The organism is Mycobacterium sp. 29Ha (assembly GCF_032883055.1).
GTDB classification, from domain to species: Bacteria; Actinomycetota; Actinomycetes; order Mycobacteriales; family Mycobacteriaceae; genus Mycobacterium; species Mycobacterium gallinarum.
In genome coordinates this window covers 114,251-170,457 of the sequence record NZ_JAMQTI010000002.1, presented here as the reverse complement: position 1 = coordinate 170,457, position 56,207 = coordinate 114,251, and the positions used below count along the sequence as shown (strand labels likewise).

The following is a 56,207-nucleotide window of genomic DNA, read 5'->3' as shown; positions in this document are numbered from 1 at the left end:
GTTCGGAGAGCAGATGGTCGAGGCCGAAAACCATCAACGTGTCGGTGTCGTCCAGGATGCGCTCGTCGATCGGCAGTTTGTATCCCGCCTGATCGATGCGCTGGAACACGGCGACGGGATGGCCGGTCGCCTCCTCGGCCAGTGCCTGGAAATCCAGGGTGGAACGGTGGAACAGCTCCAGCGTTCCCGCGATGCCCTGCAGGAAGTTCGCCGCGCTGTACTCCGGTGTCTCGTAGGCGGGCCATGCGACGTTGCGCACCTCGGTGATGGTGGAGAACCGGTTCTCGATGACGGCCGGATCCCGTTGCGACTCCCAGGGATAGCTCCACGTCCAATAGATGCTGATGCGGCGCCCGCCGGAGTGCGGCCGTGGGATGTGGCTCTGGTTGTAGGTGCGAGCACGCATGGTGATCCTCCTAGTCGCCGAGCGAAGCCAGGTAGCGCATCGCGTTCATCCCTGGCAGAAAGAAATACGCGCCGCCCCGAAGAGTGGTGAAGGCCGGAATGCCCTTGTGGACCTTGCGGATCGGACGCTTGGGCACGGTGAAGTCCAGCGTGCCATCCTGGGTGCCGCAGATCGGGTCGTGCTCGTTGCCGAGCTCGTGAAACGTCTTGTCATTGATCCAGACGTTTTGCGCGAATTCGAACTGCCGGACCAGATCGGCACAGATGATGAATGCCGCGATGCCGCGGTCCACGCCGTCGTCGGGCGCATTTTCCGGCAGTGCCTCACCGTACGTGGCGCCGCGGCGGATCATGCGCCGACGATTCATGTTGTGCGCGGTGTCGCGCGGATTCAACCGCCTGGCGTGAGATCCCAGCGGGCACGCATAGCCGAACGGATCCATCTCCTTGAAGTTGAAGTCGTTGTTGCGCATCGGATCTGCCCCGAGCTCAGGGTCATCCTTGTCAGGCGCCAAGACCAGTGGTGCGCCACTGCGCCAACGGCCCATGAACTTCGCCGCGAGTAGTTCCTGCTCGTCTGGCGTCTCGGCGTTCTCGCGGAGGTAGTCGCGGAATTCCGCGACGTGTTCCTGTAGCCGGCGGTAGGCCATGTAGCTGCCGTTACGTGACAACTCCTGTGGCTCAGGGAGGTTCGCCACCGGTCCGTTCTCGTCGGGATACCCGAGAATGAACTCGCCCGGTTCGAGTGCGGCACCGGATCCTGGCGTCGGTTCTTCGCCGGACCCCTTCATCACCGGCTGGGATAAGCGGTCCCGGAAACCGAAGTGATCGTGCGCGTAGTTGAACGGCGGTGTCGCATTGAGGTCCAGATACGACAGTGACCTCACACCGTCGGTGCGGGCGAGCAACTTGTCGTGTTCGGTGATGGAACGCTTGTACTGCTCGTCGTTGCGGGAGAACAGAATTGCGATCGCGTGCAGGTCGTCGCCCGCCAAACCGCCGAGCCAGTGCTCGGGCGCGGCGGTTCCGGTGTCGCCGAGAATGTCGGCGCGCGCAGCCATCCCTTCGCGAAACTCTTCGGGGAAGGTCGACAGCGATTCTTCGGACACCCCCAGCGCACGAAGACCGTTCCAAGTGAAGGCCAACGTGACCCAACGATCCGACTCGTCCATCGTGGCGACGGCATCGGTGGCCGACTGGGTCGTGGGTAGAAGCTCCGAAAGCCACGCCCTTCCGCCCTCGGGTGTGTCGAACGTCAGGAACTCGTACCGCCCGGTGATGGCCGGAGTTCGAGTCAGCAGGATGTGCTGGATGTCGTCGAATTCGAGCACGTCATTGCATCTGGTCGAGCATGGTCGAGAAAGCGGCCTTCAGTCTCAGCGCCTTCTTGATCTCGTCGGCGGTGACGTAGGGGTACTCGCCGTACTCCAGGAAGCTGGGGCACTGGTGCTCGCGGACGAACTTCACAAACGCTTCCGGGTTCTCCTTCCAATCTTCAGGAAAGCCTTCGAGATTGGTGAACACGGTGGTGATACCGGTGGCACTGAACAACGCGACCGCGTCTTCGGTGTACTTGTCGAAATCGGTGTCGAAGATGCCCTGATATTGAAAGTGCAGCCCGGACCCGACGTCGAAGAGCACCCAGCGGAGATAGTGCAGTCGCAGCGGCGCCAAGGCGTCCGGGCTGGCCGCGATCGTCTCCTCGATGGTCTTGCCGTAGGCCCGCACCGTCTCTTCGCGGCCCTCTTTGACCTTCGCGATGATCGAGAAGCCGTAGCAGGCCGGGGTGCGGGGATAGGTGGGGCCGTAGCGACCTCGCTCGAGCTCGAAGTAGCCCTCTTTGGGGATCGCCATCGCGGCGGGTTTCGACCACACTTCATCTCGCGACATTTCCGCCCCCAAGCCCCGACCCGGATAGCCGGACACTAGCACTCAGGGCTTGGTCCGCAGCGCGTTTCGCAGTACTAGGCACACAGCTGGCGAGCTAGCCGAGGGGTGTTTCGAATGGTACTGGCGTGCCCAAAGTTAGCTGGTCCCAGCGGCTTTGTCGTACGGCGGCGAAAATCAGCGGAGTCCGACTCTTAGCTTGGCCATTGCGGTTGGGTCAATTTTGCAAATCGCGTGGTGAGACGTGCTCGTGACCGTAGTCTGCGGGCATACGGATCCTTTCACTCGCGGAAAGGGGGAGCCGTGAATCTGTTTCACCGATATCTGATCATGGGGTTGGCTGTGGCATCTGTACCCATCGCCCTCGCCGGGGCACCCGAGGCCTTGGCAGATTGCACAAACGCCGGCGGCGCCACCGTGTGCGCTCAGGGCACGGTGCGCGGCGGGGGCCCGACCGCCCCCCAAGCGGGTCCGGCTTATCCGGGCTACTGCGCAGACCCCTGGTATTGCAGCGATGACTGGGGCGTCGACATCATCTGGGATCCCGGGCGTCCAAATCGCCCAGGAGGTCCTGGAGGCGGTGGCGGTGGTGGTGGCGGACGCCCAGGCATAGGCCCACGGTGACCGAGCAGCGCCAAGATCCGATTGTCCATTCGAGTAAGGAGCTTCATATGTTCTCTCGCAGCGTTCTAGGCGCCGGCATGATCGCCGGTGCAATGGTTTTCGGCAGCGTGGCAACGGCGGCCGCAGATCCGCCGAACTGCACGGCCGCCGACCTTGCGGGCGTGATGGCCGGCGTGTCCGCGGGCACGTCGTCCTATCTGTTCACGCACCCGGAGGTGAACGCCTTCTTCACAAGCCTCAAGGGCAAGCCCCGCGATCAGATGACCGCCGACATCCAGGCGTACTTCGACGCGAACCCTCAGGTGAGCAACGAGCTGCGCGCCGTGCGGCAGGCCGCGGCCGATTTCCGGGACCGCTGTAACGCGCCGATGCCCGACATGCCGATGGGCTAGTCCGGAATCCCTACGGACGGCGCGCGGCCTGACACACTGGACCGGTGCGCTCAGAACCGCGTTGCTGGCTGACCGACATGGACGGCGTGCTCGTTCGCGAGGAACACGCGCTGCCCGGCGCAGCCGAGTTTCTGCAGCGGTTGGTCGACAAGCAGCGCCCGTTCCTGGTCCTGACCAACAACTCGATCTTCACGCCACGGGATCTGTCCGCCCGGCTCCTGCGCTCGGGCCTGACAGTGCCCGAGGCATCGATCTGGACGTCCGCGCTGGCCACCGCCGCTTTCCTGGCCGACCAGTTGCCCGGCGGGTCGGCGTACACGATCGGCGAGGCCGGCCTGACCACGGCGCTGCACGCCGTGGGCTACACACTCACCGACGTGGACCCCGACTTCGTCGTGCTGGGCGAGACCCGGACGTATTCGTTCGAGGCGATCACCAAGGCCGTCCGCCTGATTCTCGGCGGCGCCCGCTTCATCGCGACGAATCCTGATGTGACCGGGCCGTCGGCCGAGGGTCCGCTTCCTGCCACGGGTTCGGTGGCGGCGATGATCACCAAGGCCACCGGCCGTGAACCGTACTTCGTCGGCAAGCCCAACCCGATGATGTTCCGCAGTGCCCTCAACCGTATCGAGGCGCACTCGGAGAACACCGTGATGGTCGGCGACCGGATGGATACCGACGTCGTGGCCGGTATCGAGGCCGGGCTGGAGACCATCCTGGTGCTGACGGGCTCGACCTCGGTCGAGGACATCGAGCGCTATCCGTTCCGCCCGAGCCGCATATTGCCGTCCATCGCCGAGGCCATCGAACTGGTGTGATCTCCGTAGAACTCACCGTATCTTCGGGGTGTGATCATCGACGGTGACGGCGTCCTGCTGCTGAGCGGTCGCGATGACAGCGCGCTGATCACCGAGGGGTGACAGCGATGGCCGACATCGAATTGATCGGGGTGCCCTTCGATGGCTACGGCCGTCCCGGGAACCAGGCGAGGGCCGCCGAGGTGCTGCACAACGCCGGGCTGGCCGATGCCTTCGACCATCACCACGTCACGACCCATGACCTGGTGTTGCCCGAGCCGGATCGAGGACGCGGCGCGTCGACCGGATTGATCAACGAAACCGCGCTGCTCGCCATGACCGACGCGCTGAACATCCGTGTCGGCGAGGCGGTCCTGGCAGGTCGGTTCCCTGTCGTATACGGCGGCGATTGTTCGTCGCTCTTCGGCGTCGTGACCGGTCTGCGTGATCATGTCGGCGATGTCGGACTGGTATTCGTCGATGGCCATGAGGACACCATGCCGCTCGACGTATCGGAGGACGGGGAGGCGGCCAACACCGAGATCGGCCTGCTGCTGGGTCTGACCGGTCGGCTGCTCGCCGGCGGCCTTGGCGATCGACTGCCGGCACTGCGGCCCGAACAACTGATCGTGCTCGGACCCCGGGACGATGCGTGGAGGCGGCGATTCAATGTCGGCACACTCGCGGACAGCGGCGTGTGGCTTGCCCCGCTCGCGGAGGTCGCCGATGACCCGGCGGGTGCGGGACGCGCCGCGATGGCAGAACTCGCCGCTCACGTCGACAGGTGGTGGCTGCACATCGATCTGGACGTGCTCGATCCGCTCGAGTTTCCCGCGCAGGGTTTACCCGATGTCGCGGACGAACCCGGCGGGCTTACCTGGGATCAGCTCACCGATCTGGTTGTTTCGCTGTTCGGCTCGCGGGCGCACTGCGTGGGCGCCAGTTTGGCAATCTACGACCCCGATCAGGACCACGACCGAACCGATGCGGCGAACATTGTTCAGTTCGTTCGAAACGCATTGGCTCGCACGACATTAAGCCCCTAGCGCAGGAGATTCGTGGCAGAACCCATCGATGCCCACTTCACCGCGACGATCTCGGCGATGGCCGCGGCGCAGCGGCGACCTGCGGATGACGAACCCATCCGGGCCGGTTCGGCGCTGTCGGCGCGCGCGTGCCTGGCGCTGTTCGACGTCGCGCTGGGCAGCCGCCATCTCGACTTGGCCGCGCGCTATTTGAGGTCGCGGGGCAAGGGCTACTACACCATCGGTTCATCCGGCCACGAGAGCAACTGCGCGGTGGCCGCCGCGCTTCGGCCAACCGATCCTGCGCTGCTGCACTATCGATCCGGCGCTTTCTATCTCGCTCGTGCCGCTCTGGTCGAAAGTCGTGACGCGCTGCGCGATGTGCTGCTCGGCTGTGTCGCGGCCACCGATGAGCCGATCGCAGGCGGGCGGCACAAGGTGTTCGGCCGTTACGACCTGCACATCATTCCGCAGACGTCGACCATCGCCTCGCATCTTCCGCGCGCGGTCGGCGTGGCGTTCTCGATCGCGCGGGCCAAGAAGCTCGGGGTGTCGTGCGCGTGGCCCGACGACGCGGTCACGGTGTGCAGCTTCGGCGACGCGTCGGTGAACCACTCGACCGCTGTCGGGGCGATCAACACGGCACTGCACTCGGCGTATCAAGGTGTGCCGATGCCGTTGCTGTTCGTCTGCGAGGACAACGGAATCGGCATCAGCGTGCAGACACCGTCCGGCTGGATCGAGCGGACATACGGCGGGCGTGACGATTTGGCGTACTTCGCAGCAGACGGCTCGGATCTCGCGGCGACCTTCGACGCGGCGACCGCGGCCGCCGAGTGGGTACGGAACCGGCGGCGACCGGCATTCCTGCACCTGCGTACGGTGCGGTTGATGGGTCACGCCGGCTCCGATTACGAGCCGGCATATCGGCGTCCCGAGGAGATCACCGCGGACTACGCCCGGGACCCGGTGCTGTGTATCGCGAAACTGTTGATCGACACCGGCGTGTTGACACCTGCGGAGACGCTCGACCGTTACGAAGCCAAGCGCGCCAACGTCATCGAACTCGCCGACCAGATCAGCGAGCTGGCGCAGCTCGACAGTGCGCATGCGGTAATGGAGCCGCTGCGCACCGCGAGCGACGCCATCCGGGACGCCGTCCCCGCATCGCTGGTCGCCTCGGTCAAGTCCGGCGAGACAGATGCGCAGATCACGGTGGCGACGGCGATCAACCGTGCGCTGCACGACATCCTGGACCGCTACCCGGAGGCGATGATCTTCGGCGAGGACGTCGCCCGGAAGGGCGGGGTGTACGGCGTCACACGCGGACTGCTGGCGGCGACCAGTTCGGCCCGCGTATTCGACACGCTGCTCGACGAGCAGGCCATCCTTGGTCTCGCGCTCGGGGCGGGCGTCTCGGGTCTGCTGCCGATTCCCGAAATCCAGTACCTCGCTTACTTTCACAACGCCGCCGATCAGATTCGCGGGGAGGCGGCGACTTTGCAGTTCTTCTCCAATCGCCAGTACCGCAATCCGATGGTTGTGCGGATCGCCGCGTACGGCTACCAGAAGGGTTTCGGCGGGCACTTTCACAACGACAACTCGATCGCCGCGATGCGTGACATCCCGGGTGTCGTCATCGCGTCGCCCGCGCGTCCGGATGACGCCGCGGCGATGTTGCACACATGTGCTGCGGCGGCGGCCCAAGCAGGCGCGGTGTGCCTGTTCCTCGAGCCCATCGCGCTGTATCACACGCGAGATCTCCACGAGGACAGCGACGACGGCTGGCTTGCGCGTTACCCGGAGTCCGGCGTGGCGGTCGGTCGGGCACGGACGTACGGCGAGGGTAGGGATCTGACGATGCTCACCTTCGGCAACGGACTGCGGATGAGCCTGCGGGTTGCGCGCAGGCTCGCGTCGGTCGGTATCGACGCGCGTGTCGTCGACCTGAGATGGTTGGCGCCGCTGCCTGTGGATGACATGCTGCGCGAGGCCGACGCCACCGGGCGAGTGTTGATCGTGGACGAAACCCGCGAGACCGGAGGGGTTGGCGAGGGTGTGCTGGCCACGTTGGGGAAGCACGGTTTCGCGGGCCGGCTCGACCGCGTCGCCAGCAACGACAGCTTCATCCCCCTCGGCGATGCGGCGCTGCACGTCCTGCTGTCGGAGGACACCATCGAGGCAGCCGCGATCAAACTCGCGCGCTCCTGAGGCATGGATTGGACGCTTGATAGCTTGACCGGGTGAGTTCGGACCCCATCCGGCCGCTGGCCGGCGTGCGCATCGTCGAGATCTCCAGTTTTGTCGCGGTGCCGTTGGCTGGGATGACGCTGGCCCAACTGGGCGCCGAGGTGATCCGCGTCGATCCGATCGGGGGAGCGGCGGACTACCGGCGCTGGCCGCTCACCGACGACGGCGAGAGCATCTACTGGGCGGGTCTCAACAAGGGCAAGCGTTCGGTGGCCGCCGATATGCGTTCGGCCGACGGGCAGGAGCTGGTGCAACGACTGATCGCGGACAGCGGCGTGCTGATCACCAATGTCGCTGGGCGGCAGTGGCATTCCTATGAGACCCTGACGGGGCTGCGGCCTGACCTGATCCATGTCGAGGTGTCAGGGCGCGCGGACGGTGGCACGGGCGTCGATTACACCGTCAACGCCGCGATCGGATTTCCGATGGTGACCGGCCCCGCCGACCTCGCCACTCCGGTCAACCACGTCCTGCCGGCGTGGGACGTCACCTGCGGGATCTACACCGCGTTAGCCGTCGTCAGCGCGCTGCGGCACCGTGACGCGACCGGTCAGGGGCAGCGGATCAGCATTCCGCTGGAGAACGTCGCGCTGGCGACGGCGGGCAACCTGGGGTTCTTCACCGAAGTCATGATCAACGGCACCGCGCGCCAGCGGATCGGGAATTCGGTGTACGGCCAGTACGGTCAGGACTTCACGAGCGCCGACGGCGCGTCGTTCATGATCGTCGCCCTGACCGGCAGGCACTTCCGCGATCTGACCGAGCTGACCGGGACGACGAAAGCCGTTGCCGCGCTGGCAGAATCATTGGGAACCGATTTCAGCGACGAGGGACAGCGGTACCAACACCGCGGCGCGCTATTCGGGCTCTTCAACGAATGGTTTTCCCAGCACAGCGCGCAGGAGGTCGCCGACGCCCTGTCGGCGACGTCCGTGTTGTGGGACCGGTACCAAACATTCGACGAAGCGGCGCGCGGCGAGCGGGTGACCGCGAATCCGATGTTCACCCAGCTCGACCAGCCTCGCATCGGCGAATACCTGGCGCCGGGGTTGCCGATGGCGATCGGCGGGGTCTACCCGGCCGCGGCCGTCGCCCCGGCGCTCGGTGACGACACCGCGGCGGTGCTCGGGGAGTGGTTGGGAATGAGCGCGGAAGACATCGCGCGCCTGACGGATGCGGGGACGGTGGAGTGAGCGCGCTGCTGGGGTTGTTCGATCTGAAGCAGGGCGACAGCGACGACACCTGGGTCGGCCCGGCCAGCGGTCCGGAGGGAAAGCGTTCCTACGGCGGCCAGTTCATGGCACAGAGCCTCGCCGCCGCCTGGCGAACCGTCGACACCGACCGGTCGCCGACCAACATGCATTTGCAGTTCCTGCGCGGCGGCGAAGCCGGCGATCCCGTCGAGTACACCGTGACAAGGGTTTTCGACGGACGGACCGCAGCCGCGCGTCGTGTCGACGCCCGACAGAACGGTCGGCTGTTGACGACGGCCACGGTGTCGTTCGCCATCGAGTTGCCCGGTCCCGAACACGGCACTCAGTCCTCGATGCCGCACGACCCCGACTCTCTCGCCCAGGGCGGTCCTGCGGGGCCGGCGCCGTCGATGCCGTTGGACGAACTCGACATCAGGATCTCCGATGAGGGCACCGGTGAAGATTTCGTGCGCCGATTCTGGTGGCGGACAACGGCCGCGCTGCCCGACGACCCAGCGGTCCATACCTTGGTCGGCGTGTTCGTCACCGACGTGTACATGATCGATCCGGCACTGCAGGTGCACGGACATTCCATGAAAGCGCGTACGCATCGCAGCGGCACCACCGACTCGTCGATCTGGTTCCACCGATCGGTACGCGCCGACGAGTGGAACCTATTGGAGACACGCTCGCCCGCCGCCGCGCGGGGACGCGGCGTCGTGACCGGCAGCCTGATCCGCGCCGATGGGGTTATCGCGGCGACGCTGGCCCAGGAAGGCCTTATCGCCGAACGGGATTGACCCCGTGGCTTGCTCTATGGCCCGCGTTCGTTGTTGCCGTCCTCCTGGTCTGGTGGGCGCAGGAGTAGTTCGGGGCGGTGGTGGTAGTTGATGCGGGTTTGGCCGGTGTCGAGGCCTGGTGGTGGGTGCCATTCGGCGTCGCCGTGGTCGTTGATGGTGGTGGTCCAGCCGTTGTCCTTGTCGACGAGGCGGTTATCCGGCCCACAGGCCAGGGTCATCTCGTTGACGTTGGTGTGGCCGCCGTCGGCCCAATCCTGCAGTGCGTGATGCACCTGGGCGCCGTAGGCCGGCACCGCGCAGCACGGTTTGGTGCAGCCCCCGTCACGGGCGATCAACATGATCCGCTGCGCCGCCGACGCGGTGCGTCGCGCGCGGAACAGGTCCAGGGCTTGTCCGGTGGATTTGTCGAACACCGCCAGCCAGTGGTGGGCGTGGGCGGCCAGGCGGATCACATCTGTGATCGGCATGAGGCTGCCGCCGCCGGTGGTGCCCACCCCGGCGCGGGACTCGAGGTCTTGGAGGGTGGTGCGGATGATGATCGAGGTCGGTAGCCCGTTGTGCTGACCCAACTCGCCGGATTCCAACGCGTTGCGGCCCAGGGCGAGCAGGGCGTCGTGTTGGCGTTGGGCCAGGGTGCGGTGATCGGTATCGATCTGCTCCTGTGAGGGGGTGCCGCTGATGCACGGGGTGTCGTCGTCGGGGTTGCACATGCCCGGTGCGCCCCATTTGGCGAAGATGGGTTCGAGCACTGCCCACGCTTCCGGCGTCAGGTCGCCTTTGATGGAGACCATGCCGTCACGGCCCTGCGGGCCACAAATGAGACCGCGTTTGCGCTGTCGTTCGGTGTCCTCGGGTTCCGGGCCGTCCTGATCCAAGAGGAACAGCATCGTGGTGGCGGCCCTGCCCAGCTCGTAGGGTCCGACACCGACCGCGATACGCACCAAGTCCTGTTCGATCTCCTCACGCGTGGCGGCATCCACGAACCCGGGAAGGCGTCCCATGGCGTCGCGGATCTTGTCCACATGTTCACCGGTGATCTGCCCGGCGGCTTGGGCGGCGGCGGTCGCCGCGAGCACCGGCGCCAACGGTTGACCGGTCAACGCCCGTCGCGGCCCGAGTACTTCGGCTTCGGCCAGGCGGCGGTTGGCCTCGGTCGCTGAGATCCGCCACCGGATCCGCAGCACGTCTTTCCAGTTCTTGGCGCCCAACTCCTTGGGCGTCGTTTCGGTCTGTAGCCGGGCCAGCGCACGATGCCACTGCGCGGGCAGTTGGCACGACAACATCTCCAGCTCGTCGAGGACGTCGAGCAGTTCGCGGTGGGTGAGCATGTCCAGGTCGCAGCCGGCCAGCGACTCGTGGGCGGACCGCAGCGCGGCCATCGCCACCTGAACCGGAGTCGCCAACATGACTCGAACATACATTCGACCACCGACAGCCCAACCCAGCCTGTGACAACAGAAACTAAAGTGACAGAAGAGATTTCAGATTTGTGTGAAAGCGTTGGTTCGGGTCGACGTATCCGAGCGCAGCGAACTGAACCGGCCACGCAGCCAGCGACGCAACACCGTCACGACGTAGGTGAGCAAGACGCCGACGGCCAGCGAGGCGAGCACGCCGAGTGCGGGGTGGCCGTCGAACAACGCGTAGACCTGGTAGTGGACCAGGTAGGTGTACAGCGACGCCTCGGCCAGCACCCCGACTGCCACCGTGAGCGCGGATGGACAGCGGATCGTCGGCACCCAGATGAGCAGGAGCAGACCGGTCATCACCATCACATCGCGCAGGGTGGTGTCGAAATAGCCATGCAGGCTGACGACAAGTGCGACCGACACCACGACGCGTTGCCACGTCGTCGTCGCCTTCGCCGCCGCCCAGCCGATCGCGAAGAACCAGAACGCCAGCATGGTGAACCACGCGTCGCGTCCGAGGTTCATCCCGAGGATGTCGTACCGCAGCGCCAAGCCGATGACGAGGAACACGGCGGCGATCGTGAACGGTAGGCGGCGTTCCAGGCGATCAATGAGTGGCAACCAAAACACCAAGGTCAGCACGACGAGCGTCCACACCAGCACTTCGACGAACCACAATCGGCCTGCGGTCATACTGTCGTGCGGACCGAGGAACTTGTTGGCCAGCAATAGATTTGTCCACGTGTAGTGGTCGGTCAGCAGCAGCGCGACCACGACCCACAACATCGAAGGCACCGCGATCCACGCGATCGTGTTGCCGAGATGTCGCACCCGGTCGTTGCGTGGTACCGGGGTCAGGCAGAAGCGGCCGAAGTTGTATCCGGCGACACCCAGCAGAATGTGCGCCCCACCCCACAGCTCGAACAGTTCCGCGTGAGACCCGACGATGAGCACGATCGCGGCGGCGCGGAGCGCGACGCTGGTTTCCAGAGTCGCCAGCCAACTGCGTCGTGCCGGTTTCGAGATGCTTTCGAGCTGCCGGATCGACATGTTCTGCCAATTCGACGGCAGCTGGCCGATCGCCCGCTCGAGCCGCACCGTCATCGTGACGTAGGACAGCGAGTTGCCGCCCAGGTCGACAAAGCTGGCGTCCGGGTCGAGCGTCGCGGTGTCCACCTGCAATACATCTGCGAACAACCCGTGCAAATCCGTGGCTTGCCGTTGGTCGGTCGTGCGAGTCAACCGGCGCACCGTCTCGTAATCGGGCTTGCCCGAGGGCAACAGGGGCAGTTCCTCGACGGTGACGGCACGCACGGCCACCGCGGGCACACCGGCCGCCTCGGCCGCCGCTCGCTGGACCTCGCGATCGTCGTGCTTGCCGGTGACGGCGACCACAAGGGCGTCGTCATCGCTGGCGCAGAACGACTGAATTCCCCGTGCGCGGAGCGCGGTCTCGATCTGTCCCAGATCGATACGCAGGCCATACATTTTCACGAATCGGCTATTGCGGCCGACGACCTCGTACAGCCCGTCGGGCCAGAGTCGGGCGATGTCGCCGGTGCGTAGCGTCTCGACCGTCTTGCCGAGCTCCAGGTCGGTGGGTCCGTGCGCGTAACCCATCATCACATTGGGGCCGCGGTAGACCAGCTCGCCGACGGCGTCGTCGGCCCAGCCGTCCAGTGGTTCGATGGAGAACGATCCGCCGCGGATCGGGCGGCCGATCGTATTCGGCCGGGACAACGCGAGTTCCGGTGGTAGATAAGACATCCGGGCCGTCGCCTCGGTGGCTCCGTACATCACGAACAGCTCGAAACCTGCATCCTGAGCGAGTTCGGCGAATCTGCGGACCCGCTCGGGTGGCATTCTTCCGCCGGCCTGGGTGACGTACCGCAGCTCGGGTAGGTCCCTGGCGTCGAAGCCCACGCTTTCGAGCAGTTCGAACGTGTACGGCACGCCCGCGAACGACGTTCCGCGGTGCCGGCGAAACAGCCGCCAGAACTCCTCGTCGACCACGGAGCGGTCGGTCAGTATCAGGCCGGCGCCCGCGAGCAGATGGCTGTGGATCACGGACAGTCCATAGCAATATGACATCGGCAGTGTGGTTGCGGCCCGGTCGGTTTCGCGGATACCCAGATACTCGGCGATGACCGAGGCGTTGGCGACGAGATTCGTGTGCGAGAGTCGCACGAGTTTCGGGGAGCCGGTGCTGCCCGACGTCGACATCAGCAGCGCGAGGTCGTCGTGCATCTGGCGTTCGTCGTGATGGTGGACGTGGACTCCGCTGTCGTCGATGACGATGTCGGGCCGGTAGGTCTCTTTGATCGCGGTGTGGTCGCGTCGCTCAGCGACGGCTAGTACGACGTGGTTGGCCGCCAGGGCGCCGAGATAGTGGACCAGCGTCGAGATGTCGTTGCGCGTTTCGAGAAGCACGAGGCGGCGCGGGCCGTCCAAAGCCTGGGCGGCCTCGGAGACCCGGTCCGCGAGCTCGACGTAGGTCAGTTGCGCGGCATCGGTGAGAACCGCGACACGCTCGCCGTGCCCTCGCAGATGCTCGATGAGCGACCTCACGTGAACACGACTCCGTTGCCCACCACCTCGATGCGCACCTTCGCGTCGATCGATGGGGGCTCGAGGCTGTTCTGGCGCACGATGATCGGCTCGACGTCGCCCGCGGGATCGATGGTCAGCAGGACGTCGTGGCCGAGGAACTCGACGGCCAGCACCCTGCCGACCCCGTCCAGCTCACCGCTGTCCGAAACGACCTTCGCCACAAGCTGTTCGGGCCGCAGCAACAACGTGCCCGGCCCGTCGTCCGCGCGCACGGCGACCCGTCCGATGGCGCAGTCGGCGAACCCGGCCGCGACGACGCATGGCAGCGTGATGCTGTCGCCGAGGAATTCGGCTGTGAAGCGATCACCGGGTTGCCGGTACACCGACTGCGGCGAGCCGACCTGGGTGAACCGCCCGTCGCGCATCACCGCGACCTGGTCGGCGATCGACAGCGCCTCCTCCTGGTCGTGGGTCACCAGCAGCGACGTGATGCCCGCATCGGCGAGCAGGCTCGCGACCACCTTCCTGGTGGACGCGCGCAGTCCGGTGTCCAGGGCGCTGAAGGGCTCGTCGAGCAGCATCAATACCGGCTGTCGGGCCAGTGCCCGGGCCAATGCGACGCGCTGCTGCTGTCCGCCCGAGAGCTGGTCCGGGCGGCGGTCGGCGAATGACGGGTTGAGCGAAACGGTTTCGAGAAGCTCGCTGATACGGCTACGCACCTTGGCGCGACCCTCGCCGCGGATCCCGTAGGCGATGTTCTGGCCGACGGTCAGGTGGGGGAAAAGCGCCCCGTCCTGTGCGACATATCCGATACGGCGCCGGTGCGGTGCCACCGCGCGGTTGGCGCTCGCGACCTGGCGGCCGTCGATCGTTATCGTTCCCTCGCCGGGTGTCTCGAAGCCGGCGATGAGCCGTAGCAGCGTCGTCTTTCCGCAGCCCGAAGCGCCGACAACCGCAGTGGTGCTGCCCTTCTCGAGCTGCAGGTCGATGTGGTCGAGCACGACATGGTCGTTGAAGGACTTCGCGAGTCCCCGAATATCGACCATCACTTCGCTCACAGTGCGGCCACTTTCATCGACTGACGGAAGAGCAGGACGGTCACGGGTATGGCCAACAGCACCAACACCATTGCGTACGGGGCGGCGGCTGCGTAGTCGAGTTCGCTACTCCACGACCAGAACATCATCGACAACGTCCTGGTGCCAGTCGGCGCCAGCAGCAATGTCGCGGTCAGTTCGGTTGCCACGGCCACGAATACCATGCACGCCCCGGCGGCGGCGGCGGGCGCGGTGAGCCGCAGCGTCACCCGGACGAACGTTTCCGACGGCGACGCGCCAAGCGACCGGGACGCTTCCTCAAGGCTCGGCGGAACCTGGGCGAGACCGGCCCGGACATTGACCAGTGCCCGCGGCATGAACAGCAGGACGTAGGCGCACACGATCAGCGGGACGCTCTGATAGAGCGGTCGCACGTAATGGATCGCCACGGTGACAAGTGCGAGCGCGGTGACAATACCCGGCAGGGCGCTGGTGATGTAGTTGGCGCCCTCGACTGTGCGGGCGAGCAGTCCGCTCGACCGCACCGCGACCCATGCCACGGGGAAGGCCAGCACTGTGGTGACGATCGCCGCGGTACCTGCCAGCCCGATGGTCTGGCCGAGCGAATTGCCGAGTGCGGCGAAGTCCCACACGTCGGCGCCGCCGATCCACAGCCAGCGCAGCAGCGTCCAGACCGGAACACCCAGCGACAGCACTGCGACAACGGTCACTGCGAGCAATGCGGGGATTGTGCTGTGGCCCAGATGGTTCGGGGTTGCGGCACGCGGCGCGCCGGATCCGATTCTGGCGAATCGGACTTTGCCGCGCGCAACCGCTTCCACGGTGAGGAGTACCAGGCACAGGATGACCAGAACTCCGGCAAGCATGCTGCCCGCCGCACCGTCGAAGGTGGCCTGGAACTGCTGGAAGATCGCGACGGTGAACGTATCGAACCGGATCATTGCGAACGCGCCGAATTCCGAGAGCAGATGCAGGCCGACGAGCAGTCCGCCGCCCAGGATCGCCAATCGCAATTGTGGAAACACGACGCGGAAGAACACACCTATCGACCCCGATCCGAGTGCGCGTGCGGACTCCTCGACGGCAGGGTCGAGCCGGCGCAGGGTCGCCGCGACCGGCAGGTACATGAACGGGAAGTACGACAGCGTGGTGATGAGGACTCCGGCCCACAACCCGTGGATCGATGGGACGACACCGACCCAGGCGTAGCTGTTGACGAAGGCCGGAACAGCCAGTGGCGCAACGAACAACGGGCGCCAAAACCCCCGGCCGGGGAGGTCGGTCCGCTCCGTCAGCCACGCGAGGCCGACGCCGATCAGCACGCAGAGCGGCACCGTGACGATCACCAGCGCGACGGTGTTGAACAGCAGTTCGCCGACCCGAGGCCGGACCACCAACTCGTAGGCGCGCGTCCACCCGACCGACACCGTTCCCCACACCACATAGCCCAGCGGAATGCAGGTGGCGGCAACCAGAACCGCGACGGTTATCGAAACCAGCGGACCCGGCCTCGCGGTGGCCTCGGACCGCGGGGACCCCGCAGCGGGCGCCGGAATGGGGGGAGCAGCAGTCACCTACAGCAAGCCCGCCTTCGTCATCAGATCCGTCACCTGCGCTGAGTTCAGCGTCGACGGGTCCACCGCGGGTGCCTGCAGCGTGTCCAGCGGCGGCAGCGCGGAGTTGGCGGGCACGCCGCTGGCGACCGGATACTCGAACGAGGTGCCCTTCTCCAACACCTCCTGGCCCGCCTTGCCGGTGATGAACCGGATGAACTGCTGGGCCTCGTCCTTCTTCTTGCTCGACTCGAGCACGCCGCCGCCCGACAGGCTCACGAACGCGCCGGGATCCTCGTTCTTGAAGTAGTGCAGCGCCGTATTTGCGCTCATCTCTTTGGTTTTCGACCGATCGCGGAACCAGTAGTAGTGATAGATCACGCCACCGTCGACCTCGCCCGCGTTGACCGCCTTCAGCGTGGCGATGTTGTCGCTGTACAACGTCGCGCCGGACTTCATCGCCGCGAGCCATTTTGCGGTTTCGGCCTCACCCTTGAGCTGCAGCAGCGCGGCGACGATGGCCTGGAAGTCGGCCTTTGTCGGGGGAGCGCCCCAGCGGCCCTTCCATTCGGGGTTCTGCAGGTCCACCAGCGACTTCGGCAGCTGATCCGGGGTCAGCTTGGAGGGGTTGTAGACGAACACGGTGCTGCGCGCCGCGACACCCGTCCACTTGCCGGTGGCCGGGCGGTATTGCTCGGGAACCTGATCGAGGGTCGCTTGATCGAGAGCGGCGAACAGTCCCGCCTTCTCGACCGCAGCCATCGCCGGCGAGTTCTCCGTCAGGAATATGTCGGCGGGAGATCCGTTGCCCTCGGCCACCAGCTGGTTTCCCAGCTCGGTGTCGCCGCCCTGGCGATACGTGACCTTGATGCCGGTCTCTTTCGTGAACGCGTCGATCCACTCTTTGGTCAGCGACTCGTGCTGAGCGTTGTAGATCAGTAACTCGTCGCTCTCGTCCGAACTCGAGCACGACGTCGCTCCGAGCACGACAGCAACGGCCGACACGAGTGCGGCGATCCGGCTCCAACGGTGGCGCATTCAGGCGGTCCTTCCCGCGCCAACCCGGCGCTTTTAGCTGAGGTTTACCTAAATGAACATACTCTGCCCCGCTTGGCCGTGGGGCCGTGTGTCCACCGTTGTTCATGCTCAGAGCGAGTTTCTCGACGGGGATGCCGGGTAGGTTAGCCCTGAAGTTGATCCGTCGGCCCCGACCTTGAGGACACCGCATGAACAAGTCAGCCAAACCCACACGCTCGCGAGTCGTCGGAGTCGCCGCCGCATGTGCTCTCGGGGTCTCGGTGGCCGTCGTCAGCGCGCCGATGGCCAGCGCCGCAGACTGCACCGCCAGCGGGCTCGCCGTGACCGCCGGTGGTGTGCTCGCCGAGGCGGGCGGCTACCTCGCCGGCCATCCCGGCGCCAACGACGTTCTCACCGCGGCCGCCACGCAGCCACCTGACGTGGCGCGCAACAACGTGCGGGGTTACTTCATGGGCAACCCCGGAGAATTCCTGGACCTGTCGCGCATCGCGAGCCCGTTGAAGGACCTGCGCAACCAGTGCGGCGTCGCCATCACGCCCGCGCAGTTCGCGACACTGTTCGAGGCGATGGAGGTCTGATCGGCCGATGAGTTTCGGTGTCGCGGGAAGTCGTTCTATAGACCGTTTCCGGAACATCGAAGGGAGAGCCGATGAGTACTGAGGCGACGACGACAGCGGGCAAGCCCCCGGTGGTCGACGTTCAGACGTGGCGCGCCGCGCTGGACGATCTGCGGCGGCGCGAGAAAGCAGCGACGCGCGAGCTCGATGCGATCGCCGCGGCGCGCAGACGGCTGCCGATGGTGAAGATGGACGACTACACGCTGGCCGGTGCCGACGGACCCGTCCGGCTCGTCGACATCTTCGACGGGCGGACGCAGCTCATCACCTATCACCACATGTGGGAAGACGGCGCCGAATGGCAGTGCGGCGGCTGCACCGGTTTCACCTCGCAATTCACCCGGCTGGATTTCCTCGACAACTACGACGCCCGGTTCGTGATCGTCACGAACGGGCCGATCGAAGAGGCGTTGGCCTACCGCGAGAAGGTCGGCAACCGGATGGAGTGGTACTCGGCGGCGGGTACGTCGTTCGGTGCCGACGTCGACGCCGCGCCGGGCGAAGGGTTCGGAGTCAACGTGTTTCTGCGGGACGGCGACACCGTCTACCGGACCTGGCACACCAACGGGCGCGGCACCGAGCAGCTCAGTCACTCCTTCGCGCTGATCGATCTGCTGCCATACGGGCGGCAGGAGGAATGGCAGGACTCGCCGGAGGGCTGGCCGTCACGGCCGACGTACTCGGGTTGGCTGGACAGCCCGGACATCGCGCGGGCTTACGGCAGCGGCGGCTGACCCGTCACATCCGGCCGTAACGACCGCGTACGAAGTTGTAAACGCCGAACGCGGCGATGCCGAGCGCGGCGAGGATGAGCAGGAACTTGCCGAACGGGGCCTGGCCGAGAGCCTTCACCGCGGCGTCGAGACCGGCCGCCTTCGAGGGGTCGGCCTGCAGCGTCGCGACGATCACCAGAAGGCCCGCGCCTGCCAACACCAGCCCTTTGGCGACGTAGCCGCTGATCCCGACGGCTTTGATCCAGGTGCCGTCCGAGACGCGCAGGTCTTTGAAGAACTTTTGGACCACGCCCTTGTAGACGTGATAGCCGCCCACCCCGACGAGCCCGAGCCCGACGGCGATGAGGAGTGTCTTGCCCCAGCCGGATTGCATCAACTGCGCGCTCATCCCGCTGTTCTGCTGACTACTCTGCTGACCGCTGCCCATGGCGAAGCGGGCGGCCGACAGCGCGATGGCGAAGTTCACGATCGCCAGTCCTGCGGCCTTCGCGCGTTTCCAGGCGGGTGTGTCATCCCGGTTGGTTCCGGACCCTTCACCTGGTTTGGAGCCGACGATTGCCTCGGCGACACGCCATAGACCAAGTGCGACAAGGCCGATCGCGGCCGCCCACAGGATCAACTTGCCACCGGTCTGGGCGGCCAGGGTCGCAAGGGCGCCGGACTGATCCGCATTACCGCCGGACCCGAAGGCGATCTGAAGGATGATGTATCCGACCAGCAGGTGCAGCACACCGCTGACGACGAAGCCAGCGCGAGCGGTGTATTCGAACGCGTCGCTGTCGGTCGCGCGATCAGCTGCGCCATGGAGGGACTTGTTGGCCATGTGGTCCTGTACCCGCTTTTTGACGGTGGCGAAACTCATTCGGGCTGTGGATGAGTTGGTGGTTGGGGATAAGTGCGGTTCGGCGGCCGCAGCTTGTCGGCGTCGCGTCGCACCGTGTGGCCATGACTCATCCGAAGACGTCGTGGACCCGCGCCGAGATCGGCGCACTGGGCGAACGTTTGGCCGTCGAACATCTGCAATCGGTGGGATTACGAGTCCTCGCACGTAACTGGCGCTGCCGTTATGGCGAACTCGACGTGATCGCGGCCGACGACGCCTCGCGCGTCGTGGTGTTCGTCGAGGTGAAGACCCGCACCAGCGACCGGTTCGGGGGAATCGAACAGGCGGTCACACCGCAGAAGGTACGTCGGCTGAGGCGCCTCGCAGGGCTGTGGCTGGCACGACAGGATGCCCGCTGGTGCGGGGTGCGCATCGACGTCGTCGGCGTGCGCATCGGTCGCCGACCGATTCCGGAGATCACCCATCTGCGGGGAGTGGGCTGATGGCGCTGGGACGAGCATTCTCGGTCGCCGTGCGCGGCCTTGACGGGCACATCGTGGAGATCGAGGCCGACATCGCGTCGGGGCTGCCCGGTGTGCACCTCGTCGGGCTGCCGGACGCCGCGTTGCAGGAGTCGCGGGACCGGGTTCGCGCGGCGATCACCAACTGCGGCAACGAGTGGCCGCAGGCCCGGCTGACGCTGGCGCTCTCACCCGCGACGCTGCCGAAGATGGGCTCCGTCTATGACATCGCGCTCGCGTTGGCGGTGATGTCCGCGCACAGCAAGGCGGAGTGGGCGCGGTTGGAGAAGACGGTGCTGCTCGGCGAACTGGCGCTCGACGGCCGGGTGCGGCCCGTCAAGGGAGTGCTGCCCGCGGTACTCGCCGCGAAGAAGGAGGGATGGCCGCTCGTGGTGGTCCCGGTTGAGAATTTGCCGGAAGCGGCGCTGGTGCACGGCATCGACGTCAAGGGGGTGCGGACACTCGGCCAACTGAAGTGCTGGCTCGAGGGCAAGGCGCACCTCGAGGAGAACGGTGGCACGTCGTGCCCAGCGCCGGCGCCCGTGGCCGACCTGTCCGACGTGGTCGGTCAGACACAGGCCCGTTACGCGGTCGAGGTTGCCGCCGCCGGTGCGCATCACCTGATGTTGACCGGCCCGCCGGGCGTCGGAAAAACGATGCTGGCACAGCGGCTTCCAGGTTTGTTGCCAGAACTCAGCGAAAGTGAGGCACTTGAGGTGACGGCGATTCACTCGGTGGCCGGCCTGTTGTCGGGCAGTACGCCGTTGATCACGCGGCCGCCATTCGTCGCGCCGCATCACACCTCGAGCGTGGCGGCGATGGTCGGCGGCGGCAGCGGATTGGCCCGACCGGGTGCAGTTAGTCGCGCCCACCGCGGCGTGTTGTTTCTCGACGAATGCGCGGAGATCGGCGTCAGTGTGATGGAAGCGTTGCGAACTCCGCTGGAAGACGGTGAGATTCGGTTGGCCCGCCGCGACGGCGTGGCGCGGTATCCGGCCCGGTTCCAGTTGGTGCTGGCCGCCAACCCGTGTCCGTGCGCACCTGCGGATCCGCGTGACTGCATCTGTCCGGGGCAGATCAAGCGACGCTATCTGGGCAAGCTGTCCGGCCCACTGCTCGACCGTGTGGACCTGGTCGTCGAGATGCATTCCGAGCGCGCCGGCGCGTTTGCCCAGCAGGAGGGCGAGTCGACCGTCGACGTGCGCGAGCGGGTCGCGAAAGCACGCGAGGCTGCGGTGGAGCGGTGGCGGCCCCACGGCATCCGCACCAATGCCGAGGTGAGTGGGTCCCTGCTGCGCAAGAAGTTCCGGCTTGCCAAGACTGTCACCGAGCCTCTTCGTTTCGCGCTCGACCGCGGTCTACTCAGCCAGCGCGGAGCAGACCGCGTTCAGCGAGTCGCCTGGACACTCGCCGACCTGGCGGGACGAACGTCGCCGACGTTGGAGGACGTGACCACCGCGTTGAGCTTTCGACAGGACGGGGGAGCGCGATGAGCGATCAGATCGCGCGTGCATGGGCCTATCTGTCGCGAGTCGCGGAACCGCCGTGTCCGGAACTGCGCGCGTTGGCCCGACGAGTCGGTCCGGTGGAGGCCGCCGACCGTGTGCGTAGCGGGGCAGCCGACGGCACCGTCGGCCGCGTCGTCGAGGCCAGACGCGAGATCGACTGTGCAGCAGAAGATCTAGAAGTCCTGAACCGTATGGGCGGACGGCTGATCACCGCTGATGACGCCGAGTGGCCGCTGTTGGCATTCAACGCGTTTCGCGGTGTCAACGACCGGCCGCAGGCACATGAGCCGATGGTGCTGTGGGCCGTCGGTCCGATGTGCCTCGACGAGGTTTCCGATCGTGCGGCGGCAATTGTCGGCACGCGGGCGGCGACGGCGTACGGCGAGTTCGTCGCCGGGGACCTGGCGGCGGGTTTGGCGGCCCGTGACGCGACGGTGATCTCGGGCGGGGCCTTCGGAATCGACGGCGCCGCACACCGCGCCGCGCTGGCGGCGGACGGGACGACGGTGGCGGTGCTCGCAGGCGGCATCGACGTGCCCTACCCGTCGGCGCACGCCGCGATGCTGCGGCAGATCCGCGACCACGGTCTCGTGATCAGTGAGTATCCACCTGGCGAACGGCCCGCGCGGCACCGTTTTCTGACGCGCAACAGATTGGTCGCGGGTCTCGCGGGTGCGACCGTCGTCGTCGAGGCGGGCGCGCGCAGCGGCGCGGCGAACACCGCGGCGTGGGCCCGCGCGCTGGGGCGTCCGGTCTGCGCGGTGCCCGGCCCGGTGACGTCGTCTGCGTCGGTCGGCAGTCACGCGCTGCTGAAGGCGGGCGCCAACGTGGTGACTCGCGCCGAGGACGTCATCGAATTGATCGGCCGCGTGGGCGAACTCGCACCGGATGAGCACCGACCGGCATCTGCGTTGGACGGGCTGAGCGACGCCGACAAAAGGGTTTACGACGCGCTGCCGGCCCGGGCCGCCCGCACCGCCGACGAGATCGCGGTGGCCACCGGCCTGCCGCCGACGCAGGTGCTCGGTCCGCTGGCGGTGCTGGAGCTGTCCGGTTTGGTGGTGCGCCGCGAGGGGAGGTGGAAGCTGGCACGGACGACATCTCGTACGACATGAGGTAGCCGACCGGCACGCTGCGGGCGCTCGTATCCTCGACGTGGCGAGCGATCAACAGGAGGAACAGTGGCAGGACGTCCGGTGCACACGTTCGAAGTGGTGCGCACCGAGCAGCTGACCCCGCATCTCAAGCGGGTCGTGCTCGGCGGCGCGGGCTTCGACACCTTCACGCCCAACGACTCCACCGACGCCTACGTCAAGATCGTGTTCGTTCGCCCCGGTGTCGACGTCGCCGCGTTGGAGCAGCCGCTGACACTGGACAGTTTCAAGGCTCTGCCCGCCGCGCAACAACCGACCGTGCGCACGTACACGGTCCGAAAGGTGGATGCCGAGCGACGCGAGATCGTCATCGACTTCGTGGTGCACGGTGAGCACGGTGTCGCCGGTCCGTGGGCCGTCGCGGCGCAACCCGGTCAGCCGGCCTACCTGATGGGGCCCAGTGGCGGGTACGCGCCCGATCCCGCGGCCGACTGGCACCTGCTCGCCGGCGACGAGGCCGCTGTGCCGGCGATCGGCGCGGCGTTGGAAGCATTGCCGGACAACGCAATCGGTCAGGTTTTCATCGAGGTGGGCGGGCCCGACGACGAGGTCGAACTGCAGGCGCCGCCGGGTGTGGACATCACGTGGATCTACCGGGGCGGTCGCGCCGACCTGGTGGCCGAGGACCAGGCCGGTGACCACGCGCCGCTCATCGACGCCGTGAAGGGCGCGGCGTGGTTGCCCGGTCAAGTGCAGGTGTTCATCCACGGCGAGGCGCAGACCGTCATGCACAACCTGCGTCCTTACATCCGCAAGGAGCGTGGCGTGGACGCCAAGTGGGCGTCGTCGATCTCGGGATACTGGCGCCGCGGCCGCACCGAGGAGACGTTCAGGCAGTGGAAGGCGGAACTCGCGAAGGCAGAACAGGCCAACGCGTGACCGCGAGCCTGGCACGCTAGCCGCATGGCTTACGGCGATTACCAGCTCGAGATCTACTTCCAGGGTCTGTCCGGCGTCCTGCCTAAGCTCCCGATGTCTTTCGCGGAGTTGGAGGCCAAGGCGCAGGCCGCGATGTCACCGTCGATGTGGTCCTACGTCGCGGGCGGCGCAGGCGACGAACGTACTCAGCGCGTCAACGCCACCGCCTTCGAGAACTGGGGACTTATGCCGCGGATGTTCGTCGGCGCCGCCGAACGCGACTTGACTGTCGATTTCCTCGGGCTCTCGCTGCCGTCGCCGGTGATGATGGCTCCCGTCGGTGTCATCGGTTTGTGTGCGCAGGACGGACACGGCGACCTCGCCACAGCACGTGCGGCAGCGCGCACCGGCGTGCCGATGATCGCCTCAACCATGACTGCCGATCCGATGGAGGCCGTCGCCGCCGAATTAGGCGACACGCCAGGCTTTTTCCAGCTCTACACCCCCAAGGACCGAGACGTTGCCGCTAGCTTCGTGCAACGCGCGGAGGCCGCCGGTTTCAAGGGCATCGTCGTGACACTGGACACCTGGATCCCCGGCTGGCGACCACGCGACCTGTCGACTTCGAACTTCCCGTTCCTGCGTGGCCACTGTCTGGCGAACTACACCACCGATCCGGTGTTCCTCGACAGCCTGGCGCAGCCGCCGGAAGAGAACATGCAGGCTGCGATCATGCAGTGGATCTCGATCTTCGGGAATCCGCTGACGTGGGACGACCTGCCGTGGCTGCGCTCACTCACCTCGCTGCCGCTGCTCCTCAAGGGCATCTGCCATCCCGACGACGTACGGCGCGCGAAAGACGGTGGCGTCGACGCCATCTACTGCTCCAACCACGGCGGCCGCCAGGCCAACGGCGGAATTCCGGCCATCGACTGCCTGCCCGGTGTGGTGGAGGCCGCCGACGGGATGCCGGTGCTGTTCGATTCGGGCATCCGCAGCGGGGCCGACATCGTCAAGGCGATCGCGCTCGGCGCCTCGACGGTCGCGATCGGCAGGCCGTACACCTACGGCCTCGCGCTCGGCGGAGAGGACGGCATCGTGCACGTGCTGCGGTCGCTGCTCGCCGAGGCCGACCTGACGATGGCCGTCGACGGCTATCGCTCGCTGAAGGAACTGACTCCCGACGCGTTGCGGCGCGTCAGCTGAGTCGGGGAGTCGTTGTCTGCGACGGTTGACGGCGTGGAGGCGATCCTCGAGGAGTTCGACGAGTACCTCGCGCTGGAGCGCGGTCGCTCTGAACACACGCGTCGCGCCTATCTCGGTGATCTGCGGTCGCTATTCGACTTCGTCGCCCAACGCGTACCCGACGCGGGGATTTCCGGGTTGACACTGCCAATTCTGCGTTCGTGGCTCGCGGCGCTGGCCGCCACAGGCGCAGCCAGGACGACGCTGGCCCGTCGCACGTCCGCCGTCAAGACCTTCACGGCTTGGGCGGTGCGACGCGGTCTGGTGGCAAGCGACCCCGCCGCGCGCCTGCAGGTGCCCAAGGCCCGCCGCACACTGCCGGCCGTGCTGCGTCAGGACCAGGCGCTGGACGCCATGGCCGCAGCGAAATCCGGTGCACAACAGGGAGATCCGCTAGCGTTACGCGACCGTTTGATCGTCGAGCTGCTCTACGCGAGCGGTATTCGGGTCAGCGAGTTGTGCGGACTGGACATCGACGACGTCGACACCTCCCGACGCCTGCTGCGCGTGCTCGGCAAGGGCAACAAGCAGCGAACGGTGCCGTTCGGGGCGCCCGCGGTCGCGGCGCTAACCGAATGGCTGTCCGACGGTCGCCCCGCGTTGGCCACCAAAGACTCCGGTCCCGCGCTGCTTCTGGGTGCGCGTGGGCGACGACTCGACCCGCGGCAGGCCCGCACGGTCGTGCACCAGACGATGGCTGCGGTCGACGGCGCACCCGACATCGGGCCGCACGGGCTGCGGCACAGCGCCGCCACCCATCTGCTCGAAGGTGGCGCGGATCTGCGCGTCGTACAGGAACTGCTCGGCCATTCGACGCTGGCCACCACGCAGCTCTACACCCACGTCACGGTCGCGCGCCTGCGTGCCGTCCACGACCAGGCCCACCCCCGCGCGTAGTTGCGATTTCGGTGTAGCTGGTCGCGGTGAGCGCGACTGCGGACACCGAAATCGCTAGCGCACGGGCTTGAGGCGGATAGGGGTGTCCACGACGAGGCCGAGCGGATCGACGTAGTCCGCGCGCGACGCCGGACCCCACATCGCTCCCCAGTGCAGGCAGGCCGCTTCGCCACAGCCGGCATGGCCGGCCTCCAGGTGGCCGAGCATCGTGCCTGCGTCGACCCGCCGGCCGGCCCGCACCGACGCCGCGACGGGTTCGTAGCTGGTGCGTAAACCGCCGGGATGAGCGATCGACACGACCGGCCTGCCCGCGAGCTCACCGGCGAACACCACCGTTCCGCCGGCTGCGGCGAATACGGGCTGACCAGGGGCTCCGGCGAGATCGACACCGCGATGGCCCGGCTTCCAGTTGGGCGACGGTGCGTCGAACATCCGCACCACAGCCGGCCGCGGCCGCAGCGGCCAAGTCAGCCGCTCCCCATCGGCTGACGCCGGCGCGGCCAGGGCAATCGCAGCCGCGAACGGCACGATCCATCGCATATACCCAGCTCAGCGCGATGGACCACTTTCACGCCAGCCGCCGCCCGTCATCTGTGAAGCAGCGCGTCGCTGTGCATAATCCCCGGTCGCTTCGCTCCTGCCCTCCGGATGGAAAAAGCACCCCTGGGCAGCGTGTAAACTCCTATCCGCAGCTCGCTTGCGCGGGCTGACTTCGCGTGTCTGCACATGACCCGGTTCCACCAAGGTCAGTCAGGATGCCGTCGGTCCCGTTTTCGGACGGGTTCGGCACTCCAGCGGGCACCAGGGCACGGCGTCACCCGACGCTGCGCGACAACCGACATATTGAGTGAGGCACACCCATGGCCGTCGTGACCATGAAACAGCTGCTGGACAGCGGCACCCACTTCGGGCATCAGACCCGTCGCTGGAATCCCAAGATGAAGCGGTTCATCTTCACCGACCGCAACGGCATCTACATCATCGATCTGCAGCAGACGCTGACATACATCGACAAGGCGTACGAGTTCGTCAAGGAGACTGTCGCCCATGGCGGCAGCATCATGTTCGTCGGTACCAAGAAGCAGGCGCAGGAGTCGATCGCCGAAGAGGCGACCCGCGTCGGCATGCCTTACGTGAACCAGCGCTGGCTGGGCGGCATGCTCACCAACTTCTCTACCGTGCACAAGCGTCTGCAGCGCCTCAAGGAACTCGAGGCCATGGAGCAGACCGGTGGCTTCGAGGGCCGCACCAAGAAGGAAATCTTGATGCTGACCCGCGAGAAGAACAAGCTCGAGCGCAGCCTCGGCGGTATCCGGGACATGCAGAAGGTGCCGTCGGCGATCTGGGTCGTCGACACCAACAAGGAGCACCTCGCCGTTGCGGAGGCCCGCAAGCTGAACATCCCGATCATCGCGATCCTCGACACCAACTGCGATCCGGACCTCGTCGACTACCCGATCCCGGGCAACGACGACGCGATCCGCTCGGCCGCGCTGCTGACCAAGGTCGTGGCGTCTGCGGTCGCCGAGGGTCTGCAGGCCCGTGCCGGCGCAGGCAAGGGTGACGGAGAGGCCCAGGCCGAGGGTGCCGAGCCGCTCGCCGAGTGGGAGCAGGAACTGCTCGCCGGCGCTACGGCGTCCACCGATGCCGGTGGGGCCGACGCCGCCCCCACCACTGAAACCCCTCAAGAGTCATAGGGAAAGGCTGATATGGCGAACTACACCGCTGCCGATGTGAAGCGACTTCGCGAGCTCACCGGCGCCGGCATGCTCGACTCCAAGAACGCGCTGGTCGAGTCCGAGGGCGACTTCGACAAGGCCGTCGAACTGCTTCGCATCAAGGGCGCCAAGGACGTCGGCAAGCGCGCTGAGCGCGCGACCGCCGAAGGTCTGGTCGCCGCGAAGGACGGCGCGCTGATCGAGCTGAACTCCGAGACCGACTTCGTCGCCAAGAACGCCGAGTTCCAGGCCGCGGCCGAACAGATCGTCGCGGCCGCCGCGGCGGCCAAGGCCGCCGATGTCGACGCGCTCAAGGCCGCTCGGGTTGGTGGCGGGGCCGGCGACACAACGGTCGAGCAGCTTGTCGCGGACCTGTCCGCGAAGATCGGCGAGAAGCTTGAACTGCGCCGTGTGGCCTACTTCGACGGCAACGTCGAGACGTATCTGCACAAGCGGGCCGCCGACCTGCCGCCCGGTGTGGGCGTGCTGGTCGAGTACGAATCCGGTGACGACGAGAAAGGCAAGGCTGCGGCGCACGCCGTGGCGTTGCAGATCGCTGCGCTGAAGGCGAAGTACCTCACCCGTGAGGACGTGCCGGAGGACATCGTCGCCCACGAGCGCCGGATCGCCGAGGAGACGGCCAAGGAGGAGGGCAAGCCCGAGCAGGCGCTGCCCAAGATCGTCGAAGGCCGCGTGACCGGCTTCTACAAGGACGTCGTGCTGCTGGATCAGCCGTCGGTGTCCGACAACAAGAAGACCGTGAAGGCGCTGCTCGAGGAGGCGGGCGTGACCGTCACCCGGTTCGTGCGCTTCGAGGTCGGCCAGACGTAACGAGCTCTACCGCGAAGGCCCCCAGGTTTCTGGGGGCCTTTTGCATTGGCGGACGGTCACGCGGTACGACTTGGTACCGTCGCTGTATGAAACGTCCTGATGAGGCCCTCGGCCGGAGAACAGACGGCCGATGCCACGCCTTCGGCGACGACGCCCTCGGCGACCTCGACGCCGTCGGCCTTGTCGAGGCCCTGCGGGCGGGCACCGTGTCCGCGGTTGAACTCGTCGACGCGGCGATCGCCCGAGCCGAAGCCGTCAACCCGGCGCTCAACGGCCTCGCTTTCGAGGCGTACGACCGTGCCCGGGCGCGTGCGGCGGCATCACGTCCGTTCGGTGGCTACTTCGACGGTGTGCCGTCGTTCATCAAGGACAACGTCGCCGTCGGGGGCTGGCCCACGATGCAGGGCACCGACGCATGGGATCCGGAACCGATGCCCGCTGACGGCGCGTTCGCTCGGGTATTTCTCGCCACTGGACTGGTGCCGTTGGGCAAGACGCAGATGTCGGAGTTCGGCTTCAGCGGCGCGGCCGAGCATCCGCGCATCGGCCCGGTGCGCAACCCGTGGAATCCCGAGCACACCGCGGGCGCGTCGTCGTCGGGCTCCGCCGCGTTCGTCGCTGCCGGCGTCGTCCCGATCGCGCACGCCAACGACGGCGGCGGTTCGATCCGAATTCCGGCTTCCTGCAACGGTTTGGTCGGGTTGAAGCCGACACGTGGCCGCATCCCGCTCGATAAGGAGACCGCGCAGATGCCGCTGCATCTGGTCGCCAACGGCGTGGTGTCGCGTTCGGTGCGCGACACCGCCGCGTTCCTGCGCGAAGCCGAGCGCGTCCACCGCAACCCGAAGCTGGCACCCATCGGGGACGTGACGCAACCCAGTAAGCAGCGACTGCGCATCGCCGTGTGCACACAATCCATTTCGCGCGACGCCAGTCCCGAGATCCGCGAGCTGACACTGAAGACAGCGGCGATGCTGGAGGAGCTGGGCCATCGCGTCACCGAGATCGACAACCCCGTCCCCGCCCGCTTCAAGGACGACTTCCTGGTCTACTGGGCGTTTTTGGCGATGGCCGTGGTCCGCGGCGGACGTCGGATGTTCGGGCCCAGCTTCGACCGCTCGCGTCTGGACAACATCACGCTCGGACTCGACCGCAAGGCCGCCCGCAACTTGTACAAGGTGCCGATGGCCATCCGACGGCTGTCCGCGTCACACCGAATCACCGCGAAGCTGGGGGAGCAGTACGACGCCGTGCTCATGCCAACGCTGGCCGAGGTCACGCCGCCGATCGGTCACCTGGACCCGACGCAGGATTTCGAGACTGTGATGAACCGGCTCGTTGATTGGGCGGCCTTCACCCCGCTACAGAATGCGACCGGCGATCCCGCAATCTCGTTGCCGCTCGCGGAATCCGCCACGGGTCTGCCGGTCGGCATGATGCTGTCGAGCCCGCGTGGCCGCGAAGCCCGACTGCTGGAGTTGGCGTACGAGCTCGAAGAGGCCCACCCGTGGGCGAAAATCCATTCATGAGCCAGTGATCTGACGGCAGACCTCTGCCGTTGCGCGCGTAAGTGATTCGGCACCTTCGCGCAGTGCCTGCTCGATGGGCGTGCCCTCCGCGGTGATCGCGACGAGCCGCTCCACTCCGTGCTCCAGCAGCACGGAGGCATCCGGCGCCACCCGCCCGGCGAAGATCACCACCCTCGCACCGTTCCGTGCCGCGGCCTGTGCGACGCCGAAAGGTGTTTTTCCCATGACGGTTTGGGCGTCCACGCTGCCCTCGCCGGTGAAGACCCAGTCGGCCCCGCGCACGGCCTGTTCGAGGCCGACGGTAGCGGCGACCTCGTCGACGCCCGGCTTGCTTTCCGCACCGAGGAACTCGACGAGCGCGAAACCCAGGCCACCCGCCGCGCCGTTGCCCGGCCGCTGCGGGTTCGCTTTTCCCAGCGTCGCGGACGTGACGGTCGCCAGTTGCGTCAAAGCCGATTCCAGAGTCTGGACATCGGCCGGCGTCGCCCCCTTCTGAGGTCCGAACACGGCGGACGCGCCAGTGGGGCCCAGGAGCGGAGCGGTGACGTCGGTCGCGACGTTGATGCGGACATCGCGCAGCCGCGGGTCCAGACCGGACAAGTCGATGCGATCGAGGTGGCGCAGCGCGGCGCCGCCGGGTTCGAGCGCGGCACCGTCGGCGTCGACGAACGACGCGCCGAGTGCGGTGAGCATGCCCGCGCCGCCGTCGTTGGTGGCCGATCCGCCCAACCCGATCAGGATTTCCTCGGCACCGCGGTCCAGTGCCGCGGAGATGAGCTGTCCGACACCGAAGGTGCTGGCGCGCAGCACGTCTCGCTGATCGGGCGGGACGAGCTCCAGGCCCGCGGCGGCCGCCATCTCGATGACCGCCAACTGACGCAGCGGGATGTAGCCGTAGCGCGCCGTGATCGTCGCGCCGAGCGGACCGGACACCTGCGCCTCGATGTGCTGACCGTGCAGTGCGTCGACGACAGCGTTGACGGTGCCCTCGCCGCCGTCGGCCATGGGAACCCCGACGCATTCGGCATCGGGTAGCACCTGCTGTACGCCGGCCCGCATCGCGGCAACCGCTTCGGTCGCGGTCATCGACTCCTTGAACGAGTCCGGGGCGAGGACGATCTTCATCGGTCCCAGTCTCGCAGAACCTAGTCGGAACCGAGTGCCACGAGGACCCGTTTGAACTCCTGACGCTGTTCGGCGGTCAGACCGGACATCAGCTTGCGCTCCGCGGCACGAACTCCGGCGTCGGTGCGCTTGAGTAGTCCCTCGCCCTCGCGCGTCAACCGGGCGGGCAGCGACCGTCCCGATGTCACGCTCGCCGGCCGGGTGACCAGTCCGCGCTCCTCGAGGCGGCGCAACACCATGTTCATCGCCTGCGGGGTGACGTTCGTGTAGCGGGCGAGATCGGCATTGGTCCGGTCCGGGTACTTCGACAGGATCCGCAGGCAGATGTATTGCGGGAAGGCCAGTCCCATCGGATCCAGCACCGCCGCGGTGACTTCCGCCCGCAGCGCATTGGCCACCCGGGACAGCAGATATCCCAGCGGCTGATCCTCGAGCATGTCCTCCATATCAAGCATCTTGACACATATCAACCAGGTTGATATACCGGTTTCATGACGCAACCCACGAATGAGATGTTCGAATCCGCATACCGGGGCGAGGCGCCCGAGATGGCCGGAGCGAAGCCGCCGTGGAGCATCGGTGAGCCGCAGCCCGAGCTCGTGACGTTGATCGAGCAGGGCAAAATCCGCGGCGAGGTACTCGATGCCGGCTGCGGTGAGGCCGCCATCTCGCTGTATCTGGCCGAACGCGGGTTCACCACCGTCGGGCTGGACCAATCGCCGACCGCCATCGAGCTGGCGAAAGCGGAGGCCGCCCAGCGCGGGCTGACCAACGCCAGCTTCGAGGTCGCCGACATCAGCGATTTCGGCGGATACGACGGTCGCTTCGACACGATCGTCGACTCGACGCTCTTCCACTCGATGCCGGTCGAACTGCGCGACGGATATCAGCAGTCGATCGTGCGGGCCGCAGCGCCCGGCGCGTCGTACTTCGTGCTGGTGTTCGACAGGGCCGGCATGCCCGACGGGCCGGCCAACCCCGTCACCGAGGACGAACTGCGCGAGGTCGTGTCGAAGTACTGGACCATTGACGAGGTCAAGCCGGCGCGGATCCACGGCGTATTCCCCGAGGGCTTCGAGGCGTTCTTTCCCGTAACCGACGTGCGGAAAGAGCCTAATGGCCGCCACTCGGTGCCTGCCTTCCTCCTCACTGCGCATTTGCCGGACTGACCGCGACGCGCGACCCCGCTTCTGGGTCTGGGGGCCGCCATGAGGCAGGATTAGGGGAATCTCAGCAAGGACCCCGAAGGAGTCGGATGGCAGAGCCAGCCAGCCAGCCAACCAGCCCCAACGGTGCCGACCCTGTTTCCTCCGATACGCCGCTGCGGCCGGGGTACTCCCGCGTGCTGCTCAAGCTTGGCGGTGAAATGTTCGGTGGCGGCCAGGTGGGCCTGGACCCCGACGTCGTCCAGCAGGTGGCACAACAGATAGCCGAAGTCGTTCGCAGCGGTGTGCAGGTCGCCGTCGTCATCGGTGGCGGCAACTTCTTCCGAGGTGCGCAGCTACAGCAGCGTGGAATGGAGCGAACCCGCAGCGATTACATGGGCATGCTCGGCACCGTCATGAACAGCCTTGCGCTGCAAGACTTCCTGGAGAAGCAGGGCATCCAGACCCGCGTACAGACCGCGATCACCATGGGCCAGGTCGCCGAGCCGTACATCCCGCTGCGCGCACGCAGGCACCTGGAGAAGGGCCGTGTGGTCATCTTCGGGGCCGGTATGGGGCTGCCGTACTTCTCCACGGACACGACCGCCGCGCAGCGAGCGTTGGAGATCGGCGCCGAGGTGGTGCTGATGGCCAAGGCGGTCGACGGAGTCTTCACAGCAGACCCGAGAGTGCACCCCGACGCCGAGTTGCTGACCGCGATCAGCCACCGCGAGGTCATCGACCGTGGTCTGGCGGTCGCCGATGCGACCGCGTTCAGCCTGTGCATGGACAATGGCATGCCGATCCTGGTGTTCAACCTGCTCACCGACGGCAATATCGCGCGTGCCGTCGCAGGTGAGAAGATCGGAACACTGGTCACCACCTAAACAATGGACGCGCACCGCCAGGAGCGCGTCATGAGGAGAGCAACGTGATCGAGGAAACCCTCTTCGATGCCGAAGAGAAGATGGAGAAGGCGGTGGCGGTGGCGCGCGACGACCTGTCGTCGATCCGGACCGGGCGCGCCAATCCCGGCATGTTCTCCCGCGTCAACATGGACTACTACGGCTCACAGACGCCGATCACACAGCTGTCCAGCATCAACGTCCCCGAGCCGCGGCTCGTCGTGATCAAGCCGTACGAGTCCAACCAGCTGCGCAACATCGAGGACGCGATTCGCAACTCGGATCTGGGTGTGAACCCGACCAACGACGGCAATGTCATTAGGGTGTCCATTCCGCAGCTCACCGAGGAGCGTCGTCGTGACCTCGTCAAGCAGGCCAAGGCCAAAGGGGAGGACGCCAGGGTCTCGGTGCGCAACATCCGTCGCAAGGCCATGGAGGAGCTGCACCGCATCAAGAAGGACGGCGAGGCGGGCGAGGACGAGGTGAGCCGGGCCGAGAAGGACCTCGACAAGGTCACCCACACCTACACCAACCAGATCGACGAACTGGTCAAACACAAAGAAGGCGAGTTGCTGGAGGTCTAGTGACCGACCAGCACATGACTCCCGTGGCAGAAACGCCGGTCGAAGGGCCACCCAAGAAGAAATCCCGGGCCGGCCGTGACCTGCCTGCTGCCATCGCGGTCGGTGTGCTTCTCGGCGGACTTGCGATCGGCGTGCTGCTGTTCGCGCCCATCGGATGGCTGGTGATGCTGTCGGTGGCGATCCCGATCGGCATGCACGAGGTCATCCGCCGGCTAGGGGAGGCCGGCTATTCGCTGCCCGCGATCCCGCTGCTCGTCGGTGGCCTGGCGATGATCTGGCTGACGTGGCCGTTCGGGCCTGCTGGGCTGCTGGGTGCGTACGCCGGAACGATCGTCGTGTGCATGGTGTGGCGCCTGGTCGGGCGTGGGCTCAATCAGCAGCCCGAGAACTACCTGCGCGACATCTCGGCGACGATCCTGCTGGCGACGTGGGTGCCGCTGTTCGCCAGCTTCAGTGCGCTGCTGATATTCCAGGAAGACGGCGGAATCAGGACGTTCGTGGTGATCCTGACTGTCGTGTTCGCCGACATCGGCGGCTATGTGGCGGGTGTGCTGTTCGGCAAGCATCTGATGGCGCCCGCGATCAGCCCGAAGAAATCCTGGGAGGGCCTGGGCGGCTCGCTGGTGTTCGGCATCACCGCATCGGTCCTGGCGGTGGTCTTCCTGCTCGACAAAGCGTGGTGGGTCGGGATTCCGCTGGGTCTGCTGCTGGTCATCACCGGCGTGCTCGGCGACCTGGTCGAGTCGCAGGTCAAGCGCGATCTCGGCATCAAGGACATGGGCAAGCTATTGCCCGGCCACGGGGGAATCATGGACAGGATCGACGCGATGCTGCCCTCGGCGGTCGCGGGATGGATCGTCCTCACGCTGCTGGCGTGAACCCCTGGCGTTGAGCCAACAGGCGACGGCACCGACGACCAGGCCCACAGCGATCCCGATGTCGGGGCGCTGGCCGAGCATCACCCAGGACATAACGCCCGCCACCGCCGGGATCACGGCGAACAGCATCGCCACCGCGGCGGCGCCGTACTCGGTGATACCGCGGACGTAGAGCGTCATGGACAGCACCGCGTTCAGCAGCACGACCGCCGCGACGGCCGCCACCGCCTTCCACGGATCGGTCACCGTCCACGGCATCACCGCGGCCAGGGCCACGACGGGCAGGATGCAGGCGGCGTTCTGCAGGGCCGCAGTCGCCCGGAAGTCCACGCCGGAGCAGAATTTCTGCTGGTATACGCCACCCGCGGCCACGCTGAACAACGAGACGAGGATCAGCAGGACCGCGGGATCGACCCCGCCGACCGCGATCAGGCGTCCCGCACAGGACGCGAGCACCGCCACCACACCCAGCGCCAGCGCCACGACCCGCGTTCTGGTGAGCCCCTCGCCGAGGAACATCGCGGCCAGCACCGCCGTCACCACCGGATTCATCGAAATGATCACCGCGCCGAGCACAGCGGGTGCACCATGCATCAGCGCCACATAGAGGCAGGTGAACAGCAGGCCCTGGGCAAGCAGGCCGCTGATCAACACGTGCACCAGCGTCCGCCCTGTGGGCCAGTTCACCCTCGCGAATTTGGCCCACGTAGCGAGGATCGCCGCGGCCAAACCAAACCGGAAAACCAGCACAGCCATCGGTGACATCACTGAAACAGCAAGCGCGCCAACGGGATAGCCCAACGCATAGAAGAACGTCAGAGCCGACGCCGAGCCGAGCGGCATGGTCCTGGTGGGCATATGACCCATAGTTGCGGCCAACGCGGAAGTTCGCGAATTAATTTCGGGCCGTCACCAATGAGATACTGGTAGGAGCTCATGGCCATCTCCCTGCCTCTCGTTTTCGACGCTCCGCGACGTGCAATGCCGCCGCGTCACCTCGCCGACCTCGACGACGACGCGCGCAACGCCGCCGTCGCCGAGCTGGGGCTGCCCGCATTCCGGGGTAAACAGCTGGCCAACCACTACTACGGACGGCTGACCGCCGACCCTGCGCAGATGACCGACCTGCCGGCGTCGCTGCGCGATCAGATCGGGGACGCGCTGTTCCCGAAGCTGCTCGACGCCGTGCGCGAGATCGAATGCGACAAGGGCGAGACCCGCAAGATGCTGTGGCGTGCGGTCGACGGCTCGACCTTCGAATCGGTGCTGATGCGCTATCCGCAGCGCAATACCGTGTGCATCTCGTCGCAGGCCGGTTGCGGGATGGCGTGCCCGTTCTGCGCGACCGGCCAGGGCGGCCTGCAGCGCAACCTGTCGACCGCGGAGATCCTGGAGCAGGTGCGGGCGGCGGCGGTCGAACTACGTGACCGCGACGGCGAGGGGATTGCGCCTGCCGCGCGCGGCGGCCGGCTGTCCAACATCGTGTTCATGGGGATGGGCGAGCCGCTGGCCAACTACAACCGCGTGCTTGCCGCCGTGCATCGCATCACCGCGCCGCCGCCCAATGGTTTCGGCATCTCGGCTCGCTCGGTCACGGTGTCGACGGTCGGGCTCGCGCCGGCGATCCGCAAACTGGCCGACGAACACCTCGGCGTGACGCTGGCGCTGTCACTGCACGCGCCCGACGACGAGCTGCGCGACACGCTGGTTCCGGTGAACAATCGCTGGAAGGTCTCCGAAGTGCTCGATGCGGCACGGTATTACGCGAACACAACGGGGCGGCGGGTGTCGATCGAGTACGCGCTCATTCGCGACATCAACGACCAGCCTTGGCGGGCGGATCTTTTGGGCAAGCTGCTGCACGGTGCGCTGGGACCGTTGGCGCACGTCAACCTCATTCCGCTGAATCCGACGCCGGGTAGCGAGTGGGACGCCAGTCCCAAACCCGCCGAACGCGAGTTCGTCAAGCGCGTGCGGGAGCGCGGAGTGTCATGCACCGTGCGCGACACCCGCGGACGCGAAATCGCGGCCGCCTGTGGTCAATTGGCCGCCGAAGGCTGATCCGCCGCGCCCGGCTGGCCGACGAACCACACGTTCTCCTCGCGGAGTCGACGACTGCGCCAGCCGTCGGGTGTCCGCACCAGTTCATGGTGGTAGTACCCGCCGCACGAACTCATCTCCGCCATCCCAGGCAATTGCATGGGGTTGTAGAACATCGCGCGAACCGTCGCGGTATCGCCGTCGATGTCGCTTTCGATGTTCGTGATGTAGTGCATGCTCCACGGGATCACGCTGAAATTCGCCGCGAACCAGTCCACCACGTCATCGCGGCTGCCCACGATGGCGCCCGCCGAGGAGTAATCGATGTGCGCGTCGTCGGTGAACACCGACCGATACAGCTCCCAGTCCTTGGTGTCGACGGCGCGGGCGTATCGGTAGAGCAGCCGGGCGATTTCGGCTTCGTCGCTCATTCGGGCATGCCGATCGTCTTCGCCTCCAGATACTCCTTGTAGCCCTCTTCACCATTGCGATAACCAAGCCCACTCTGTTTGGTCCCGCCGAACGGACTGTTGATGCCGAAGTGGCTCTTGCCGTTGATGGTGACGTTGCCGGTCCGCATCCGCTTGGCCACCTCGAGCGCGCGGTCCAGATCGCCGCCGCTGACTTCACCGGAGAGTCCGTAGATAGAGTTGTTGGCGATCGCGATGGCCTCCGCATCACCCTCGTAGGGAATGACCGACAACACCGGCCCGAAGATCTCCTCCTGTGCCACTTGCGAATCCGGGTCGACATCGGCCAGCAGTGTCGGCTGGACGTAGTAGCCGGTCGGCAGATTCTCTGGGATGCCGCCGCCGGTGACCAGCCGGGCGCCCGAGTCGATTCCGGACTTGATCAACCCGAGTACCTTCTGACGCTGCCCCTCGCTGATCTGTGGGCCCTGCATGTTGTTCGGATCCCACGGGTCGCCGACCGGAAAATTCTCCATCATGTTCTTCATGATCTCGATCCCTTCGTCATAACGACTGCGCGGCAACAGGATCCGACTGGGCAGAATGCAGCTCTGCCCGGACATCACGCACGCCATCAACGCGGCCATCGGCAGCGCCATGTTGAAGTCGGCGTCGTCGAGCACGATGTGGGCGGACTTGCCGCCGAGTTCCAGCAGCGTCTTCTTGACAGTCGGCGCACCCGCGGCCAGGATGGCCCGCCCCGTCGCGGTGGAGCCGGTGAACGTGATCATGTCCACCCTCGGATCGGCTGACAGCGCCGCGCCCACCTCGTTGGCGTTGGAGACGACGACGTTGAACACACCGGCGGGGATGTCGGTTTCCTCGGCCACGATGCGGCCGTACTCGCTACCCGACCACGGCGTCAGCTGCGCGGGTTTGAGGACGACTGTGTTGCCTGCCATCAGTGCGGGGATCGTTTCGGCGACGTTGAGGTAGAACGGAACGTTCCACGGGGTGATCGCCCCGACCACCCCGACGGGTTCGTAATGGATCTTGCGGCGCGCAGGACCCATCGGGGTTTCGTGCACGCCGTTATCGGCCAGGTACTCGAAGTTCTTGCCGTGCTCGGCCCAGTGCTTGACCTCCTCGATCGGACTCTCGATCTGAGACCCGGTCACCTTCACCGGACAGCCGACCTCGGTGATCAGGACCCGCCGCAGGTGTTCCTTGTTTCGCTCGAACGCCGCGTGCAGCTGGGTGAGGCAGTGATAGCGGAAGTCAAGATCTCGCGACCAGTCGGTCTGGTCGAACGCCCGCCGCGCCGCCCCGACCGCGCGTTCCATGTCGGCGACGGTTCCGTCGGTTGCCTGCCCGGCCACCTCTTCGCTCGCCGGATGGATGACGTCGAATGTCGCGCCGCTGCTGGTGTGTTGCAGTTCGCCGTCGATGAGCATCCGCTCGTCGCCGGCCAGTACTCCCGTTTCGTCCTGCACGCTGGTCATACGCTCAGCATTACAAACTTCGGCGGAAGTGTCACCCCCGGATTGACGCCGAGGAATCAGCCGGGCTGCTTGATCCCAGCCGCGTGCCGCAGCTGTGCCAAAAACTGGTCGTCGTCGTCGCTGCGCACGATGTAGTGCGAGATCGCGACGCGAATTGCGGTGGCCGCCTTGACCGCTCCGTTCGGGCCGCTCAGCAGCTTTTCGAGGCGCGCCCGCATCATCGGAAGAATTCGGCCCAGCTGCCCGATCACGACTTCGGGTTCGATGTCGACCAGTCGCACACCCGAGTAGGAGTGCTGGTACTCGACGATGAATCGCAGCGCCGCGTCGAGTTTCTCGGTGCCGCGCAGGCCCGCTGTCGCCTTGCTGATCCCGTTGTCGAACATCTCGCGTTCGTGGATGCCGAACGCATCGAGCAGTTCCTGCTTGGAGGCGAACCAGCGATACAGCGTCGGCCGGGAGACGCCGGCCTGAAGGGCGACTTCGGAGAGGCTGAGCTTGGTCTGTCCACTGCGGGCGAGTACTTCGGCGGTCGCGACGAGGATTCGGTGTCGGGTCGAGGAGTCCTCGGCTGCTACGGATGTATCGCGCAGTGGATCGTTCACCTTCTGTGCCTCAATCGTTTGGGTTCCATGAGTTTAGTTCGTCACACGCAGCGACTTCTCGAGGACCGCGACCGTGTCGAGATCGTCGAGCGCCGTGACCGCACGCCGCAAACCCTCCAACGCGATGTCTTCGTCCTGCATGCCACCCATCCCGGCGGTGATGAGGGCGGCGGTGTACGCGTACAGCGCACCTTCCCGGTAGCGCTGCCACAGGTCGTCGCGGTCGAGTTCCGGCCCGCCCGCGGCGGCCAGCGCATGGCGGTACCCGTCGAGGATGTCGCGCTGGCTGGCCTGCCGGTCGGTGGCCGTCATGCTCGTGATCAGGGTGTAGGACAGTTCACGGCCGGGGTGCCCGCGGCGCACGGCCTGCCAGTCGAGCAGGCCGGCCTCGCCGTTGCGGAAGTAGACGTTGCCCGGGTGGGCGTCGCCGTGCATGACCGTGTTCGGGGTGGCGTCCAGGAGGGTCGCGACGGCGCGGTAATTCTCGTCGATGAACCGGCCCCGAGCGACGTCGATATCGGTGCGCTCGGCGATCCGGCGAGCGGACCGCTTCAGCAGCGCGCCGACCATCAGCGACGAGTAGTCGTTCGACGCCGAGTACACCCAGGCGGGGATCCGGCCCCAGAACGTCGCGTGCAGCCGGGCCAGCAGGTCGACGATTTTGACCGCACGATCGGTGCTGATCGGCTCGAGCGTGGTCGGGAACTCGCATTCGTCCGCGGGGAGGTCTTCCAGCACAAGCACGTAACGTCCGGTGAGGGCGTCGAACGCGGATCCGTATGACCTGGGCAGCCCGCTCAGTTCCGGTGACAGCTCCCGGTAGAACCGGGTCTCGGTCTCGCCGAGTCGGCCCACCTCCCCCATGAGGCGGGTCGCGGCCGTTTCGGCGGCCATCTTGACGAACACCGAAGCCGGGACGTCGTCACCGGTGAGTGCGATGCGGACTCGCGACGACGTCCCCGCGTCGCCCCCGATCACCGACACCGACGTCACCTTGCGCCCCATCACGAATGACAGGTATGCCGCGTCGAGATCGTCTACCGTGCGGGGGAGCGACCGAACACGGCCGATGGCGGCGTCGGTGACGATACGTTGTACACCGCGCCCGAGATGCCACGCGAGGCCGACGACCGGCGCAACTGACTTCACCTCGCTAGTTTACAAATTTGCCATGATTTGTAAAGCTGTGCCGGAAAGGAATCCGATGGCCGGACCGTTGGCGGGCGTCAGAGTCGTCGAACTCGGTGTGTGGGTCGCGGGACCCGCGGCCGGTGGGATCCTGGCGGACTGGGGCGCCGACGTCGTCAAGATCGAGCCGCCCGACGGTGACCCCGCACGGATGTTCGGCCGAATGCTGGGCGTCGAGGACGGCTCGAGTCCGCCCTTCGAAATGGACAACCGCGGTAAGCGCAGCATCGTGCTCGATGTCACGACCGAGGACGGATGTGCGACCGCGCGTGAGTTGTTAAGCGGCGCGGACGTTTTCCTGACCAACGTTCGACCGGCCGCGCTGGCGCGGGTGGGGCTGGACTTCGAGGCGGTGGCCGCGGACAACCCCGCGCTGGTGTACGGCCTGATCACCGGCTACGGCGAACGCGGCCCCGACGCCGACCGTGCCGCTTTCGACGTCGCCGCGTTCTGGGCACGATCGGGCCTGGCGCACCTGCTTACGCGGCCCGGTGACACGCCGCCGTTTCAGCGCGGCGGCATGGGGGACCACACCGCGGGGATGACCTTGGCGGCAGCGGTGTGCGCGGCGCTTGTGGCCCGCGGCCGCACCGGCAGGGGGCAGCTGGTCAGCACGTCGTTGTACCGGCAGGGCGCTTACACCGTCAGCTTCGACCTCAACACGTTCTTGATGACGGGCAATCCCATCGCGATCGGCCAGCGTGAGTCGATGGGCAATCCATGCATGAACAACTACGCCGCCGGTGACGGACGACGCTTCTGGATCGTGGGCCTGCAGGCGGGTCGGCACTGGCCGCCGCTGTGCCGGGCCGTCGGCCGGGCCGACTGGCTGACCGACCCTCGCTATGACACGCCGTTGAACCGCGCCGTCAACTCGCGGGAACTGATCGCCGAGCTCGACGAGATCTTCGCAACCAAGCCGCTCGAGGATTGGGCGAAAATCTTTGCGGGCGAACCGGATTTCTTCTGGTCGCCGATCAACTCGCTCGAGGACGTCATGGCCGACGAGCAGTTCTACGCATCGGGCGGCATTGTGAACGTGCCAGACGGCGAGGGTGGCATATCGATGGTGGCCTCGCCCGCCGACTTCCACGGCACACCATGGGAACCGCGCTCGCCCGCACCGCAACTGGGGCAGCACACCGACGAGATCCTCGCCGAACTAGCGGATCGGCGCCCCTGACCGCCGGCTTTACAGATTGTGATCGAAATGTCACGCTTTGTGGATGGGCTATTCCGCCGCAGACGAGTCATTCACCCATCAGCTGCCCCGGCCGTTCGACGAGGTGCACCATCCGGACTCCACGTGGTCGGACCGGTGCTACTTCTTCGCCGCCTCGCCCGACGGCGACCTGCTGTTGGCGTCCGGCTACGGCAACAACCCCAACACGAAGTCGGGACTCGGCTATGTCAAGGTGACGTTCGCCGACGGGCGCCACTACGACCTGCTGGCGGGCCGACCGGTTGACGGTGGTGGCCGCGCCGATGTGGGTGCAGGACCGATGCGGTGGACCTGCGTCGAGCCGCTGAAGAAGTGGAAGCTAGAGGTCGAACCGAACAACTCGGGCATCGCGTGGGAGCTGTACTACGAACCCACCGCACCGATGTGGGAGCTCCTGCCGCTCAAGGTGACCGGCAAGAGCGGACGGGTCATCGCGGACATGTATCACATGAAGGAGCCCGGCAAATGGACCGGCTGGGTGGAGGTCAACGGTGAGCGCATTTCCGTCGACGGCTTTCACGGTGGTCGCGACCGGACCTTCGGCGTCCGGGTGGCCGACGAGATCGACTTCTGGCTCTGGCTCGACGCAGGATTCGAGGATCGCGCCATCGAGGCCTGGATTTTCGAAACCGCCGACGGCACAGTGACGTACGTAGACGGCGGTATCACCCACAGCGACGGCACGCTGTCGAAGCGGTTCGTCAAGATCGAGCACGACGTCGAGTTCGACGGCGAGCACAAACGGCCGGCCAAGGCCGTGCTGGTGTTTACCGACGAAGGCGGCACGCAATACCGGGTCACCGCCGAGTCGGCCCATCAACACGTGAACGCCTATTACGGACTGCCGATGTCGAAGTGCACCTACGAAGACCTCGGCGGGGGTGAGTACTTCATCCACTTCCTCTGGGACAGCAAAGAACACGGAGAACTCGTCGAGAACGAGGACAAGGCGATGGCCGTCGACCAGTTGATGCGGTTCGACTTCGAGGGGCGCACCGGATGGGGCATCTTCGAGATCCTCATGGGCGGAGACGCGTACCCCCGCTACCCGAACTGGCGCCCGATGGACATGAAGAAGTTCAAGCAGGACCGTCGTGCGGTCGACCGCAAGGCAGACGAGGAGAAATGAGCTACGGGGCAGAGGTTGTCGACCGGCTCACCGAATGGCTGCATACCCAGCTGCCCGGCACCGACGGTCTGCGGCTCGAGGGCCTTGATCGCGTGGAGTTCGGGCATTCGGCCGAAATGATGGTGTTGACGATCGTCTCGACCGCAGGACGGCGCGACGTCGTGATCCGGTTACGGCCGCCGGCCCCGGCGCTGCTCGAACCCTATGACCTGGCAAAGCAATTCACGGTGCTGCGCGCGCTGGAGGGCTCGGCTGTCCGGGTACCCCGCGCGCTGTGGCTGGAAGATACCGGTGCCGTCCTGGGCCGGCCGTTCTTCGTCATGGAACGGATGCCGGGGACGGTGTACGAGTTGGAGGCGCCATCCGAACCCGAGGTGGACCCCGCCGGCGTCACGCGGATGTGCTTGAGCATGGCAGAGCAACTGGCGGCGATCCACACGGTGAACGTCGCCGACGCCGGGCTGGATTCCCTGGCCGACGGCCTCAGTCACCTCGACCGCGAGATCGGACACTGGTCCGAGGAGATGCAACGGGTCAAACGCGGCACGCTGCCAGCGCTCGAGCGACTGCTGCACGAACTCAAGGCAAGTCAACCCGCGCCATCGACCGCCGTGACCCTCGTGCACGGCGACGCCAAGCCCGGAAACTTCGCTTTCGTCGGCGGCGAGGTCAGTGCGGTGTTCGATTGGGAACTGACCACGATCGGCGACCCGATGACCGATATCGGTTACCTGGAGTTGTTGTGGTGCATGCCGGTAGGGATCCCAAGCCACCAGGCCGCACCGACCATCGACGACGTCGTCGCCCACTACGCGACCGCAAGCGGGCTGACGATCGCCAACCGGGAGTGGTATCGCGCCCTCAACGCCTTCAAGCTCGCCGTGATCAACCTGATCGGCTCCCGACTGTTCGACGACGGAGCCACCGATGACCAGCGCTTCATGCTGAACGCCTACGGCATACCGATGTTCACGCAGATGGGGCTCGCCGAACTGGGCGTCACCGAACCCCTCGACGACGGCCCGGTGCTACCCAGCGAGGAACGGATGAAGCAGGCGCGCGCGACGCACTGAGCTACGTGATACCCAAACGTTGTTCCAGCAAGCCGACGGAGTCGAGGTCCTCGATCGCCTGCGTGGTACTGGCCATCGCGGTAAGCGACACGTCGATCGGCTGCCACTGCGACCCCATCGCGGCGGTGGAAGCGGCGGCTATCCACGAGTAAACCGCGAACAGTCGATATTGCTCGTGCGCGGTTGAGGCGTCGAGTTCGACGCCCCTGCGGGACAACGCGGATCGATATCGGATGAGCAGCGCCTGCTCCTCGGCGCGCCGCGTCTCGATCGGCAGCGAATTGCACAGGAAGTAGGCGACATCGCGCACACCTGGCCCGCGGCCGGCGACAGCCCAATCGTAGAAGCCGGTCCGATCCCCGTCGACGAATAGATTCCCGCTGTGGGTGTCACCGTGGATGAGGGTGCGCTCACCCTCGCCGAACAAGGCGACGATGTCGAGTGATCGGGAGGCGTAGAGGTCGCCGAGACGACGGAACACCGCGGGCATGTCGTCGGCGAACTGGTCAAGCGCGGACACGATGAATTGCGCTCGGCGGGATGCTGTTTGGGCATCGGCGGGCTTGCGCTTCATGCCCGACGGGGTGCGCAGCCAGGTGAGGTCGCGACCCTGAAAGGCCGCGTGCAGAGTGGCGAGCTCGTCCATTGCCGATGCGGCGACCGCGATGATGTCGTCATCTTCAGGTGCGGGAAAGCGGCACCCCGAGGCGGTGAGATCCTCGAGCACCATCACGAACGAGCCGTCGGATTCGTCGTAGCCGGCATGCCAGACCTTCGGTGACCGTACGGGGAGTTCGCCGCCGACTTCGGAGTAGAGCCGCGCTTCGGCTACCCCGAGACCGATCTGACGCAGAAATCTTCGCTGCTCTGCTGCGAAGGGCTGTAGCTTGACGAACACGGTGTCGGGCACGTCCGGCGACTCCGATGATGACACGGTCAACCCGACGCGGGCGCGGCCGGTGGTTCCGGAATGCGCATCGAGGATGTCTACCGCATCGACGGGTGCGCCGAGGGCGTCGGTGAACCAGTCCGGCGTCAGCTCATCGACGCTCGACGGGATGTTCACTGCCCGGTCTCGGGGGCATGGTGTTTGACGCGGGCGGCATGCCGGAGCTGATTGAGGAAGTCGGCGTCGTCGTCGCTGTGCACGACGTAGTGCGAAATCGCCACGCGCACAGCCGTCGACACGGCCAGGCCGGGATCGGGGCCCGACGCGAGCCGTTCGAGCCGCTGCCGCATCAGCGGTATCACCCGCGACAGCCGTTTGATGACCTGTGCCGGTTCGATGTCGATCATGCGCAGCCCGGGGTAGGACTGCTGGTAGTCGACGATGACCCGCAATGCCGCATCGAGCTTTTCGCACGCGGGCAGATCAGCGGTGGCCTCGGACACCGCGGTCTCGTAGAACTGGCGTTCCCACACCACAAACGCCTCGAGTAGTTCCTTCTTGGATGCGAACCATCGGTAAAGCGTGGGCCGCGACACCCCGGCCTGCGAGGCGACCTCTGACAGGCTGAGCTTGGTCATCCCGTTACGGCCCAGCACCTCCGCGGTGGCGGCGAGAATTCGTTGGCGCGTCGAGCTGTCGACCTCGACCCACGAGTTCTCCATCGGCATAGCTTTACAAATTTTTGGCGAAGTGTCACGCTAAATCTGTGACAGCCCCACCTGTGCAGGCGCGTGAGTACAGCCGGTTCGACATCACCTCGCAAGACTTCTGGAGTCGGCCCTTCGACGCGCGTGACGAAGTTTTCGCCGAGCTTCGTGCTGGTGACGGCCTCACCTGGCACCGACCCTTCGATTCGTTGTTTCCGATGGAGGAACCCGGTTTCTGGGCGTTGACACGTCGCGCCGATATCGCTTTCGTCAGTCAGCACCCCGAGCTGTTCACGTCGGCGCAGGGGGTGGCGCTGAATCCGATGCCTGCCGAGATCCAGCGCTTCGCATCGTTCTTCCTGAGCATGGATCCGCCGCAGCACACCGTGTACCGCAGGCTCATCAGCTCGGCGTTCACGCCGCGCAACGTCCGCCAGATCGAAGAGCAGATCCACCGCAACGCCGTCGCGATCGTCGACGAACTCGTCGGTGCCGGGAATGTCGACTTCGTTGCCGCCTGCTCTGCGCGGCTGCCGATGCTGACGATCATGGACATGCTCGGTGTGCCGACCGCCGACCAGCCGGAGGTGGCCTACGCCGCCGAGAAGCTGTTCGGCATGAGCGATGACGAGTACGCGACGGCCGAGGAGCGGGCGGAAGACCCGATTGCGCAAATCACCCTGCTGGCGAACACGGGTGTCGAGCTGGCGCAGTTCCGGCGCAAGAATCCCGGCGACGACCTGATGACGGGAATCGTCAACGCCGAGGTCGACGGCCACCGGCTGACCGACGAGGAGATCGGCGCATTCCTGATCCTGTTGGCGTCGGCCGGGAACGACACCACCAAACAGGCCACGACGCACGCGATGCTGGCCCTGACCGAGAACCCCGCCCAGCGGGACTGGCTGATGGCGGACTTCGACAGCCGGATCGGTTCGGCCGTCGAAGAATTCGTCCGGTGGTCCTCACCGGTGCTGCAGTTCGCTCGTTTCGCGATCGAGGACACCGAGATCAACGGAGCGCCGGTACAGGCGGGCGACAAGGTCGGTCTGTTCTACTGTTCGGCCAACCGGGACGAAGCGGCCTTCTCCGATCCTGGAGTTTTCGATCTATCGCGGTCGCCCAACCCGCATCTCGGTTTCGGCGGCGGCGGACCACACTTCTGCCTCGGCAGCCAGCTGGCAAAGGCCGAGCTGCGAAACCTGTTCCGGGAGTTGCTGACCCGGTTGACCACCGTCGAGTTCGGTGAGCCCGACTTGCTCTACAGCAATTTCGTACATGGCGTCAAACGCCTGCCTGCGTTCGTTCGTTAGGAGTCACCATGCGGGTGGAAGTCGATCTGGACAAGTGCACCGGCCACGGCATCTGCGAATCGATCGCCGAGGACGTGTTCGAGGTGGCCGATGACGGCATCGTCGTGATCCACGACAACGATCGGCCCGAATCCGACCGCGATCGGATGCAGCAGGCCGTGACCCAATGCCCCGTCGCGGCGCTGCGCCTGACCGACTGAGCCCATTTCGCCCGCTGTAGGTCTATGTTTGGCCAATGAAGCCGAGTCGCCTCGCGGCCGTGCTGATCGCCGTCGGCCTGACAATCGGCCTGGCCGGATGCGGCGCGTTCAAGCAGTCGATCGACGAGATCAACTACGTGGCCGAGGCCGCTCCCGCTTTCTCGGTGGTCAATGTCGCACGACCGGACGCCGCACTGGCGAGTGGTGCGGTCGTCGAGCAGGCGGGGCACAGCGTTGTCAGGGTCATCAGCCTGGCCCACTCCTGCAACAAGGTCATGTCGGGTAGCGGTTTCGTAACCGCGCCGGGTCGGGTGATTACCAGCGCGCATGTGGTAGCGGGTGGGGATCGCGTCAGCGTCTCGCTGGACGGTCAGGAACTCACCGCCATGGTGGTGATGTTCGACCCGCTCACCGATATCTCCATCCTCGACGTTCCCGGTCTACAGGCGCCGCCGCTGGACTTCTCTCAAGACACCGCGCCAACTGGCACCGACGCCGTGGTGTTGGGGTATCCCGGTGGCGGACCGTTCGTCGCATATCCGGCGAGGGTTCGGGAAGTCGTCGAGATCAAGGTTTCAGACCTCTATCGGGTGCTGGCTTTGAGCCGCGAGGTCTATGCAATTAGAGGCAGAGTCGGGCACGGCGATTCCGGCGGACCGCTGATCGACCGTGATGGACGGGTACTCGGCATGACTTTCGGTGCGGCGGTTCACGATCCGGAGATCGGCTTCGTACTCACCGCGAAGCTGATCTACCCACACGCCGTCGATTCCACGGCGATGGAGCCGGTTTCGACCGGCCCCTGTATCAACTGACTGGTCAACGGCCCGGCATCGGCCGGACCAGCACCGACTCCTGAATCGCGCCGACGGGACCTGATACGTCGAACAGTGTGCCGATCGTCGTACCGATGCCGTCGGGGCCGTAGTTGGTCTCGGCGCGGATTCCGATCCACTCGCCCTCCGGAATCCGGTGTACATGCACGACCAGGTCGGTGTTCATGAACGTCCACTTCCGGATGTCGAGCTTGGTGCCGATGCCGTTGGCGTCGTCGGCGACCGCGAAGAGGCGCTCCAGCGCGGTCATGGACTCGCCCTTGACGAGGTCGACTTCCGGCCGGATCCAGGACTCGCCGGGCCCGTCGCTCATCGGCTGGGTCAGCCACCGCCAATCGAGGCTGTGCACATAGTTGCGGTCCCAGTCCTTCTTCATGTCGCGGCTGTGTGCCTCCGAGAGCGGCCGCAACGGTGGCGCAGACGTGCGAACGACGTCCGCGGTGTCGATCGTCTTCAGCCGCCACCCGCTCGCGCGTGCGACCGCGCGGGGCTCACCGTCACGTCCGGGGGCCAGCATCTCGGCACTGACCAACTCGATCTGCTTGCCGGAGCGCTCGATTCGGGATCGCACCCACAGATTCCCTTCGGCAGGCACAGCGCCCAGCAGGTCGATCATCACTCGGCTCAGACGGGTGTCGTCGCGCGCCTCGCATTTCTCCAAGGCGCGCGCCAACAGCGCTGAAACCGGTGCGCCGTGCTGTATCTCGGCCGTCCACGTGCTGCGGACGAGGTCGGTCGCGGCGAACTTCTCGCCGAGCGGGTCGGTGGCATCGACCAGCTCGTAGTAGCAATCGCTCACGGCAGCCCGGCTCCCGGGATGTCCAGGGTCACCGCGTCGACGCGTGAGTCCTTGGTCCCGACCAGCCGCTGCGGATAGGCGTCCGTACTGGACAGCAGGAACAGCGTGCGCCGTTCCGGCCCTCCGAGTGTGCAGGCGATCGCGATGCGCTCGTCCATCTCGATCCGATCGGTGACGGCGCCGCCCTCCTCGATCCGCTCGAAGGCGTGGGCCAGTGTCATCGCCACCCACACCCCTCCCTCGGCATCGAGACAGATGCCGTCCGGCGGGGCGTCGAGCCCGTCGGCGAATATCCTTCGGCCGCCCAGTGATCCGTCGGCCGCGACGGTGAACGCGGTCAGCCGCCGCCCGGTCGACTCGGCCACGATCAGCGTCGTGCGGTCCGCTGTGATCGCCATTCCGTTGGGGAAGTCGAGATTCTCGGCGACAACGGCGATCGAGCCGTCGGGATCGACCCGCACGATCACCCCGCCTTCCCGCGCCTGGGATCCGACGTAAGCGCGGCCCGCATCGTCGATCACCATGTCGCCGAGCGCCGCGGGAACGAGGTCGGCCAGTTCGGCGATCGGGTCGACGGTGTACCCGTCATAGCGCAGCAGCCGGCGCTGCTCACCCGACACGATCAGCAGGGTGCCGTCGGGCCGGAATCCCAACCCCGATGGGTGATGGCCGGGCAGCGGGAGGGTGGTCAGGTCCCCACGCAGGTTGACGGTGTGCACCGCCTCACCCAGCATGTCGGAGAACCACAGCAATCCCTCGAACCACCGGGGGCCCTCGCCGAAACAGAAACCTTTGGTCAGTGTCGTCAGGGTCTCGGCACCTTTACAAATCACGTCACAAGTGTCACGCTCGCATGGTGCGACTGTCAACTAGGTGGCGGGTGTGAAGAAGTTCTACGGCCACACGCTTCTGTATCTCCACGAGACGATTGCGCTGGGTGAAGGCCGAAGCGAGCAATTCACCGAGGTCTTCAGCGAGGTCTACCACCCCATGATGGAGGCGCTCGGCGCGCGCCTTTTCGCGATGTGGGAGACCACGCCGTACAACGGTCACTGGCCCCAGGCGACGATCATCTGGGAGATCGACGCGTTCGCCGACTACGCCCGCATCGGTAAAGCGCAGGCGTCCGGCGGCAGCCATGCCGATGCCGCGGCGACCTGGCGGACGTTCCTGTCCGAGATCCGAGCATCCGGTGAGGGCCGGATCATGTACGCCGGGAAGTTCAACAGGACACTCGCTCAGCTGGCGGATTCGAAGTTCTCGGCGGGTCTGGTGATCCAGGAGATCATGCAGACCAAGCCGGGTCGGCAGGACGACTACATCCGCGAACTCGAACGCCTCTACGTGCCGTGGTCGGAATCCACCGGAAAGCGATGGCTCGGGTCGTTCATCACGACGTTCAGATTCAACGAGGTCATTCACTATTGGGCGCTGGACGGCGACTGGGACTGCTTCGAGAACCACTACCCGTCGTGGAAGGACAGCCCGCCCGCCGAGATCGTCACGTGGATGAGCGTCGCGCCCGCGCTGCGCGACGGTTGGGAGGACTCGATTCTGCAGGCGCTGCCCCCGTCGCCGCTGCAATGAATTTCCAAGTGACGCAGCTGATGAAGAACTTCTTCTACGATCCGTTCGACCCCGCGGTGATGGCCGACCCTCTGCCGCACTACCGCGTCCTGCGCGACGACTATCCGGTGTATTACGTCGACAAGTGGGACACCTACGCGCTGTCGCGCTTCGACGACATCTGGCAGGTGCTGTCGATCAACGACGGGACGTTCGTCGCCTCTGAGGGAACTCTACCCGCGGCAACGGTTCTGGCGACGCGCAACGACGGCCCGGTGCCCGACCCGCCGCTACATCCGCTGCCGTTCCACGCGAACTTCGACGCGCCGATCTACGATTCCGTCCGCCGCTGCACATCGGGTCCGTTCCGGCCCAAATCCGTTGCAGTGCTGGCAGACCGAATCCGCGACCTGGCCAACGAGCGGCTCGACGAACTGCTGCCGCGTGGCACCTTCGACCTGACCCAGGACTACGGCGGCATCGTCGCGGCATCGGTGGTCTGCGAATTGGTCGGACTTCCGACCGATCTGGCATCCGATGTGTTGGCCACCGTGAACGCGGGAAGCCTGGCCCAGCCGGGCAGCGGGGTGGAGGTGGCCAACGCGCGCCCCGGCTACCTGGAGTACCTGGTGCCGATCATCGAGCGCAGGCGCGCCGGCGACGGGCCTGAGTCGCCGATCGCCGACAACCTCATCGGCTATCGCCTGCCGGACGGTTCGGCGCTGTCCGACATGGAGGCCGCCGTGCAGATGCTCGGCGTCTTCATCGGCGGAACGGAAACCGTGCCGAAGATCGTCGCGCACGGCCTCTGGGAACTGGGGCGGCGCCCAGACCAGTTGGCGGCCGTGCGAGCAGATCTCGACGCCAACGTGCCCGTCGCGCGTGAGGAGATGATCCGGTACTGCGCACCCGCGCAGTGGTTTGCGCGCACCCTGCGCAAGCCGTTCACCATGCACGGGACGACGATGATTCCGGGCCAGCGGGTCATCACGCTGCTCGCATCGGCCGGTCGCGACGAGCGTGAGTATCCCGAGCCGGACGAGTTCATCTGGGATCGCCGGATCGAGCGCCTGCTGGCGTTCGGCCGCGGACAGCACTTCTGCCTCGGTGTGCACCTCGCCCGCCTCGAAATCGCGATCATGGTGACCGAATGGCTGAAACGAGTGCCGGACTGGCGCATCATCAGTGCGGACGCTACGCGCCCGCCGTCCAGCTTCCAGTGGGGCTGGAACAGTGTTCCTGTCGAGGTCCATGTGGAGGTTGGGTGAGGTGTGGGCATACCGACTCGTTGCGCCGTATACCTTTGAGCGACTTGATGTTCCGCCAAAGACCGCCGATGACCTGAGCGACGGTCACATGCTGCTCCGTTTCATGGCGGCGGGGGTCTGCGGCAGCGACCTGCCGCCGTTCCGCGGTGTGCGCGGCAAGATCGCAGGTGACGTGGGTGTGAACGCGGCCGAGATGGTGGGCTTTCCGGTCCACGAGGTCGTCGGGGAAGTGGTGGCGAGCAGACACGAGGACCACCGGGTGGGTGACCGGGTGGTGGGCTGGGCGTCCGGATTCGATGGGCTGATGGGGTTCGTGGTCGCCGACGGCGACGGCCTGGCGCCCTACGATCCCACCTTGAGCGCCTCACACGCCGTCGCGTTGCAGCCTTTGGCATGTGTCTTGTACGCGCTTGAACAGCTCGAGCTCGCGGGCCGACATGTCGCAGTCATCGGGCAGGGGTCGATCGGGCTGCTGTTCTCCTATGCGGCAAAGGCTCTGGGTGCGCGTCATGTGACCGGTATCGATCCCGTCGACCGCGACGGTGTCGGCAAAGAGTTCGGTGTCGACACCATTGTCCGCGCCACCAGCGACAGATGGGTGAGTCACCTGGAGCCCAGCGATCGGCCCGACGTCGTGATCGAGGCGGTCGGCCATCAGGTCGCCACGCTCGGCCATGCGATAGACGCCGCGGCGCCGGGCGGCACGGTGCTGTACTTCGGCGTGCCCGACGACGACAGCTACCCGATCAGCATGCGCGCGATGCTGCGTAAGAACCTCACGCTCAAGTCCGGTGTGACGCTCGACCGGCGGCGAGTCCTCGACGCGGCCAACGGGTTTGCCGACGACCATCCGGAACTGCTGGCCGCCTACGTCACGCACACGTTCGGTATCGACGACGTGCAATCGGCGTTCGACCTGGCCTGCCGGCCGGTGCCGGATCGGGTGAAGATCGCGATCGCCGTATGAGCAGCCGGTTGCAGGAGGCCCTCTCCGCAAAGCCCCGCGTGTGGGGCGGCTGGGTGGTGGGGCCGACCGTCATCGGGCCAGAGGAGTTCGCCAGGGCGGGATATGACTACGTCGGATTCGACGTCCAGCACGGTTATCTCGACGACGCCGATGTCGCATTGCTGCTGCGGCGGCTCGAGCAGGTGCCGATTGCGACCGCAGTGCGGTTGCCGTCGGCAGATCCCGCACCGATCGGTCGTGTTCTCGACGCCGGGGCCGATGCGGTGATCGTCGCGATGGTCGAATCGCCCGAAACAGCCGCCACCGCAGTGGCCGCCACCCGGTACCCGCCTGCGGGGGTACGCAGCTTCGGCCCGCTGCGAGCCGACATCGGGATCGATCCTGCTGCACACGAAGACCGCGCGAGTGTCTTCGCGATGATCGAGACCGCCCGAGGATTGGCGGCACTCGACGAGATATGTTCCGTACCAGGTCTATCCGGCGTATACGTCGGCCCGGCCGATCTGGCGATCTCGCTGGGGGAGAACCCGATCACCGCGCTCGACACTCCGACAGTGCTCGACGCTGTCACTCGGATCCATTCCGTCGCCTCCGGTGCGGGGCTGGTCCCCGGCATCCACGCCAACGCGGGTAAGCCTGGGAAGGCCATGGCCGAGTTGGGGTTTCGGATGATCACCCTGGCATCGGAGTCCCAGGCGCTGCGGCGCGGCGCGGCGGCGCACCTCGAGGAGGCGCAGTGACGTCGACCGAGCGGGTCGCGCTGGTCACCGGCGCGGCGCGCGGGCAGGGGGCGGCGATCGTCACGAGACTGCACGCGGACGGTTTTCGGGTGGCCGCGTGCGATCTGCGGACCGATGAGCTCAAGGCCGGCACAGAAGCGTTGGGCGGCGGCGTGGTCGCCATTGAACTCGACGTGACGTCCGAGCAGCAGTGGGACAGCGCGGTGCGGCGGACCGTCGAGGAGTTCGGCGCACTGACCACGCTGGTCAACAACGCCGGTGTGCTGCACCGCGCCTCGTTCGCCGAGGAGACACCCGCAGGCTTCGAAGAGAGCTGGCGCGTCAACTGCCTCGGGCCCTTTCTGGGCATCCGGGCCGCGCTCGAACACCTGCGCCACGCCGACGGCGCCGCGATCGTCAACACGTGCAGCACCGGCGCGATCCGTGCGTTTCCCAACCACGCGGCCTACGGCTCGTCGAAGTGGGCGCTGCGCGGCCTCACCCAGATCGCTGCCGCTGAACTCGCCGACTCGGGCATTCGTGTCAACGCGGTCCTACCCGGACCGGTCGAGACGCCGATGCTCGACCCCGCGACGCAGGCGCGGCTCGCGGAGAGGGGGCGGCTCGGCACGCCGATGGAGATCGCCGACGCCGTGGCGTTCCTGGTATCCGAGCATGCGTCGTTCATCACCGGTTCCGAACTCGTCGTCGACGGCGGACAAACCCTGCAGATCGGATGAACCCCATGACAAAAGCCACCTCGGTGGGCATCATCGGGGCCGGCCCGGGCGGGCTGGCGCTCGCGATCTTCCTGAAAAAGAACGGTTTTCGCGACTTCACGATCTTCGATCGGGAGGACGGCGTAGGCGGTACCTGGCGGATCAACACCTACCCGGGACTCGCCTGCGACGTGAAGTCACACCTTTACTCGTATTCGTTCGACCTCAACGCCCGCTGGTCACGGCTGTGGTCGGGGCAGCCCGAGATCCTCGACTATTTCGAACGCTGCGCGCAGCGCTACCAACTCGCGCCGCACTTGAAACTGCACACCGAGATCACCTCGGCCCGGTGGCATTCCGACACCCAGACCTGGCAGTTGATCACCGCAAACGGCGAGGAGCACACGTTCGACGTGGTGATATCGGCGATCGGACTGTTCACCCAGCCGGTCCTGCCCGACCTCGCCGAGGAAGAGCCGTTCGCCGGAACGTTGATGCATACCGCGCGCTGGGACCACTCCGTCGACCTGACGGACAAGAGTGTCGCGGTTCTCGGTACCGGATCGACGGCGGCGCAACTGATTCCCGAGGTGGCGAAGGTCGCCAAGAAGGTCTATTCGGTGCAGCGGTCGCCGACGTGGATTCTCCCGAAGCCCGACCGTGCCTACACCGATCGCGAAAAGTGGCTGTTCGCCCACGTTCCGTTCGCCAAGAAGATCTACCGGACGCGGTTGTGGCTGCGCAGCGAGTCGAACATCAGCGTGATCGAAAACGGCAGTGACAAGACGCAGGAGTTCAAGGAGATCGCGCTCCGCACCCTCGATGCCGTGGTGCACGACGAAGAGCTGCGCCGCAGGCTGACTCCGGAACACCCGTTCGGATGCAAACGGCTGGTCTTCGCGACGGACTATCTGCAGACCTTGACCCAACCCCACGTCGAGGTGGTGTCGAGTCCCGCTCGGGCTTTGCGGGCTCGTTCGTTGATGACCGCCGACGGCCGTCGGCTCGACGTGGACGTGGTGTTGTGCGCGACGGGCTATGCAGCCGCGGACTACCTGGGCCAGATCGACGTCGTCGGCGAGGATCAGATCACGCTGCGGGAAACATGGCGCGACGGGGCGTTCGCGTACCTCGGCATGTCGGTCCCCGGATTTCCGAACTTCTTCATGCTCTACGGCCCGAACACCAACGTCGGCTCCAACAGCGTCATCTTCATGCTGGAGGCGCAGGCCCACTACATCGTGCGCGCACTGAAGTACATGCGGCGCAAACGGAAGACCTACGTCGCGGTGCGCAGCACGACGATGTCGGACTTCATTGCCAAGATCGACGACTGGATGCGGGGCACCGTGTGGCTCACCCGGTGCAGCAACTACTTTCGCGCCCCCAATGGTCGTGTCGTCACTCAGTGGCCGCGCAGCGCACGCGTCTTCTGGGAGATGACGCGGCGGTTCCGCCCGGCCGAGTACACCTTCGAACCGCCGACATGCCGGCCCGCAGTCGAGGTGGGATCACACACGACGGTGGCCGGATCGCCGGCGGCGACCTGACATGAACGCCGACGCGGACTTCGCACACCGGCTGGACCCCGCATTGAGCCATCTGGCGGCGGCCCGCACCGATCTGTCACCGAGCGTGCTCGGCGTCGTCCGCGACTCGTTGAACCAGCGCCGCGCCGAGACCGCGAAAGCGGTCAACACCGCTGGGGTGGAGATCGAGCAGCGCGAGGTCGGCTCGATTCCAGTACGCATATATCGCGGTGCGGGCAACCCGTCGCCCGCGGTGATCTACTGCCACTCAGGGGCTTTCGTGCTCGGCAACTTGGACACCGATCACCGGCAGTGTGTCCAGTTCGCGAGACAGGGCAGCTGCACCGTGTTCTCCGTCGACTACCGGCTGGCTCCCGAGCATCCGCACCCCGCCGCGCTGGACGACGCGATGGCCGTGCTGACCTGGGTGGCGGAGAACGCTTCCGAGCTAGGTGTGAACGCCGACCGGCTCGCGGTCGCGGGCAGCAGTGCAGGCGCGGCACTTGCCGCTCGGCTGGCGCAGTGCGCCGCCGACGGGGCAGCGCCGCCGGTCGCGTATCAGCTTCTGCACCAACCTGTGCTCGACGACCGGCCGACGCCGTCCAAGGACGAGTTCACCGCCACGCCCGGATTCGACGGACCCGCCGTCGAACAGATGTGGCGCCATTACGCCGGTGACGGTGCGGTCCCCGTCGACGCCGCTCCCGGTCGCATCCGCGAGTTGTCCGGTGTCGCAGCTGCATTGATCACCTGCTCGGAACTCGACCCGTTGCGCGACGAAGCGCTCGACTACGCGCTGCGGCTCATGTGGGCGGGTGTCGCCACCGAACTGCACGTCTTTCCCGGCACCTGTCACGGGTTCGACTCGCTGCTCCCGGAATGGGAGACCAGCCAGCGCCTGTTCGATTTGCAAGGCGCCGCGCTGCGCAGAGCGCTGTGGTGACCTGCCGTGGCTAGGTTGCGGCCAATTCCCGCGCGACCGCGGCGTGATACGCGTCGATGTGCGATGGGTTGACCATCCGGAAGAAGCCGTCGGTCAACGGAGCGTGGCGGTACGCCTCGATGGTCATGGTTCTGCTGAAAAGTGTGATGCCGTCGCCGGGCTGGGAGAAGTGGTACTCGATCGTCATGCGTCCCTCGAGGCCGCCGTTGCCCTGACTGTCGTGGCCCAGTTTCCCCACGGAGCTGAACACGAAGAGCGCTGGGCGCGCGGCCATCGCCAACTGCCATGTGAACACCCGGTCCTTCGACGGATCGGGGTGCGCCTCATCCCACGTATCACCGACCTGCAGCGGTAGCCGGTCCGGAAGGTTGCGGATATCCGGACCACCCGGATACGTCTTGGTCCAGTTGGCGGGGTTGGTCACGAAGTCATAGATCGTCTCGGGTGACTGGCTGAATGTCGTCTCCGAGCTTGTGGTGACGATGCCCACGGGTCTGCTCCTTCGGTCTACAGCTCGCTGATTCCCATGA

58 protein-coding genes and 1 pseudogene (2 of these 59 running past the window's edge) are annotated in these 56,207 nt (G+C 66.2%); 36 read left to right on the top strand and 23 right to left on the bottom strand.

What is annotated here, in order from left to right; translation table 11 throughout:
* The 3 genes in view from M1248_RS03375 to M1248_RS03365 are tightly spaced (at most 10 nt apart) and all read right to left on the bottom strand, a layout consistent with a single transcriptional unit that may run on beyond the window.
* Positions 1-406, bottom strand: the beginning of a protein-coding gene (locus M1248_RS03375; protein ID WP_163726026.1) for a hypothetical protein. Its footprint begins 596 nt before the window's first position; the window shows 406 of its 1,002 coding nt (coding positions 1-406); its start codon is at positions 404-406; the stop codon falls past the left edge of the window.
* Positions 407-416: 10 nt separating this feature from the next.
* The gene (locus M1248_RS03370) at positions 417-1,736 is read right to left on the bottom strand and encodes a peroxidase (RefSeq protein WP_317147539.1); all 1,320 of its coding nucleotides are present in this window, start codon (positions 1,734-1,736) and stop codon (positions 417-419) included.
* A gap of 1 nt (position 1,737) precedes the next feature.
* Positions 1,738-2,295, bottom strand: coding sequence for a hypothetical protein (locus tag M1248_RS03365; RefSeq protein ID WP_163686148.1), 558 nt, complete (start codon positions 2,293-2,295; stop codon positions 1,738-1,740).
* 327 nt (positions 2,296-2,622) lie between these two features.
* Here M1248_RS03365 and M1248_RS33315 point away from each other — a divergent pair, with 327 nt between their 5' ends.
* The 7 genes from M1248_RS33315 (at position 2,623) to M1248_RS03335 (ending at position 9,373) form a co-directional block, all read left to right on the top strand.
* Positions 2,623-2,916 carry a hypothetical protein gene (locus tag M1248_RS33315; RefSeq protein ID WP_232076462.1) on the top strand — a complete coding sequence of 98 codons (294 nt, stop codon included), beginning with the start codon at positions 2,623-2,625 and terminating at the stop codon, positions 2,914-2,916.
* A 47-nt stretch (positions 2,917-2,963) separates the two neighbouring features.
* Positions 2,964-3,308, top strand: a complete 345-nt coding sequence (locus M1248_RS03360; RefSeq protein ID WP_163686147.1) for a heme-binding protein — start codon at positions 2,964-2,966, stop codon at positions 3,306-3,308.
* A 44-nt stretch (positions 3,309-3,352) separates the two neighbouring features.
* A complete protein-coding gene (locus M1248_RS03355; RefSeq protein WP_163726035.1) occupies positions 3,353-4,126 on the top strand; it encodes an HAD-IIA family hydrolase in 774 nt (257 codons plus the stop codon).
* 107 nt (positions 4,127-4,233) lie between these two features.
* Positions 4,234-5,151, top strand: coding sequence for an arginase family protein (locus M1248_RS03350; RefSeq protein ID WP_317147538.1), 918 nt, complete (start codon positions 4,234-4,236; stop codon positions 5,149-5,151).
* A gap of 12 nt (positions 5,152-5,163) precedes the next feature.
* Positions 5,164-7,341: a thiamine pyrophosphate-dependent enzyme gene (locus tag M1248_RS03345; RefSeq protein ID WP_317147537.1), complete on the top strand. Its 2,178-nt coding sequence runs from the start codon at positions 5,164-5,166 to the stop codon at positions 7,339-7,341.
* 32 nt (positions 7,342-7,373) lie between these two features.
* Positions 7,374-8,573, top strand: a complete 1,200-nt coding sequence (locus M1248_RS03340) for a CoA transferase (RefSeq protein WP_163726040.1) — start codon at positions 7,374-7,376, stop codon at positions 8,571-8,573.
* Positions 8,570-9,373, top strand: a complete 804-nt coding sequence (locus M1248_RS03335; RefSeq protein ID WP_163726044.1) for an acyl-CoA thioesterase — start codon at positions 8,570-8,572, stop codon at positions 9,371-9,373. Before M1248_RS03340 ends, M1248_RS03335 begins: the two co-directional genes overlap by 4 nt.
* Before the next feature lie 14 nt (positions 9,374-9,387).
* Here M1248_RS03335 and M1248_RS03330 read toward each other — a convergent pair whose 3' ends face one another.
* Genes M1248_RS03330 through M1248_RS03310 form a run of 5 tightly spaced genes read right to left on the bottom strand, consistent with a single transcriptional unit; the run spans position 9,388 to position 16,981 of the window.
* Entirely contained in the window at positions 9,388-10,794 is a 1,407-nt protein-coding gene (locus tag M1248_RS03330) for an HNH endonuclease signature motif containing protein (protein WP_317147536.1), read from the bottom strand.
* A 60-nt stretch (positions 10,795-10,854) separates the two neighbouring features.
* A complete protein-coding gene (locus M1248_RS03325; RefSeq protein ID WP_317147535.1) occupies positions 10,855-13,350 on the bottom strand; it encodes an AMP-binding protein in 2,496 nt (831 codons plus the stop codon).
* Positions 13,347-14,378 carry an ABC transporter ATP-binding protein gene (locus M1248_RS03320; RefSeq protein ID WP_174262209.1) on the bottom strand — a complete coding sequence of 344 codons (1,032 nt, stop codon included), beginning with the start codon at positions 14,376-14,378 and terminating at the stop codon, positions 13,347-13,349. Before M1248_RS03320 ends, M1248_RS03325 begins: the two co-directional genes overlap by 4 nt.
* Positions 14,379-14,386: 8 nt before the next feature.
* Positions 14,387-15,964 (bottom strand): iron ABC transporter permease, encoded by a 1,578-nt coding sequence (locus tag M1248_RS03315; RefSeq protein WP_317147534.1) that lies wholly within the window; start codon positions 15,962-15,964, stop codon positions 14,387-14,389.
* A complete protein-coding gene (locus M1248_RS03310) occupies positions 15,965-16,981 on the bottom strand; it encodes an iron ABC transporter substrate-binding protein (protein ID WP_317147533.1) in 1,017 nt (338 codons plus the stop codon).
* Between the two features lie 188 nt (positions 16,982-17,169).
* Here M1248_RS03310 and M1248_RS03305 point away from each other — a divergent pair, with 188 nt between their 5' ends.
* Both M1248_RS03305 and M1248_RS03300 read left to right on the top strand, forming a co-directional pair.
* A complete protein-coding gene (locus tag M1248_RS03305; RefSeq protein WP_163726061.1) occupies positions 17,170-17,559 on the top strand; it encodes a heme-binding protein in 390 nt (129 codons plus the stop codon).
* A gap of 71 nt (positions 17,560-17,630) precedes the next feature.
* Positions 17,631-18,332, top strand: a complete 702-nt coding sequence (locus M1248_RS03300; RefSeq protein WP_163726064.1) for a DUF899 domain-containing protein — start codon at positions 17,631-17,633, stop codon at positions 18,330-18,332.
* A 4-nt stretch (positions 18,333-18,336) separates the two neighbouring features.
* Here M1248_RS03300 and M1248_RS03295 read toward each other — a convergent pair whose 3' ends face one another.
* On the bottom strand, positions 18,337-19,155 hold the full coding sequence (locus M1248_RS03295) for a DUF1206 domain-containing protein (protein ID WP_163736904.1): 819 nt from the start codon (positions 19,153-19,155) through the stop codon (positions 18,337-18,339).
* 122 nt (positions 19,156-19,277) lie between these two features.
* Here M1248_RS03295 and M1248_RS03290 point away from each other — a divergent pair, with 122 nt between their 5' ends.
* The 6 genes from M1248_RS03290 (at position 19,278) to M1248_RS03265 (ending at position 25,338) form a co-directional block, all read left to right on the top strand.
* A complete protein-coding gene (locus M1248_RS03290; RefSeq protein ID WP_163726067.1) occupies positions 19,278-19,658 on the top strand; it encodes a YraN family protein in 381 nt (126 codons plus the stop codon).
* On the top strand, positions 19,658-21,169 hold the full coding sequence (locus tag M1248_RS03285; RefSeq protein ID WP_317147532.1) for a YifB family Mg chelatase-like AAA ATPase: 1,512 nt from the start codon (positions 19,658-19,660) through the stop codon (positions 21,167-21,169). Before M1248_RS03290 ends, M1248_RS03285 begins: the two co-directional genes overlap by 1 nt.
* The gene (gene dprA / locus M1248_RS03280) at positions 21,166-22,299 is read left to right on the top strand and encodes a DNA-processing protein DprA (RefSeq protein WP_317147531.1); all 1,134 of its coding nucleotides are present in this window, start codon (positions 21,166-21,168) and stop codon (positions 22,297-22,299) included. Before M1248_RS03285 ends, dprA begins: the two co-directional genes overlap by 4 nt.
* 66 nt (positions 22,300-22,365) lie before the next feature.
* On the top strand, positions 22,366-23,217 hold the full coding sequence (locus tag M1248_RS03275; RefSeq protein WP_163726076.1) for a siderophore-interacting protein: 852 nt from the start codon (positions 22,366-22,368) through the stop codon (positions 23,215-23,217).
* A gap of 24 nt (positions 23,218-23,241) precedes the next feature.
* Entirely contained in the window at positions 23,242-24,402 is a 1,161-nt protein-coding gene (locus tag M1248_RS03270; protein ID WP_317147530.1) for a lactate 2-monooxygenase, read from the top strand.
* Positions 24,403-24,435: 33 nt separating this feature from the next.
* Complete coding sequence (locus M1248_RS03265; RefSeq protein WP_317147674.1) at positions 24,436-25,338, top strand: tyrosine recombinase XerC; 903 nt, start codon at positions 24,436-24,438, stop codon at positions 25,336-25,338.
* Between the two features lie 60 nt (positions 25,339-25,398).
* Here the strand turns inward: M1248_RS03265 and M1248_RS03260 are convergent.
* Positions 25,399-25,839 (bottom strand): annotated as a pseudogene (locus tag M1248_RS03260) (M23 family metallopeptidase); the annotation flags it as partial.
* 359 nt (positions 25,840-26,198) lie between these two features.
* Here M1248_RS03260 and rpsB point away from each other — a divergent pair.
* The 3 genes from rpsB (at position 26,199) to M1248_RS03245 (ending at position 29,416) form a co-directional block, all read left to right on the top strand.
* The gene (gene rpsB, locus M1248_RS03255; RefSeq protein WP_163726086.1) at positions 26,199-27,035 is read left to right on the top strand and encodes a 30S ribosomal protein S2; all 837 of its coding nucleotides are present in this window, start codon (positions 26,199-26,201) and stop codon (positions 27,033-27,035) included.
* Between the two features lie 12 nt (positions 27,036-27,047).
* The gene (gene tsf, locus M1248_RS03250) at positions 27,048-27,887 is read left to right on the top strand and encodes a translation elongation factor Ts (RefSeq protein ID WP_163726089.1); all 840 of its coding nucleotides are present in this window, start codon (positions 27,048-27,050) and stop codon (positions 27,885-27,887) included.
* Between the two features lie 86 nt (positions 27,888-27,973).
* Positions 27,974-29,416 carry an amidase gene (locus tag M1248_RS03245; RefSeq protein ID WP_163726092.1) on the top strand — a complete coding sequence of 481 codons (1,443 nt, stop codon included), beginning with the start codon at positions 27,974-27,976 and terminating at the stop codon, positions 29,414-29,416.
* Here M1248_RS03245 and M1248_RS03240 read toward each other — a convergent pair.
* Entirely contained in the window at positions 29,411-30,541 is a 1,131-nt protein-coding gene (locus tag M1248_RS03240) for a glycerate kinase (RefSeq protein ID WP_317147528.1), read from the bottom strand. The genes M1248_RS03245 and M1248_RS03240 overlap by 6 nt on opposite strands.
* 20 nt (positions 30,542-30,561) lie before the next feature.
* Positions 30,562-30,996 carry a MarR family winged helix-turn-helix transcriptional regulator gene (locus tag M1248_RS03235; protein WP_174262004.1) on the bottom strand — a complete coding sequence of 145 codons (435 nt, stop codon included), beginning with the start codon at positions 30,994-30,996 and terminating at the stop codon, positions 30,562-30,564.
* Between the two features lie 36 nt (positions 30,997-31,032).
* Here M1248_RS03235 and M1248_RS03230 point away from each other — a divergent pair, with 36 nt between their 5' ends.
* The 4 genes from M1248_RS03230 to M1248_RS03215 all read left to right on the top strand — a co-directional run bounded on the left by M1248_RS03230 (position 31,033) and on the right by M1248_RS03215 (position 34,053).
* Positions 31,033-31,710, top strand: coding sequence for a class I SAM-dependent methyltransferase (locus M1248_RS03230; RefSeq protein WP_163726098.1), 678 nt, complete (start codon positions 31,033-31,035; stop codon positions 31,708-31,710).
* An 86-nt stretch (positions 31,711-31,796) separates the two neighbouring features.
* Positions 31,797-32,573 carry a UMP kinase gene (gene pyrH / locus M1248_RS03225; RefSeq protein WP_163726100.1) on the top strand — a complete coding sequence of 259 codons (777 nt, stop codon included), beginning with the start codon at positions 31,797-31,799 and terminating at the stop codon, positions 32,571-32,573.
* A 44-nt stretch (positions 32,574-32,617) separates the two neighbouring features.
* On the top strand, positions 32,618-33,175 hold the full coding sequence (frr, locus tag M1248_RS03220) for a ribosome recycling factor (RefSeq protein ID WP_083129212.1): 558 nt from the start codon (positions 32,618-32,620) through the stop codon (positions 33,173-33,175).
* The gene (locus M1248_RS03215) at positions 33,175-34,053 is read left to right on the top strand and encodes a phosphatidate cytidylyltransferase (RefSeq protein WP_232076066.1); all 879 of its coding nucleotides are present in this window, start codon (positions 33,175-33,177) and stop codon (positions 34,051-34,053) included. The genes frr and M1248_RS03215 overlap by 1 nt, the downstream gene beginning before the upstream one ends.
* Here M1248_RS03215 and M1248_RS03210 read toward each other — a convergent pair.
* Positions 33,961-34,920: a DMT family transporter gene (locus M1248_RS03210; RefSeq protein WP_410506611.1), complete on the bottom strand. Its 960-nt coding sequence runs from the start codon at positions 34,918-34,920 to the stop codon at positions 33,961-33,963. The two genes, M1248_RS03215 and M1248_RS03210, sit on opposite strands and share 93 nt — an antisense overlap.
* 69 nt (positions 34,921-34,989) lie before the next feature.
* On the opposite strand from M1248_RS03210, the gene rlmN reads away from it, so the two are divergent.
* Positions 34,990-36,114 carry a 23S rRNA (adenine(2503)-C(2))-methyltransferase RlmN gene (gene rlmN / locus M1248_RS03205; protein WP_163726103.1) on the top strand — a complete coding sequence of 375 codons (1,125 nt, stop codon included), beginning with the start codon at positions 34,990-34,992 and terminating at the stop codon, positions 36,112-36,114.
* Here the strand turns inward: rlmN and M1248_RS03200 are convergent.
* Genes M1248_RS03200 through M1248_RS03185 form a run of 4 tightly spaced genes read right to left on the bottom strand, consistent with a single transcriptional unit; the run spans position 36,093 to position 39,759 of the window.
* Positions 36,093-36,524 (bottom strand): nuclear transport factor 2 family protein, encoded by a 432-nt coding sequence (locus M1248_RS03200; RefSeq protein ID WP_317147527.1) that lies wholly within the window; start codon positions 36,522-36,524, stop codon positions 36,093-36,095. The genes rlmN and M1248_RS03200 overlap by 22 nt on opposite strands.
* Positions 36,521-38,005 carry an aldehyde dehydrogenase family protein gene (locus M1248_RS03195; protein WP_317147526.1) on the bottom strand — a complete coding sequence of 495 codons (1,485 nt, stop codon included), beginning with the start codon at positions 38,003-38,005 and terminating at the stop codon, positions 36,521-36,523. The genes M1248_RS03200 and M1248_RS03195 overlap by 4 nt, the downstream gene beginning before the upstream one ends.
* 56 nt (positions 38,006-38,061) lie before the next feature.
* The gene (locus M1248_RS03190) at positions 38,062-38,610 is read right to left on the bottom strand and encodes a TetR/AcrR family transcriptional regulator (RefSeq protein WP_163726112.1); all 549 of its coding nucleotides are present in this window, start codon (positions 38,608-38,610) and stop codon (positions 38,062-38,064) included.
* 33 nt (positions 38,611-38,643) lie between these two features.
* A complete protein-coding gene (locus M1248_RS03185) occupies positions 38,644-39,759 on the bottom strand; it encodes a phosphotransferase (protein ID WP_317147525.1) in 1,116 nt (371 codons plus the stop codon).
* Between the two features lie 55 nt (positions 39,760-39,814).
* Here M1248_RS03185 and M1248_RS03180 point away from each other — a divergent pair, with 55 nt between their 5' ends.
* Genes M1248_RS03180 through M1248_RS03170 form a run of 3 tightly spaced genes read left to right on the top strand, consistent with a single transcriptional unit; the run spans position 39,815 to position 43,222 of the window.
* Complete coding sequence (locus M1248_RS03180) at positions 39,815-40,981, top strand: CaiB/BaiF CoA transferase family protein (RefSeq protein WP_163726118.1); 1,167 nt, start codon at positions 39,815-39,817, stop codon at positions 40,979-40,981.
* 43 nt (positions 40,982-41,024) lie between these two features.
* Positions 41,025-42,149 (top strand): hypothetical protein, encoded by a 1,125-nt coding sequence (locus tag M1248_RS03175; protein ID WP_317147524.1) that lies wholly within the window; start codon positions 41,025-41,027, stop codon positions 42,147-42,149.
* Positions 42,146-43,222: a phosphotransferase family protein gene (locus M1248_RS03170; RefSeq protein ID WP_317147523.1), complete on the top strand. Its 1,077-nt coding sequence runs from the start codon at positions 42,146-42,148 to the stop codon at positions 43,220-43,222. The genes M1248_RS03175 and M1248_RS03170 overlap by 4 nt, the downstream gene beginning before the upstream one ends.
* Position 43,223: 1 nt before the next feature.
* On the opposite strand, the gene M1248_RS03165 is transcribed toward M1248_RS03170, so the two are convergent.
* Positions 43,224-44,288, bottom strand: coding sequence for a phosphotransferase family protein (locus M1248_RS03165; protein ID WP_317147522.1), 1,065 nt, complete (start codon positions 44,286-44,288; stop codon positions 43,224-43,226).
* Positions 44,285-44,833, bottom strand: coding sequence for a helix-turn-helix domain-containing protein (locus M1248_RS03160; protein ID WP_317147521.1), 549 nt, complete (start codon positions 44,831-44,833; stop codon positions 44,285-44,287). The genes M1248_RS03165 and M1248_RS03160 overlap by 4 nt, the downstream gene beginning before the upstream one ends.
* 44 nt (positions 44,834-44,877) lie before the next feature.
* Here M1248_RS03160 and M1248_RS03155 point away from each other — a divergent pair, with 44 nt between their 5' ends.
* Genes M1248_RS03155 through M1248_RS03145 form a run of 3 tightly spaced genes read left to right on the top strand, consistent with a single transcriptional unit; the run spans position 44,878 to position 47,146 of the window.
* A complete protein-coding gene (locus M1248_RS03155; protein WP_163726133.1) occupies positions 44,878-46,131 on the top strand; it encodes a cytochrome P450 in 1,254 nt (417 codons plus the stop codon).
* An 8-nt stretch (positions 46,132-46,139) separates the two neighbouring features.
* Positions 46,140-46,331, top strand: coding sequence for a ferredoxin (locus M1248_RS03150; RefSeq protein WP_163726136.1), 192 nt, complete (start codon positions 46,140-46,142; stop codon positions 46,329-46,331).
* 35 nt (positions 46,332-46,366) lie between these two features.
* Positions 46,367-47,146, top strand: a complete 780-nt coding sequence (locus M1248_RS03145) for a MarP family serine protease (RefSeq protein ID WP_232076067.1) — start codon at positions 46,367-46,369, stop codon at positions 47,144-47,146.
* Between the two features lie 4 nt (positions 47,147-47,150).
* Here M1248_RS03145 and M1248_RS03140 read toward each other — a convergent pair whose 3' ends face one another.
* Both M1248_RS03140 and M1248_RS03135 read right to left on the bottom strand, forming a co-directional pair.
* Positions 47,151-47,966 carry a thioesterase family protein gene (locus tag M1248_RS03140; RefSeq protein WP_317147520.1) on the bottom strand — a complete coding sequence of 272 codons (816 nt, stop codon included), beginning with the start codon at positions 47,964-47,966 and terminating at the stop codon, positions 47,151-47,153.
* The gene (locus tag M1248_RS03135) at positions 47,963-48,799 is read right to left on the bottom strand and encodes an SMP-30/gluconolactonase/LRE family protein (protein WP_317147519.1); all 837 of its coding nucleotides are present in this window, start codon (positions 48,797-48,799) and stop codon (positions 47,963-47,965) included. The genes M1248_RS03140 and M1248_RS03135 overlap by 4 nt, the downstream gene beginning before the upstream one ends.
* A 49-nt stretch (positions 48,800-48,848) precedes the next feature.
* On the opposite strand from M1248_RS03135, the gene M1248_RS03130 reads away from it, so the two are divergent.
* The 7 genes from M1248_RS03130 to M1248_RS03100 are packed head-to-tail and all read left to right on the top strand — an operon-like array spanning position 48,849 to position 55,677.
* Positions 48,849-49,553 (top strand): NIPSNAP family protein, encoded by a 705-nt coding sequence (locus tag M1248_RS03130; RefSeq protein WP_163726141.1) that lies wholly within the window; start codon positions 48,849-48,851, stop codon positions 49,551-49,553.
* Entirely contained in the window at positions 49,550-50,800 is a 1,251-nt protein-coding gene (locus M1248_RS03125; RefSeq protein WP_163726144.1) for a cytochrome P450, read from the top strand. Before M1248_RS03130 ends, M1248_RS03125 begins: the two co-directional genes overlap by 4 nt.
* A 1-nt stretch (position 50,801) precedes the next feature.
* Positions 50,802-51,767 (top strand): zinc-binding dehydrogenase, encoded by a 966-nt coding sequence (locus tag M1248_RS03120; RefSeq protein WP_317147518.1) that lies wholly within the window; start codon positions 50,802-50,804, stop codon positions 51,765-51,767.
* A complete protein-coding gene (locus tag M1248_RS03115; protein ID WP_317147517.1) occupies positions 51,764-52,507 on the top strand; it encodes an HpcH/HpaI aldolase family protein in 744 nt (247 codons plus the stop codon). The genes M1248_RS03120 and M1248_RS03115 overlap by 4 nt, the downstream gene beginning before the upstream one ends.
* A complete protein-coding gene (locus M1248_RS03110; RefSeq protein WP_163726150.1) occupies positions 52,504-53,226 on the top strand; it encodes an SDR family NAD(P)-dependent oxidoreductase in 723 nt (240 codons plus the stop codon). Before M1248_RS03115 ends, M1248_RS03110 begins: the two co-directional genes overlap by 4 nt.
* A 5-nt stretch (positions 53,227-53,231) precedes the next feature.
* Complete coding sequence (locus M1248_RS03105; RefSeq protein WP_163726154.1) at positions 53,232-54,755, top strand: flavin-containing monooxygenase; 1,524 nt, start codon at positions 53,232-53,234, stop codon at positions 54,753-54,755.
* Between the two features lies 1 nt (position 54,756).
* The gene (locus M1248_RS03100; RefSeq protein WP_163726156.1) at positions 54,757-55,677 is read left to right on the top strand and encodes an alpha/beta hydrolase; all 921 of its coding nucleotides are present in this window, start codon (positions 54,757-54,759) and stop codon (positions 55,675-55,677) included.
* 10 nt (positions 55,678-55,687) lie between these two features.
* Here the strand turns inward: M1248_RS03100 and M1248_RS03095 are convergent, their stop codons facing one another.
* Together M1248_RS03095 and M1248_RS03090 are read right to left on the bottom strand one after the other, a co-directional pair.
* The gene (locus M1248_RS03095) at positions 55,688-56,167 is read right to left on the bottom strand and encodes an SRPBCC family protein (RefSeq protein WP_317147516.1); all 480 of its coding nucleotides are present in this window, start codon (positions 56,165-56,167) and stop codon (positions 55,688-55,690) included.
* 17 nt (positions 56,168-56,184) lie between these two features.
* On the bottom strand, positions 56,185-56,207 hold the 3' end of the coding sequence (locus M1248_RS03090) for a GAP family protein (protein WP_317147515.1). Its footprint extends 631 nt past the window's final position; the window shows 23 of its 654 coding nt (coding positions 632-654); the start codon falls outside the window, past its right edge; its stop codon occupies positions 56,185-56,187.

Coding starts and splice junctions, on each gene's coding strand:
- M1248_RS03365 (WP_163686148.1), bottom strand. CDS start 2,295: ATGTCGCGAGATGAAGTGTGGTCGAAACCCGCCGCGATGGCGATCCCC.
- M1248_RS33315 (WP_232076462.1), top strand. CDS start 2,623: ATGGGGTTGGCTGTGGCATCTGTACCCATCGCCCTCGCCGGGGCACCC.
- M1248_RS03360 (WP_163686147.1), top strand. CDS start 2,964: ATGTTCTCTCGCAGCGTTCTAGGCGCCGGCATGATCGCCGGTGCAATG.
- M1248_RS03350 (WP_317147538.1), top strand. CDS start 4,234: ATGGCCGACATCGAATTGATCGGGGTGCCCTTCGATGGCTACGGCCGT.
- M1248_RS03330 (WP_317147536.1), bottom strand. CDS start 10,794: ATGTATGTTCGAGTCATGTTGGCGACTCCGGTTCAGGTGGCGATGGCC.
- M1248_RS03320 (WP_174262209.1), bottom strand. CDS start 14,378: ATGGTCGATATTCGGGGACTCGCGAAGTCCTTCAACGACCATGTCGTG.
- M1248_RS03310 (WP_317147533.1), bottom strand. CDS start 16,981: ATGCGCCACCGTTGGAGCCGGATCGCCGCACTCGTGTCGGCCGTTGCT.
- M1248_RS03305 (WP_163726061.1), top strand. CDS start 17,170: ATGAACAAGTCAGCCAAACCCACACGCTCGCGAGTCGTCGGAGTCGCC.
- M1248_RS03300 (WP_163726064.1), top strand. CDS start 17,631: ATGAGTACTGAGGCGACGACGACAGCGGGCAAGCCCCCGGTGGTCGAC.
- M1248_RS03295 (WP_163736904.1), bottom strand. CDS start 19,155: ATGGCCAACAAGTCCCTCCATGGCGCAGCTGATCGCGCGACCGACAGC.
- M1248_RS03290 (WP_163726067.1), top strand. CDS start 19,278: ATGACTCATCCGAAGACGTCGTGGACCCGCGCCGAGATCGGCGCACTG.
- M1248_RS03285 (WP_317147532.1), top strand. CDS start 19,658: ATGGCGCTGGGACGAGCATTCTCGGTCGCCGTGCGCGGCCTTGACGGG.
- dprA (WP_317147531.1), top strand. CDS start 21,166: ATGAGCGATCAGATCGCGCGTGCATGGGCCTATCTGTCGCGAGTCGCG.
- M1248_RS03270 (WP_317147530.1), top strand. CDS start 23,242: ATGGCTTACGGCGATTACCAGCTCGAGATCTACTTCCAGGGTCTGTCC.
- rpsB (WP_163726086.1), top strand. CDS start 26,199: ATGGCCGTCGTGACCATGAAACAGCTGCTGGACAGCGGCACCCACTTC.
- tsf (WP_163726089.1), top strand. CDS start 27,048: ATGGCGAACTACACCGCTGCCGATGTGAAGCGACTTCGCGAGCTCACC.
- M1248_RS03245 (WP_163726092.1), top strand. CDS start 27,974: ATGAAACGTCCTGATGAGGCCCTCGGCCGGAGAACAGACGGCCGATGC.
- M1248_RS03240 (WP_317147528.1), bottom strand. CDS start 30,541: ATGAAGATCGTCCTCGCCCCGGACTCGTTCAAGGAGTCGATGACCGCG.
- M1248_RS03235 (WP_174262004.1), bottom strand. CDS start 30,996: ATGCTTGATATGGAGGACATGCTCGAGGATCAGCCGCTGGGATATCTG.
- M1248_RS03230 (WP_163726098.1), top strand. CDS start 31,033: ATGACGCAACCCACGAATGAGATGTTCGAATCCGCATACCGGGGCGAG.
- pyrH (WP_163726100.1), top strand. CDS start 31,797: ATGGCAGAGCCAGCCAGCCAGCCAACCAGCCCCAACGGTGCCGACCCT.
- M1248_RS03210 (WP_410506611.1), bottom strand. CDS start 34,920: ATGGGTCATATGCCCACCAGGACCATGCCGCTCGGCTCGGCGTCGGCT.
- rlmN (WP_163726103.1), top strand. CDS start 34,990: ATGGCCATCTCCCTGCCTCTCGTTTTCGACGCTCCGCGACGTGCAATG.
- M1248_RS03200 (WP_317147527.1), bottom strand. CDS start 36,524: ATGAGCGACGAAGCCGAAATCGCCCGGCTGCTCTACCGATACGCCCGC.
- M1248_RS03195 (WP_317147526.1), bottom strand. CDS start 38,005: ATGACCAGCGTGCAGGACGAAACGGGAGTACTGGCCGGCGACGAGCGG.
- M1248_RS03180 (WP_163726118.1), top strand. CDS start 39,815: ATGGCCGGACCGTTGGCGGGCGTCAGAGTCGTCGAACTCGGTGTGTGG.
- M1248_RS03175 (WP_317147524.1), top strand. CDS start 41,025: ATGGGCTATTCCGCCGCAGACGAGTCATTCACCCATCAGCTGCCCCGG.
- M1248_RS03170 (WP_317147523.1), top strand. CDS start 42,146: ATGAGCTACGGGGCAGAGGTTGTCGACCGGCTCACCGAATGGCTGCAT.
- M1248_RS03160 (WP_317147521.1), bottom strand. CDS start 44,833: ATGGAGAACTCGTGGGTCGAGGTCGACAGCTCGACGCGCCAACGAATT.
- M1248_RS03150 (WP_163726136.1), top strand. CDS start 46,140: ATGCGGGTGGAAGTCGATCTGGACAAGTGCACCGGCCACGGCATCTGC.
- M1248_RS03145 (WP_232076067.1), top strand. CDS start 46,367: ATGAAGCCGAGTCGCCTCGCGGCCGTGCTGATCGCCGTCGGCCTGACA.
- M1248_RS03125 (WP_163726144.1), top strand. CDS start 49,550: ATGAATTTCCAAGTGACGCAGCTGATGAAGAACTTCTTCTACGATCCG.
- M1248_RS03115 (WP_317147517.1), top strand. CDS start 51,764: ATGAGCAGCCGGTTGCAGGAGGCCCTCTCCGCAAAGCCCCGCGTGTGG.
- M1248_RS03105 (WP_163726154.1), top strand. CDS start 53,232: ATGACAAAAGCCACCTCGGTGGGCATCATCGGGGCCGGCCCGGGCGGG.
- M1248_RS03100 (WP_163726156.1), top strand. CDS start 54,757: ATGAACGCCGACGCGGACTTCGCACACCGGCTGGACCCCGCATTGAGC.